General features: G+C 30.8%; 43 protein-coding genes. 21 read left to right on the top strand and 22 right to left on the bottom strand.

Annotation, left to right across the window (positions count from 1 at the left end; all coding sequences use genetic code 11):
* From nifK to nifH, 5 genes are all read right to left on the bottom strand, one after another.
* The coding region (nifK, locus tag ABY298_RS02220) for a nitrogenase molybdenum-iron protein subunit beta (RefSeq protein ID WP_372744359.1) at positions 1–1,292 on the bottom strand (1,292 nt) is incomplete at its 3' end.
* A gap of 53 nt (positions 1,293–1,345) precedes the next feature.
* Positions 1,346–2,977, bottom strand: a complete 1,632-nt coding sequence (gene nifD / locus ABY298_RS02215) for a nitrogenase molybdenum-iron protein alpha chain (protein WP_372744358.1) — start codon at positions 2,975–2,977, stop codon at positions 1,346–1,348.
* An 18-nt stretch (positions 2,978–2,995) separates the two neighbouring features.
* Positions 2,996–3,373, bottom strand: coding sequence for a P-II family nitrogen regulator (locus ABY298_RS02210; protein ID WP_372744357.1), 378 nt, complete (start codon positions 3,371–3,373; stop codon positions 2,996–2,998).
* A gap of 3 nt (positions 3,374–3,376) precedes the next feature.
* Positions 3,377–3,703: a P-II family nitrogen regulator gene (locus ABY298_RS02205; protein WP_372744356.1), complete on the bottom strand. Its 327-nt coding sequence runs from the start codon at positions 3,701–3,703 to the stop codon at positions 3,377–3,379.
* Between the two features lie 28 nt (positions 3,704–3,731).
* Positions 3,732–4,556, bottom strand: coding sequence for a nitrogenase iron protein (nifH, locus tag ABY298_RS02200; protein WP_372744355.1), 825 nt, complete (start codon positions 4,554–4,556; stop codon positions 3,732–3,734).
* Between the two features lie 364 nt (positions 4,557–4,920).
* Here nifH and ABY298_RS02195 point away from each other — a divergent pair, with 364 nt between their 5' ends.
* Positions 4,921–6,528 carry a sigma-54 interaction domain-containing protein gene (locus tag ABY298_RS02195; RefSeq protein WP_372744354.1) on the top strand — a complete coding sequence of 536 codons (1,608 nt, stop codon included), beginning with the start codon at positions 4,921–4,923 and terminating at the stop codon, positions 6,526–6,528.
* 37 nt (positions 6,529–6,565) lie between these two features.
* Here ABY298_RS02195 and ABY298_RS02190 read toward each other — a convergent pair whose 3' ends face one another.
* Genes ABY298_RS02190 through ABY298_RS02175 form a run of 4 tightly spaced genes read right to left on the bottom strand, consistent with a single transcriptional unit; the run spans position 6,566 to position 7,907 of the window.
* Positions 6,566–6,967 (bottom strand): hypothetical protein, encoded by a 402-nt coding sequence (locus ABY298_RS02190; protein WP_372744353.1) that lies wholly within the window; start codon positions 6,965–6,967, stop codon positions 6,566–6,568.
* A 5-nt stretch (positions 6,968–6,972) separates the two neighbouring features.
* On the bottom strand, positions 6,973–7,266 hold the full coding sequence (locus ABY298_RS02185) for a hypothetical protein (RefSeq protein ID WP_372744352.1): 294 nt from the start codon (positions 7,264–7,266) through the stop codon (positions 6,973–6,975).
* Positions 7,267–7,269: 3 nt separating this feature from the next.
* Positions 7,270–7,491, bottom strand: coding sequence for a hypothetical protein (locus ABY298_RS02180; RefSeq protein WP_372744351.1), 222 nt, complete (start codon positions 7,489–7,491; stop codon positions 7,270–7,272).
* A gap of 11 nt (positions 7,492–7,502) precedes the next feature.
* Positions 7,503–7,907: a hypothetical protein gene (locus ABY298_RS02175; RefSeq protein WP_372744350.1), complete on the bottom strand. Its 405-nt coding sequence runs from the start codon at positions 7,905–7,907 to the stop codon at positions 7,503–7,505.
* Positions 7,908–8,657: 750 nt separating this feature from the next.
* Between ABY298_RS02175 and leuC the strand changes: the two genes are divergently transcribed.
* The 4 genes from leuC to leuB all read left to right on the top strand — a co-directional run bounded on the left by leuC (position 8,658) and on the right by leuB (position 13,602).
* On the top strand, positions 8,658–10,052 hold the full coding sequence (gene leuC / locus ABY298_RS02170) for a 3-isopropylmalate dehydratase large subunit (protein ID WP_372744349.1): 1,395 nt from the start codon (positions 8,658–8,660) through the stop codon (positions 10,050–10,052).
* A gap of 84 nt (positions 10,053–10,136) precedes the next feature.
* Entirely contained in the window at positions 10,137–10,733 is a 597-nt protein-coding gene (gene leuD, locus ABY298_RS02165) for a 3-isopropylmalate dehydratase small subunit (RefSeq protein ID WP_372744348.1), read from the top strand.
* A 201-nt stretch (positions 10,734–10,934) separates the two neighbouring features.
* On the top strand, positions 10,935–12,452 hold the full coding sequence (locus tag ABY298_RS02160; RefSeq protein WP_372744347.1) for an alpha-isopropylmalate synthase regulatory domain-containing protein: 1,518 nt from the start codon (positions 10,935–10,937) through the stop codon (positions 12,450–12,452).
* A gap of 91 nt (positions 12,453–12,543) precedes the next feature.
* Positions 12,544–13,602 (top strand): 3-isopropylmalate dehydrogenase, encoded by a 1,059-nt coding sequence (leuB, locus tag ABY298_RS02155; RefSeq protein WP_372744346.1) that lies wholly within the window; start codon positions 12,544–12,546, stop codon positions 13,600–13,602.
* A 172-nt stretch (positions 13,603–13,774) separates the two neighbouring features.
* On the opposite strand, the gene lepA is transcribed toward leuB, so the two are convergent.
* The 6 genes from lepA to ABY298_RS02125 all read right to left on the bottom strand — a co-directional run bounded on the left by lepA (position 13,775) and on the right by ABY298_RS02125 (position 21,142).
* Entirely contained in the window at positions 13,775–15,571 is a 1,797-nt protein-coding gene (gene lepA, locus ABY298_RS02150) for a translation elongation factor 4 (RefSeq protein ID WP_372744345.1), read from the bottom strand.
* Between the two features lie 74 nt (positions 15,572–15,645).
* Positions 15,646–16,623, bottom strand: coding sequence for a Gfo/Idh/MocA family protein (locus ABY298_RS02145; protein ID WP_372744344.1), 978 nt, complete (start codon positions 16,621–16,623; stop codon positions 15,646–15,648).
* Positions 16,624–16,697: 74 nt separating this feature from the next.
* On the bottom strand, positions 16,698–17,309 hold the full coding sequence (locus tag ABY298_RS02140) for a carbonic anhydrase family protein (RefSeq protein WP_372744343.1): 612 nt from the start codon (positions 17,307–17,309) through the stop codon (positions 16,698–16,700).
* A gap of 12 nt (positions 17,310–17,321) precedes the next feature.
* Positions 17,322–19,181, bottom strand: a complete 1,860-nt coding sequence (locus ABY298_RS02135) for a SulP family inorganic anion transporter (protein ID WP_372744342.1) — start codon at positions 19,179–19,181, stop codon at positions 17,322–17,324.
* A gap of 19 nt (positions 19,182–19,200) precedes the next feature.
* Positions 19,201–19,869: a TetR/AcrR family transcriptional regulator gene (locus ABY298_RS02130; RefSeq protein ID WP_372744341.1), complete on the bottom strand. Its 669-nt coding sequence runs from the start codon at positions 19,867–19,869 to the stop codon at positions 19,201–19,203.
* Positions 19,870–20,038: 169 nt separating this feature from the next.
* Positions 20,039–21,142, bottom strand: coding sequence for a TolB family protein (locus ABY298_RS02125; RefSeq protein WP_372744340.1), 1,104 nt, complete (start codon positions 21,140–21,142; stop codon positions 20,039–20,041).
* Positions 21,143–21,373: 231 nt separating this feature from the next.
* Between ABY298_RS02125 and dusB the strand changes: the two genes are divergently transcribed.
* Complete coding sequence (gene dusB, locus ABY298_RS02120) at positions 21,374–22,354, top strand: tRNA dihydrouridine synthase DusB (RefSeq protein WP_372744339.1); 981 nt, start codon at positions 21,374–21,376, stop codon at positions 22,352–22,354.
* 9 nt (positions 22,355–22,363) lie between these two features.
* Positions 22,364–23,086, top strand: a complete 723-nt coding sequence (locus tag ABY298_RS02115) for an SdiA-regulated domain-containing protein (RefSeq protein ID WP_372744338.1) — start codon at positions 22,364–22,366, stop codon at positions 23,084–23,086.
* A gap of 74 nt (positions 23,087–23,160) precedes the next feature.
* Here the strand turns inward: ABY298_RS02115 and katG are convergent, their stop codons facing one another.
* From katG to rbfA, 3 genes are all read right to left on the bottom strand, one after another.
* Positions 23,161–25,380, bottom strand: coding sequence for a catalase/peroxidase HPI (gene katG, locus ABY298_RS02110; protein ID WP_372744337.1), 2,220 nt, complete (start codon positions 25,378–25,380; stop codon positions 23,161–23,163).
* Positions 25,381–25,644: 264 nt separating this feature from the next.
* Complete coding sequence (locus ABY298_RS02105) at positions 25,645–26,847, bottom strand: ABC transporter permease (protein ID WP_372744336.1); 1,203 nt, start codon at positions 26,845–26,847, stop codon at positions 25,645–25,647.
* Entirely contained in the window at positions 26,848–27,240 is a 393-nt protein-coding gene (gene rbfA / locus ABY298_RS02100) for a 30S ribosome-binding factor RbfA (RefSeq protein ID WP_372744335.1), read from the bottom strand.
* Between the two features lie 162 nt (positions 27,241–27,402).
* Here rbfA and ABY298_RS02095 point away from each other — a divergent pair, with 162 nt between their 5' ends.
* The 4 genes from ABY298_RS02095 to truB are packed head-to-tail and all read left to right on the top strand — an operon-like array spanning position 27,403 to position 30,038.
* Positions 27,403–28,281, top strand: a complete 879-nt coding sequence (locus ABY298_RS02095) for a cell division protein FtsX (protein ID WP_372744334.1) — start codon at positions 27,403–27,405, stop codon at positions 28,279–28,281.
* Between the two features lie 4 nt (positions 28,282–28,285).
* Positions 28,286–28,531: a DUF3098 domain-containing protein gene (locus tag ABY298_RS02090; RefSeq protein WP_372744360.1), complete on the top strand. Its 246-nt coding sequence runs from the start codon at positions 28,286–28,288 to the stop codon at positions 28,529–28,531.
* 2 nt (positions 28,532–28,533) lie between these two features.
* A complete protein-coding gene (locus ABY298_RS02085; RefSeq protein WP_372744333.1) occupies positions 28,534–29,346 on the top strand; it encodes an undecaprenyl-diphosphate phosphatase in 813 nt (270 codons plus the stop codon).
* Positions 29,346–30,038 (top strand): tRNA pseudouridine(55) synthase TruB, encoded by a 693-nt coding sequence (gene truB, locus ABY298_RS02080; RefSeq protein ID WP_372744332.1) that lies wholly within the window; start codon positions 29,346–29,348, stop codon positions 30,036–30,038. The genes ABY298_RS02085 and truB overlap by 1 nt, the downstream gene beginning before the upstream one ends.
* Position 30,039: 1 nt before the next feature.
* Here truB and ABY298_RS02075 read toward each other — a convergent pair whose 3' ends face one another.
* Both ABY298_RS02075 and ABY298_RS02070 read right to left on the bottom strand, forming a co-directional pair.
* A complete protein-coding gene (locus ABY298_RS02075) occupies positions 30,040–30,525 on the bottom strand; it encodes an ABC transporter ATPase (RefSeq protein ID WP_372744331.1) in 486 nt (161 codons plus the stop codon).
* A 47-nt stretch (positions 30,526–30,572) separates the two neighbouring features.
* The gene (locus ABY298_RS02070; protein ID WP_372744330.1) at positions 30,573–31,172 is read right to left on the bottom strand and encodes a thioredoxin family protein; all 600 of its coding nucleotides are present in this window, start codon (positions 31,170–31,172) and stop codon (positions 30,573–30,575) included.
* 217 nt (positions 31,173–31,389) lie between these two features.
* Between ABY298_RS02070 and ABY298_RS02065 the strand changes: the two genes are divergently transcribed.
* From ABY298_RS02065 to meaB, 10 genes are all read left to right on the top strand, one after another.
* Positions 31,390–31,968, top strand: a complete 579-nt coding sequence (locus ABY298_RS02065; RefSeq protein ID WP_372744329.1) for a fasciclin domain-containing protein — start codon at positions 31,390–31,392, stop codon at positions 31,966–31,968.
* 29 nt (positions 31,969–31,997) lie between these two features.
* The gene (locus ABY298_RS02060; RefSeq protein ID WP_372744328.1) at positions 31,998–32,468 is read left to right on the top strand and encodes a cytochrome c; all 471 of its coding nucleotides are present in this window, start codon (positions 31,998–32,000) and stop codon (positions 32,466–32,468) included.
* Between the two features lie 43 nt (positions 32,469–32,511).
* Positions 32,512–34,488 (top strand): Sec-dependent nitrous-oxide reductase, encoded by a 1,977-nt coding sequence (gene nosZ / locus ABY298_RS02055; protein WP_372744327.1) that lies wholly within the window; start codon positions 32,512–32,514, stop codon positions 34,486–34,488.
* A 168-nt stretch (positions 34,489–34,656) separates the two neighbouring features.
* Positions 34,657–35,244: a hypothetical protein gene (locus tag ABY298_RS02050; RefSeq protein ID WP_372744326.1), complete on the top strand. Its 588-nt coding sequence runs from the start codon at positions 34,657–34,659 to the stop codon at positions 35,242–35,244.
* A gap of 92 nt (positions 35,245–35,336) precedes the next feature.
* Positions 35,337–35,783, top strand: a complete 447-nt coding sequence (locus ABY298_RS02045; protein ID WP_372744325.1) for a nitrous oxide reductase accessory protein NosL — start codon at positions 35,337–35,339, stop codon at positions 35,781–35,783.
* 2 nt (positions 35,784–35,785) lie between these two features.
* Positions 35,786–37,024 (top strand): nitrous oxide reductase family maturation protein NosD, encoded by a 1,239-nt coding sequence (locus tag ABY298_RS02040; protein WP_372744324.1) that lies wholly within the window; start codon positions 35,786–35,788, stop codon positions 37,022–37,024.
* Complete coding sequence (locus ABY298_RS02035; protein ID WP_372744323.1) at positions 37,011–37,718, top strand: ABC transporter ATP-binding protein; 708 nt, start codon at positions 37,011–37,013, stop codon at positions 37,716–37,718. The genes ABY298_RS02040 and ABY298_RS02035 overlap by 14 nt, the downstream gene beginning before the upstream one ends.
* Positions 37,711–38,493 (top strand): ABC transporter permease, encoded by a 783-nt coding sequence (locus ABY298_RS02030; RefSeq protein ID WP_372744322.1) that lies wholly within the window; start codon positions 37,711–37,713, stop codon positions 38,491–38,493. The genes ABY298_RS02035 and ABY298_RS02030 overlap by 8 nt, the downstream gene beginning before the upstream one ends.
* Before the next feature lie 63 nt (positions 38,494–38,556).
* Positions 38,557–39,270, top strand: coding sequence for a Bax inhibitor-1/YccA family protein (locus ABY298_RS02025; protein ID WP_372744321.1), 714 nt, complete (start codon positions 38,557–38,559; stop codon positions 39,268–39,270).
* Between the two features lie 126 nt (positions 39,271–39,396).
* Positions 39,397–40,401: a methylmalonyl Co-A mutase-associated GTPase MeaB gene (gene meaB / locus ABY298_RS02020; RefSeq protein ID WP_372744320.1), complete on the top strand. Its 1,005-nt coding sequence runs from the start codon at positions 39,397–39,399 to the stop codon at positions 40,399–40,401.
* 104 nt (positions 40,402–40,505) lie between these two features.
* On the opposite strand, the gene ABY298_RS02015 is transcribed toward meaB, so the two are convergent.
* Positions 40,506–41,318: an HAD family hydrolase gene (locus ABY298_RS02015; RefSeq protein ID WP_372744319.1), complete on the bottom strand. Its 813-nt coding sequence runs from the start codon at positions 41,316–41,318 to the stop codon at positions 40,506–40,508.
* A gap of 208 nt (positions 41,319–41,526) precedes the next feature.
* Positions 41,527–42,759 (bottom strand): methylmalonyl-CoA mutase family protein (locus tag ABY298_RS02010; protein ID WP_372744318.1); only part of this gene is annotated, 1,233 nt, incomplete at its 5' end.

Genomic DNA, 42,759 nt, shown 5'->3' with positions numbered 1-42,759 from the left:
CCTATATAGCCTAATGTTGGAAAATAAGAGTGGCCAACACGGTCTAAAATTGGGAATCCCATTCTTAGAAAAGGAATATTTTCATCTCTGGCTATATATTTTCCGTAAGTATTTCCTATTAATAAATCAACACCTTCATTTTTAATCCATTGGTGTAATAAATACATGTCAGCTCCTTGTCCATTTTGGAATTTTGCTTCTGGAATTGTTGGAAGTAATATTTCTTCCAATTTTTGATGCATTTTTTTACCTGGAGTACCTGATACTACATAAACAGGTTTCATGTTCATATCTACCAAAAATTCAACCAAAGGAATTAATTGGTCGGGATCTCCAAATAAAGCAACACGTTTTCCGTGCAAATACTGTTGCATATCGGTTATCATATCTACCAATCTTCCTCTTTCGGTTGTAATAGCATCAGGAATAGCTACTTCAGCTAATTTAGAAAGTTCCATAATAAAACGATCTGTTGCTCTTACACCAATTGGTAATTCTATGGATTGAAACGGTACTTTACATTTATTTTCTAATTTTATAGCTGCATCTTCAGTGGCCCATTTACCAAAAGCTAACGTGGCTTTATTATCTCCTGTAGCAATAATATCTGAGATTTTAGTTCCGCCTTTTGGATACATTTCATAGGTGCCAGTTTGTGGTGCGTCAACTACATCAGAGGTGTCTGGGAAAAGTGTGAAATTTGCACCCATAAGATTTGCAATTCTTTTCACTTCTCTCATATCTGAGGGTTCAACCCAACCAGAAATAAGGTTTATTTTATCGTTTTTAACACCAGTTGATTCTGATAATAGTTTTACCATTCCGCTAACCATATTTGAATATCCAGTTACGTGAGATCCAATATAGCTTGGTGTATTGCAAAAAATAACATGTTTCCCTTCAGGTATTTTACCGCCATCTCTTGCTTTTTCAACAATTTGAGTAAGATCATCACCAATGGTTTCTGATAAACAAGTTGAATGTATTGCTATTACATCTGGTTCGTAAATTGTGAAAATATTTTCAATTGCTTGTAGTAGGTTTGATTGGCCTCCAAATACAGAAGATCCTTCAGTAAATGAACTTGTTGCAGCCATAATAGGTTCTTTGTAGTGACGTGTAAGTGCGCTTCTGTGGTAAGAACAGCAACCTTGTGAACCGTGACTGTGAGGTAAACAACCATGAATTCCAAGCGCGGCGTACAAAGCTCCAACAGGTTGGCACGTTTTTGCAGGATTTATGGTTAATGAATTCCTTTCCTTAATATCTTTTGTAGTATGTCTTAATAACATAATGTCTCTAATTTAAGTTTATAAATTGTTTTTGTAAATGGTTTTAAACTTGCTTAATAAGTTGAGTTTGCCATTTTTGCTACTAATTCTGGCTGATTTTTCCAAGGAGGTGGAATTAATCCCCAAATTTTTGTATTTACCATTTTGTCTATATCATTATAGAAATTAATTGCTCCTTTAAAACCTGCATAAGGCCCTCCATAATCGTAACTATGTAATTGTTTTAAGGGAACACCATATTTTTGAATTACATATTTTTCTTTGATACCTGCGCCAATAATATCTGGTTTATAGTATTCAATTAATTTTTCAGTTTCCCAGTGAGAAATATCATCAATAACTAAACTGTTTTTTTCCATATCTGGCATCATACCATCGTACTCACTAAATCCAAAGCCTTTGTTTTCAAGCGAATTTTTTCTATCTACCAAATCTTGTCTCCATAAAGATTCATCTTTAGTTATATCTAGTTCTTCAATGTTTCTGCTATCTGCATCAATTTTAATACTATCTAATACTTTACGTCCTTCATAATCATCTCTGTGTCCAAATTCGTATCCAGCAGAAATGGTACGCATTCCTATTTCAGCAAATAATTCTTGGTAGTGGTGAGCTCGAGATCCACCTACATACATCATACAAAGTTTTCCGGTAGTTCGTGTTTTTACATCTTCAATAGTAGCTTTTACTTCTAGCATTTCACGAGCAATAATTTCTTCAGTTTTAGCTATTAATTCATCATCTTCAAAGTATTTTGCTATTTTTCTTAAAGATTTTGCAGTAGCATCAGCTCCAATAAAGTTTATTTTTATCCACGGAATACCATGTTTTTTTTCTAACATTTCAGCAATGTAATTAATGGATCTGTGACACATTACCGCATTTAAATCGGCCATATGTGCATTTTCAAATTGATGAATTGATGAGTTACCACTAAAAGTTGATACTAGAGTAATACCCATTTCTTCAAAATATTTTTCTATCACAAATGAATCTCCACCAATATTGTATTCACCTAGAAGGTTTAATTTGAATTTACCTCCAGGATCTGTATTGTTTAATCCAACTACGTGTTTAAATATTCCGTTATTAGCAATATGGTGACCAGCAGACTGGCTTACACCTTTGTAACCTTCACAGCTAAAACCAAAAATATTGATTCCTAGTTCTTCTTTCATTTTTCTTGAAACCGCATGAACATCATCTCCAATTAAACCAATTGGACAAGTTGAAAACACGCCAATAGAATGTGGCTTAAATATTTCGTAAGCTTCACGAATGGCTTCTTCCAGTTTTTTTTCACCTCCAAATACAATATTGGTGTCTTGCATATCGGTAGAAAAACAATAATTCATGTAATTTTCTCCGTCAACACCAGCATCTGTTTGATTTCTTCGGGTAAGCCAAGCGTAAAAAGAACATCCAATTGGGCCGTGAACAATATTAATAATGTCGCGTGTTGGGCCTAATATTACTCCTTTACAACCGGCATAGCAACAGCCTCTTTGTGTTATAATTCCGGGAATGGTACGAATGTTTGCTTGAATTTCCTGATCTTCATTTGGATTATTTGTAACCAATGATTTTGCTCTTTTTTTGGCTACTTTACTGGGGTATTTACTTAAAATTTCCTCAATTAATTCTGTGGTATCTGGAAATATATTTTTATTATTATCTGTAGACATATTTTTCTCTTTTATCTGTTAATCTAATACACTATCGCCAGATTCTCCTGTACGAATACTTATAACCTCAGTACTTGGTAGTACAAATATTTTTCCATCACCAGGTGCTTCAGTTCTATTAGCATTCATAATTTCTTGAACGGCTGTTTTTACTTTAGAATCTTCCACTGTAAGGGTTATCATTCTGTGTAATCTAAGTCTTGGTTCTGGTCCTAATAATGCAATAGCTTCTGGTTGATTATTTTTAACGCCTTCCATAACTGCAGCATCCCATTTTCCTTTACCACGTCCATACACATGGCCAGTGGCTGTAAACGATGGTAAACCTGCGTTTGATAAGGCTTCCTTCGTTTTGTTCATTGTGTGAATTCGTAGAATAGCTATTATTGTTTTCATAGTTTATAATTCTTTTGTTCCACGACTTATTGTGTAAGCTTCATCAACTGGGCTTACAAATATTTTTCCATCACCAAAAGCACCCTTTTCGCCAGTACGAGCAGCCTCCATAATTGTTTTAATAGGGAAATCTTTATCCTCATCATTTACCACAATCATTAATAAATCTTTAGGAATTTCGTCGTAAGTGATGTCTCCAACTTTAATTCCTCTTTGTTTTCCACGACCTACAACAGCTACTTTAGTAACGGCTACAAATCCAGCTTCAAATAAAGCTTTTATAACGGTTGCAGACTTTTCGGTTCTTACAATGGCTCTAATTAATTGCATAATTATATTTTTTAAAATGAGTGTTTTATTAGTTTAAAATTCCATATTCGATTAGTAATCCTTCTAACTCTTCAATTTCAAGTGGTGTAGGAATTACAAACAATTTGTTCTGGTCAATTTTTTTAGCAAGTGTTCTGTACTCATCGGCTTGTGGATGTTCAGGAGCATATTCAATAACAGTTTTTCTATGAATTTCGGCTTTTTGAACCATGTTGTCACGCGGTACAAAATGGATCATTTGTGTACCTAGTTTTTTGGCCAATTCTTCAATCATTTGTTGCTCGTTATCAACCAATCTACTGTTGCAGATAAGACCACCTAAACGCACAGCTCCGGCTTGGGCAAACTTTACAATACCTTTGCATATATTGTTTGCTGCATACATTGCCATCATTTCACCAGAAACTACAATGTAAATTTCTTCAGCCTTTCCGTCTCTAATAGGCATAGCAAATCCACCACAAACAACGTCTCCTAATACATCATAAAATGCATAATCTAAAGCCTTATCTTCATCATAAGCTCCTAGTTGTTCTAACATGTTAATTGAAGTAATAATACCACGACCGGCACATCCAACTCCTGGTTCTGGTCCGCCAGACTCTGTACAGCTTGTATTTCCGTAACCTGGTTTAACAATGTCTTCAAATACAACATCTTCACCTTCTTCTCTTAAAGTATCTAATACTGTTTTTTGGGCTAAACCACCTAAAAGTAATCTGGTAGAATCGGCTTTAGGGTCACACCCTACAACCATTATTTTTTTTCCCATTTCGGCTAAACCGGCCACTGTGTTTTGTGTAGTGGTTGATTTTCCAATTCCACCTTTTCCGTAAATTGCTATTTTTCTCATAATATAAGTTTTAAATGAATAATTGTTTTTACGTATTCATGTACTGTGCCATTAAAATTTTTTGAGTGAAATATGGATTCAAAATATGATTTAAATAGCAGAAAATCAGATATATAAAAATAAACTTATATGTTGCAGGGTAGGTTTTAATAAATTTTAAACGTTACATTTTTGTAAGTTTTTTATATCATTTTTACAATAATGTAATTAAATAAAATGCAAAAAAAATAGTTAAACGATAAATAAAAAACATTGCTAATACGTTTTCGTTGTTAAAAAACACTAAAAAATCTTTTTTTATTGAAAAAAACGTATTTTTGTTTTAATTAATACCTTGAGTCGCAAGAAAAAAACAATTTGTGAAATGGCTACAGAATTAAATAACAATATAAAAGACGGGTTCAAAAGTCATTATTGTCATAAGGCCGATCGGTTTTGCAAAGGAGATACGGAGCTTCCGCTATTATTTGAAATTAGTACCATGATTAATAATAGTAGGTTTATTAAAGATATTATGGACCCAATTATGGAGCTGATAGTAAAATATTTAGATGCTGAACGTTCTATATTATCAATCTTAAATCGTGAAGTGTCTAAAATATTAATTGAAGCTTCTTACGGTGTTTCTTATGATGATAAAAAACAAGGCGGATATTTAATAGGTGAAGGAATAACTGGAAACGTGGTAAAAAGCGGGAAACCTATTTTTATTGATAAGATAGACGGAGCATTAGGATTTGCAAATAAAACCAACATGAAACTTCAGTCTAAAAACAAAAAAGATATTTCTTTTATTATTGTTCCTATAAAAATAGACTTTGAAATAGTTGGTACTTTAAGTATTTCTAGAGAATATGATGAAAGAGTGAATAAAGATGAATTGATTCGTATTCTTTCGGTTATAGGTTCTATGGTTGCAAGTGCTGTGCGTGCAAGACAAGATAGACTTGAGGAAATTGAGCGTTTAAAAAATGAAAACAAAAAACTGCATTTAGAACTTGAAAATAGATTTTCTTATGAAAATATTGTGGGAAATTGTTATAAGCTTAGAGAAGTATTTAAACAAATTGAGCAAGTTGCAAACACACAAGCTACCGTTTTAATTAGAGGAGAGAGTGGAGTAGGAAAAGAACTAATTGCAGATGCTATACATTATAAAAGTGAAAGAGCAAATAAACCATTTGTAAAAGTAAATTGTGCTGCTTTGCCAGAATCTTTAATTGAAAGTGAATTATTTGGTCATGAAAAAGGAGCCTTTACTGGCGCGCTAGAATTAAAAAAAGGTAGATTTGAATTAGCAGATAGTGGTACTATTTTTATTGATGAAATAGGTGAGTTATCGGCGCATTTACAAATAAAACTATTACGGGTTCTTCAAGAAAAACAATTTGAAAGATTGGGTGGTAGTAAAACATTAACAAGTAATGTTAGAATTATAGCCGCAACAAATAGAAATTTAGAAAATGCCATACTTGATGGAAAATTTAGGGAAGATTTATATTACAGGTTAAATGTTTTTCCAATATATATGCCTTCTTTACGCGAGCGCTTAAATGATATTCCGTTGTTAGTAGATCATTTTATTAAGAAAACGAACAAGAAAAATGGCACTAATATTATTCGTGTTTCATCTTCTGCTATTGATGCATTAATGATTTATAATTGGCCTGGAAATATTAGAGAATTAGAAAATTGTATTGAGCGGGCGGCAATTATAAGTACAGATCAAGTAATACGTATAGAGAACCTTCCTCCAACACTTCAAACAGCACAATCTTCAAGTACATTTAGCAAAGGTTCACTGCAAATTATTGTTGAAAAAGTGGAGAAACAATTAATTATTGATTGTTTAACAACTACAAATGGTAATGTTATGCAAGCTGCAAAGGAATTAGGTATATCAAATAGGAAATTAGGGTTAAGAATAGAAAAATATGTTATTGATGTTGCTAAGTATAAAGGAACTAAATAGTGCACTAATATTTATTTGCCTTACCTATTACATTTAGTTAAATTGCTTTTGAAATAGTTGCGTTGCAAATAGTATGAGCTATGGTGCTAATTTCTATTACGGCACTTTTTAAATCAGATAAATCTTCCTCTGATGGCTTTTCTGTGTGGTATTTATCAATAGAGCAAATAGATTGGATGTTTTCGTATTTTAAAATGCGAGATTTAAGTGTTTTGTCAATTGTTATTACCGATTCTAAAGCAATCAATAAATCTGTATATGTATGATTGTTTGGTAGACAATTATGAAAATCTAAAATGGCCATTGTGTAAGCTTCAAAAGACATAGAAATTAAATTATACCGTATTTCTGCGCCAAACCTACTTCTTGTTCCGTAAGCTTTTAAATATTGGTCGCCTTCTTGTAACCAAGTTTTCCAGTTGAGTTTTTTATTTGCCATAATATTTAAATAAATTGTAATTCTACTTCTTCGTTTTTTTGAGCTAATTTAAAATCGCCTTTAAGTGTTAGTGTACATTTTTGTTGTTTACACGCATTTGAAAGGTTTGTAAATAGTGTTTCTTTTTCGTTGCAGTCTTCATGAAAGTAGCAGAAAAAATTAGTTGGTTTTGAATCGTCAAATTGTATAATAAATGCGGTATAATCTGGAAATACCAAATCATCATAAGCATAGGCAACTTCTAATCCTGTGGCTATTTCAATTATTGAGCGTACTTTTTCTAAATCTCTATATTCCATAATTTAAAATATTAATAAGAACCAAATTCTTAATTGTTGATATTTTTCTGCTTGTTCATAGGTGGAACATTTAACCAATTGCATATTAATGGCGTCTTCAAATTCTATTTCGTTAAAATTCAATTGTTGTAATAATTTTTCTTTTGAAAGCGTTTCGCATAAGGTTCTTAATTCACTATGAATACTTGCTGTTTTTACAAAGGCTATTGCTTTACTTAATGCCATAATTTAGGGTTTTAGTGACATGAGGACACTGAACCACAAGAATTTAAGCTACACGTGCTGCTGCAACTTGGTCCTTCAGATAGTTGAAGAGATGTAAAAGGTTCTAGCTCATTGTTTAAAAATAAAGTAATGTTTTCTTTTAAATTTTTACTTTTTGCTTTGTAAACAGCTAAGCCACTTTCTTTAAATAATCGTAAAGCTAAATAAGGCATATGGCTTGTAATTATTACATAAATACTTTTATGTTTTAAGGCAATGCTAAGGTTATCATCTAAATTGCTAATTTCTTTAGTTTTTAACCAAGTGTAGCTATTGTTAAGACTGTTGTAAATACATGAATAATCTGTATTATGAAAACCTTTGGCTAATTTATTTTTTCCTTTTTCTAAATCTGTAATTGGGATAATTATTTTCATAAGATTAAAATTTTTAAAACTTTTAATTCAGTTTACAATATCAATATTAAACAGTGAGCAAATGAAATGCCATAAAATTTAAAACACTGAAAAACAGTTTTTTAAAATAAAATTTTATATAATAAATGTTACATTTATGTAATAAAATAGGTAGAATTTACAAAAATGTAATTATTATAAATCAGCTTTCATTTTTACTTTTAAATAGTATAAAGGCTTAAATTTTAATAGAGAAAACACACTGCTTGCAATGCTGCTATTTTATTGGTTTAAATTGGTAATTTTTAATTGTAAATTGTAAAATATACATTGTTAATTGAATTTGAATATCGTATAATTTTTACAAATAAAACAGCATAAATGTGTGTTGGTATTTAATGTATTTGGTAAATTATGTGTGTAATTGATAAAATGAAAGAAGGTGTTTAATGTTGAGGTTTTTTAATAAAATGCGTATTATTTTTGTAAATACGGCAATCAATGTAAATGGATGATCTTAAAAAATATGAAATGCTTAAATTGTGGTATTGGTATTTTTAGTAGAGAATATTTAAAGAAATAGCTTAGTACATTTTAATAAAGTGTTATAAATTAGTTTTCCATTCTTGTAGAATTTTTTATAATTGGTTTTAAATCTGTTTGGGTATCGTATAAATAAATTTATCACCTGAACATTTTTATCACTTTTTTTAAATTTGCATCGATTAAAATAATTTTTTTAGAATAATAAATACAATTAAATAAAAATAAATGAGCACTACATTATTTGACAAAGTATGGGATTCACACGTGGTTCGTAAAATTAAAGACGGACCAGATGTGTTGTTTATTGATAGACATTTAATACATGAAGTTACAAGTCCTGTTGCTTTTTTAGGTTTAAAAAGCAGAAATAATTCTGTTTTATTTTCAGAAAGAACTTTTGCTACTGCCGATCATAATACACCAACAATTAACCAACATTTACCTGTTGAAGATCCTTTATCTGCAAACCAGTTAAAGGCTTTAGAAGAAAATTCTGCTGAATACGGAATTTCGCACTGGGGATTAGGACATCAAAAAAATGGAATTGTTCATGTGGTAGGTCCAGAAAACGGAATTACATTGCCAGGAGCAACTATTGTTTGTGGAGATTCACATACTTCAACACACGGTGCTTTTGGTGCTATTGCATTTGGTATTGGAACATCAGAAGTAGAAATGGTATTGTCTTCACAATGTATTATGCAGCCAAAACCTAAAAAAATGAGAATTAATGTAATAGGTAAACTTGGTTTTGGGGTAACTCCTAAAGATGTTGCTTTATACATTATTTCAAAATTAACTACTTCAGGCGCAACTGGTTATTTTGTTGAATATGCAGGTGATGTGTTTAAGCAAATGACAATGGAAGGCCGAATGACTGTTTGTAATTTAAGTATTGAAATGGGTGCTCGTGGAGGTATTATTGCTCCCGATGAAAAAACATTTGAGTATGTTAAAGGTCGTTTATTTGCACCAAAAGGGGCAGATTGGGACAAAGCAATGAAATATTGGGAAACTTTAAGTACAGATGCTGATGCTGTTTTTGATAAAGAATTAACTTTTGATGGAAGCGATATTGAACCAATGATTACCTACGGAACAAACCCAGGTATGGGGAACGGAATTTCTAAAAATATTCCAAAAGCTGAAGACGTTGAAGGTGGTGTTGCTACCTACAAAAAATCATTAGAATATATGGGCTTTGCCGAAGGTGAAGCTATGATTGGAAAACCTGTAGATTACGTATTTATTGGAAGTTGTACCAATGGTAGAATTGAAGATTTTAGAGCTTTTGCCTCTATTGTAAAAGGTAGAAAAAAGGCTGATAACATTACAGCTTGGTTAGTTCCTGGTTCACATGTTGTGGAAGCAGCTATTAAGGAAGAAGGTTTGTTAGATATTTTTACAGAAGCTGGGTTTGTATTACGTGAGCCAGGTTGTTCTGCTTGTTTAGCAATGAACGATGATAAAGTGCCTGCAGGAAAAATTGCGGTAAGTACATCAAACCGTAACTTTGAAGGTCGTCAAGGGCCAGGTTCAAGAACATTATTGGCTAGTCCACTTGTGGCAGCAGCAACTGCGGTAACCGGAGTAGTAACTGATCCAAGAACGCTTTTGTAATTGATAATTAAAAATTAATAATTAAAAATTAGGTTGTAGGTTTTTTAAACTAAAAACAAATAACCAGCAACCAACAACAATATTATGGCTTACGATAAATTTCAAATATTAAAAAGTACAGCGGTACCATTACCAATTGAAAACGTGGATACCGATCAAATTATTCCAGCACGTTTTTTAAAAGCTACAGAACGTAAAGGGTTTGGAGATAATTTATTTAGAGATTGGAGATATAATTCAGACAATACACCAAAAGAACATTTTGTTTTAAACAACCCAATTTATACAGGAAAAATCTTAGTTGGCGGAAAAAACTTTGGTTCAGGATCATCTAGAGAGCACGCAGCTTGGGCTGTGTACGATTACGGATTTAGATGTGTAGTATCTAGCTTTTTTGCTGATATTTTTAGAGGAAACTGTTTAAATATTGGAGTGCTTCCTGTACAAGTTAGCGCGGAATTTTTAGATAAAATTTATAAAGCTATTGAAGCAGATCCAGCAACTGAATTAGAAATAGATTTACCAAAACAAACAATTACATTGTTGGTAACTGGTGAACAAGAATCATTTGAAATAAATGATTATAAAAAACAAAATATGATCAATGGTTTTGATGATATTGATTATTTAACAAAAATGAAAAACGAAATTAAAGAGTTTGCTAAAACTAGACCATTTTAATACGTTTTTAAATTGATAAAAATACATTAAAGAGGCTGTCTGAAAAGTATTGAAAATACGTCATGCTGAATGTAATTCCGCATCTTATTATAATAATTACTAAGTATTATAAGAATCTAAAATAAATTTAGGTTGGCTAAAACTTCATTTTTTTGAGACATCCTCTTTCATCTTAATTTTTGCCCAAATAACTGTTTAAAAATGAATAAAAGAAAAATAGAAATAATGGATACTACGCTTCGTGATGGTGAACAAACATCCGGAGTCTCATTTTCTTCAGTAGAAAAATTAACCATTGCAAAACTTTTGTTAGAAGAACTTCATATAGATAGAATAGAAGTGGCTTCGGCAAGAGTTTCTGAAGGTGAATTTCAAGCAGTAAAAAACATTACCGATTGGGCAGCAAAAAATGGGTATTTAAATAGAGTTGAAATGTTAACTTTTGTGGATGGCGGTCAATCTATTCAATGGATGAAGGAAGCAGGAGCAAAGGTTCAAAATTTATTAACTAAAGGTTCATTAAATCATTTAACCCATCAATTAAAAAAAACACCAGAACAACATTTTTCGGAGATAAAAGAAGTAATTAATTTAGCTCAAAAAGAAGGGATTACAACCAATGTTTATTTAGAAGATTGGAGTAACGGAATGCGAAATTCTGAAGCCTATGTTTTTCAATTTTTAGATTTTTTAGTTACGCAGTCAATTGCTAGAATTTTATTACCAGATACTTTAGGTGTATTAACTCCAGCAGAAACAAGGGAATATATTTCTAAAATTACAGCAAAATATCCTACAATTCATTTCGATTTTCATGCGCACAACGATTATGATTTAAGCGTTGCAAATGTTATGGAAGCATTATACGCTGGGGCAAAAGGTGTTCACTTAACGGTAAACGGAATGGGTGAACGTGCAGGAAATGCACCATTAGCAAGCGTTGTTGCTGTAATAAATGATTTCTTTAAAGATGAAATTGAAGTTTCAGTAAAAGAAACCTCATTATATTCTGTAAGTAAGTTAATAGAAACATTCTCAGGGGTTAGAATTCCTTCAAATAAGCCAATAGTAGGCGATAATGTTTTTACGCAAACTGCCGGAATTCATGCAGATGGTGATAATAAAAATAATTTGTATTTTAACGATTTAATGCCTGAGCGTTTTGGTAGAAAACGTAAATATGCTTTAGGGAAAACTTCGGGAAAAGCAAATATTGAGAAAAACTTACAAGAATTAGGCTTAACACTAAATAGTGAAGATTTAAAGAAAGTTACCCAACGTATTATTGAATTAGGCGATAAAAAAGAATTGGTAACTAAAGAAGATTTACCATATATTATTTCCGATGTTTTAAACAGTAATTTATATCAGGAAAGAATTATAGTAGAATCGTATGTGTTAACACATTCCAAAGGGTTAAAACCTTCAACAACGGTATTGTTAAAAATTGATAATGAATTATTTGAAGAGCACGCTAACGGTGATGGACAGTTTGATGCTTTTATGAATGCGCTTAAAAAAATATACAAAAGAAAGAAATTGGCATTGCCAATATTGGTAGATTATGCTGTGAGAATACCTCCAGGAAGTACTTCCGATGCATTATGTGAAACTATTATTACTTGGGAAAACGATACCAAAAGATTTATAACAAGAGGGTTGGATTCTGATCAAACAGTATCAGCAATTAAAGCCACACAACGAATGTTGAATATCTAAGCCTTCTAACCTTTGAAAGGGGATTTAGGTAAAACTAACAACTAGATACCAACATCTAAAAAAAGAAAATTAAAAATTAAACAAACATAAAATGAAATTAAATATTGCACTATTAGCAGGAGACGGAATTGGTCCAGAAGTAATTGATCAAGCAGTAAAAGTTTGTGATGCAGTTGCAACAAAATTTAATCACGAAATTAATTGGACACCAGCATTAACTGGTGCTGCAGCTATTGATGCTTGTGGAGAACCTTATCCAGATGATACTCACGAAATTTGTGTAAAAGCAGATGCTGTTTTATTTGGTGCTATTGGTCATCCAAAATATGATAATGATCCTTCTGCACAAGTACGTCCAGAACAAGGATTATTAAAAATGCGTAAAAAATTAGGCTTATTTGCAAATGTGCGCCCTACGTTTACATTCCCTTCATTAATTGATAATTCACCTTTAAAAAGAGAACGTATTGAAGGTACTGACTTAGTATTTTTAAGAGAGTTGACTGGTGGAATTTATTTCGGGGAAAAAGGAAGAAGAGATGGTGGAGATACTGCTTTTGATAATTGTGTGTACACGCGTGAAGAAGTACAACGTTTAGCTAAAAAAGGTTTTGAATTAGCTATGACACGGACTAAAAAATTATGTTGTGTGGATAAAGCAAACGTATTAGAAACATCTCGTTTATGGAGAGAAACCGTACAAGCAATGGAAAAAGACTATCCAGAAGTTACAGTTTCTTATGAATTTGTAGATGCAGTTGCAATGCGTTTAGTACAATGGCCAAATAGTTATGATGTATTAATTACTGAAAACTTATTCGGAGATATTTTAACAGATGAAGCTTCTGTAATTTCAGGTTCTATGGGATTAATGCCAAGCGCATCTGTAGGTACAGAAAATCAATTATTTGAGCCTATTCACGGTTCTTACCCACAAGCAACAGGTTTAGATATTGCAAATCCATTAGCAACAGTATTATCTGCAGCAATGATGTTTGAAATGGCTTTTGGTTTAACAGAAGAAGCTGAAGCAATTAGAAACGTTGTAAACAAATCGTTAGCAGAAGGTGTTGTAACAGAAGATTTGGCGGGTAAAAATAAAGCTTACAAAACTAGTGAAGTAGGAAATTGGTTAGCTAAAAATGTTTAATTAATTTCTCTAATTAAAAAAAAAGAGTCAATACGTAACGTGTTGACTCTTTTTTTTTGTTTGTAAATTCTAGCAGAGTAGATAAATATTACGTTTTTTAAACCTAATAATTATATAACTCTTGTAGGTATTATAAAAAGAACTTTTTCCTTTCGGTTCTTAATAAACTGTATTAATCATTCAATTTTAAAACAGCCATAAATGCTTCTTGAGGAATTTCTACATTTCCAACTTGACGCATACGCTTTTTACCTTTCTTTTGTTTCTCTAATAATTTACGTTTACGAGAAATATCACCTCCATAACATTTTGCCGTTACATCTTTTCTTAACGCTTTTACAGTTTCACGGGAAATTATTTTAGCACCAATAGCAGCCTGAATTGGAATATCAAACTGTTGACGTGGAATTAATTGTCGTAATTTTTCACACATTTTTTTACCAATATTATAAGCATTATCGGCGTGTATTAAAGCAGAAAGAGCATCAACTGATGTGCCATTTAATAAAATATCTACTTTTACCAATTTTGATGCTTTCATTCCAATTGGATGATAATCAAAAGATGCATAACCTTTAGAAACTGTTTTTAAACGATCGTAAAAATCGAATACAATTTCAGCCAAAGGCATATCAAAAGTTAATTCAACACGTTCTGGTGTTAAATAGGATTGATTTATAATTTGACCTCTTTTTTCTATACACAAACTCATTACTGGTCCAACAAAATCAGATTTTGTAATGATGGTTGCTTTAATAAAAGGTTCTTCAACTCGGTTTAATTTTGATGGTTCTGGTAAATCAGAAGGATTATTTACCAACAAAACTGTATCTGGGTTTTTGTTTGTAAATGCGTGATATGATACGTTAGGAACAGTAGTAATTACTGTCATATCAAATTCGCGTTCTAAACGTTCCTGAATAATTTCTAAATGTAACATTCCTAAAAATCCACATCTAAATCCAAAGCCAAGTGCAGCAGAACTTTCAGGAATAAACACTAACGATGCATCGTTTAATTGTAATTTTTCCATGGAAGAACGTAATTCTTCATATTCCTCAGTATCAACTGGGTAAATACCTGCAAATACCATTGGTTTTACGTTTTCAAAACCTTCAATTCTAGTTTTTGTAGGATTTTCAACCGTTGTAATAGTATCTCCAACTTTTATTTCACTAGCAGTTTTTACTCCTGTAATTAAATAACCTACATCCCCAGCTTTTATACTTTGTTTTGCTACTTGGGTTAATTTTAAGGTACCAACTTCATCAGCATTATATTCGTTGTTGGTAGCCATAAATTTAATTCGTTGGCCTTTTTTAATTTCTCCGTTAAAAACTCTAAAATACGTTTCAACACCGCGATAAGAGTTGTAAACTGAATCGAAAATTAAAGCTTGTAAAGGTTCATTAACATCTCCTTTTGGTGCAGGAACTCTTTCAATAATTGCTTTTAAAATTTTATCAACTCCAAAGCCAGTTTTTCCACTTGCGTGAATAATTTCTTCGGGTTTACATCCTAATAAACCAACAATATCATCGGTTACTTCTTCTGGGTTTGCACTAGGTAAATCAACTTTATTTAAAATAGGAATAATTTCTAAATCGTGCTCTAAAGCTAAATATAAATTAGAAATAGTTTGCGCTTGAATACTTTGTGCAGCATCTACAATTAACAAAGCACCTTCACAGGCAGCAATAGACCTAGAAACTTCATAAGAAAAATCTACGTGGCCAGGTGTGTCAATTAAATTTAAGGTATATAGTTCACCTTCATAGGAATAATCCATTTGAATAGCGTGACTTTTAATGGTAATACCTCGTTCACGTTCCAAATCCATATTATCTAATAACTGGGCTTGCTCTTCACGTGCCGTTGTGGTACCAGTAAAACTTAATAACCTGTCTGCCAATGTGCTCTTACCGTGATCAATATGAGCTATGATACAAAAATTTCTAATATTTTTCATGCTTCGTTTTCCTGTCTTCTTATTTTGCGCAAATATAACTAAATTGTTTTGCCTTTAACACGTAAATTTTTGTTTTAGTCGTGGTTAGGAAAAACAATACCAGCTTCTTGTCTAATATCGTCTAAAATTTTCATTAAATCTATACTTGTTGAAAGTGGTAAAATTGGACTTTCAATCAAATTATTATCCAAACATTCCATAACGTGAATGGCTTCAAACTGATAGCCTAAATTTGGACCAGCATTAAAAGTGATTTGTTTGTTTTTGTTTTGTTTATGAAGTAGTATTGGTTCACTTGAAAATCGATCATATTTTATGGTTCCTTTTTCAAAAATTAATTCTACATCATTTTTATAAGTACTTTTAAAACTTGAGTTTAAAATAGCTGTAGCACCATTCTCATAACTTAAAAACACGGTAATGCTTTCTTCGGATCCAGTTGGGCTAAATATAGGTGTAGCTTTAATTTGTGTTGGTTTTCCTAAAAACATTAATGAAGTAAAAACAGGATAAATTCCAATGTCTAACAACGATCCGGCACCTAAATCTAAATTAAACAATCTATTATTAGGATTGTAATCGCCTAAAAAATTAAAATCTGATTTTAGCATTTTTAATTTTCCTAAATCTTCATTTTTAATAAGCTCTAAAACTGTTTTAAATTTTGGTCTAAATCGCACCCAAAAAGCCTCCATTAAAAAGGTGTTATTTTTTTTAGATGCTTCAACCATTTGTTTAACTTCTTTAGAGTTTATAGCAAAAGCTTTTTCACATAAAACTGCTTTTTTGTTGTTTAAGCAAAGTAAACTATGTTCTAAATGGTGGCTATGTGGTGTTGCAATGTAAACCACATCAACATTTGAATCTTTTACCATTTCTTCATAAGATCCGTATGCTCTATCGAAACCAAATTCAGAGGCAAAGCTAGTTGCGTTTTCTAAATTTCTTGATGCTGCTGCGTATAAATTAGCGTTGGGTAGTGTTTTTAATTCTAAAGCGAATTTTTTAGCTATTTTACCACATCCTAAAATTGCCCAGTTATAATTTTTCATAATTGTAGTGTTTTCAAATTCAAATTTATAGTATTGAATTTAATTAAAACACTACAATTATGAAAATTTTGATATTAATGAAATTCAACCAGTCCTGTGTTTACATCGTACGATGCACCCACAATTTCAATTTCTCCATTTTTTTCTAGTTCAGCTAAAATTGGACTTTCTTTTCTTATTCTTTCAATAGAAACATTAACATTTTCAAAGCTTACTTCTTCAATTTGTTCAGGTGTTAATTCCTTATCATCTTTTCGAATTGAATTAATAGCTGGGCTTATCTTTTCTAGTAGTGGTGTTATATTTCCAAGCTTCACATTTTGGCATGCAGCTGTTACAGCTCCACATTTTGTATGCCCTAAAACAACTAATATTTTTGAACCAGCTACTTTGCAAGCATATTCCATTGATCCTAAAATATCTTCATTAACAATATTTCCAGCTACTCTAACGCTAAAAATATCTCCAATTCCTTGATCAAACACCAATTCGGCTGGAACTCTAGAATCAATGCAGCTTAAAATTACTGCAAATGGATATTGACCTTTGCTTGTTTCAAAAACTTGTTCTTTTAAATTTCTTTGTGCTTTTAAGTTTTCCACAAATCTTTGGTTTCCTTTAACCAAAATATCATGTGCACATTTAGGTGTTAAATTTTCTTGTATTTCTTTAGTTTGAGTTCTCATTTTTTATTTTTTTTAGTTATGTTTTTCTTTTATCCAAGTTATACATTGATTAAATGTGTCAAAAATTTGTTCTTCTGGAACTAAATCAGGAATAATATCAATTCGTTCCATTAAATATCTTGGTTGCTCTAATAAATTTACAAACAACACTGTAATATTGTGCTCATGGAGTTCTTGCAAGGCATCTTCCATAGCATATAAACCTGATTGATCCATATATTGCATTTTTTCTAAACGTATAATTACTTTTGAAGCTGTTTTTGGAATTTGTAATGCCAATTGTTGAAAATCACTTGTGGAACCGAAAAATAATGGACCTTTAAGATGTTTAATAAACACTTCTTCTTTGTATTCTTCAGGAAAGCCAATTTCATCATTCCAAGCTTCCTCTTTTAGTGTTTTAACATCGGATTGTTTTGCTGTTAAGTCTCCAATTTTTTTCATAAACATTAAAGAAGCAATAACCAATCCAATACCAACAGCATAAACTAGGTTCCAGAAAGTTGATAATCCTAATACAGTTAGCATTATTAGTACTTCCATGCTAAATTTAAAGGGACCAATTTTTACATCTTTTGGCAAGTAAGGAATTGCTTTTAACCCTTTGTAATCCATAACTCCTATACCAACGGTAATTAAGATTCCTGCTAAAACAGCTGCAGGGATTTTTGAAGCCAAAGGAGCCAATACTAATAATACAATAAACAGTAAAACACCTGCAACCATACCAGACAATCTTGTTTTTCCTCCAGAATTGATGTTTACAACGGTTCGAATTGTTGCTCCTGCTCCTGGAATTCCTCCAAATAATGATGCAATACTGTTTCCAATCCCTTGGCCAATTAGTTCTTTGTTAGGTTTGTGTTTGGTTTTGGTCATATTATCTGCAACCACACTTGTTAATAACGAGTCAATTGCTCCTAAAAGCGCCAACGTTAATGCTGTAAATATATAGGGTGTTAATCCTGCAAGGCTAAAGTCGGTAAATATTCCTAATTGAAACTTTGGTAAACCTTGTGGTATTTCAGGTATTGGTCTGTAATCTAAACCAGCTAATATAGCAATTGCTGACATAACTATAAGAGCTACCAATGTACTTGGTACTTTTGTTGTAATTCGTTTAAAACCATAAATTATTATTATAGTTCCTAATGCTAAAATTAGTTCTAACCAATTTATATTTTGTATAGCTCTTGGAAATGCTTTTAAAGCGCCCAAAACCCCTGAAGTTTCCTTTCCTGCTAACGTTTTAGATTCATTTAAAATGTCGTTTTGAGTAACAGTTGAAGCTCTATTAATGGTCTCTTTAAAATTTTCAATTACTAAAATACCTTCACCTGCTTCCTCTTTAAGTATATTTTCAAGAATTAATTCTTGAGCTTGAGGTTTAAACTGATTTACAAATTCAACGTCTTCTTTAGGATAATACCCTACGCTTGGTAAAATTTGTGTTATCAAAATAATAACTCCAATTGCAGTCATAAATCCGGAAACTACAGGATACGGTATATAACGGATGTATTTTCCTAGTCCAATTATTCCTAATCCTATCTGCATTATTCCGGCTAATAGGAAAACCATTAGGATAATTGGTAAAGCTTTTGATAAATCGCCATCATTTGTAGCAAGTATTCCTGCAATTACAACCATACTTACAGCTGTCATTGGCGCTGTTGGTCCCGAAATTTGAGTGTTTGTACCTCCAAATAAGGCAGCGAAAAAACTTATGAAAATTGCTCCATACAAACCTGCGCTAGGTCCTAATCCTGAACTTACCCCAAAAGCAAGTGCTAAAGGTAATGCTACTATACCAGCGGTAATACCTCCAAATAAATCACCACGAAAGTGTTTAAAGTTAAATAGTTTATTCATTTTTTATAGTTAGTTTTTGTTATTTTATAAAGTTTAGAACCATTTCAGTATAAAACTTTTCAATGGCATTGTTTTCCTTGTTAAAATCAGTTAGAGCTGGTAAATGTTCTGCAAAATATTTTTGGTGATGCGCTCCCTCAATAACTGTTGATATTAACATATGTGGATACTGAAATTCTGGCTTTAATTCAATTAATATATCACTTACGCGTTTTACTACTCTTTTATAGGTTTTAAAATATCCCTTTTTATTTTCTTCATCTACATCTTTTGTATGATATGACTTAATAGATTCTGAAATAATAATATTGCTTAAAAGGGTTTCGTTTATATAAGGAATTAAAGTGTTTTCCATTATAGGTTTAGTTAACACTCCAACAGATTTTAATAATCGCTCTTTTGGAGATTCAATATTAGCAGTAGCTATTACAATTTCATATTCAATCCAGGACCAATACCAACTTGTTAAATAAACCAATAGCATATGTTTATTTTTGAAATAACGATATATTGAACTTTCTGGTGAGTTGATAGCTGCGCCAAGTTTTTTAAAAGTAAATGCTTCAAATCCTATTTCGTCTATTAACTCAATACTTTTGGAAAGTATTTTCTGTCCCAGCTCAGATGTATCTGGTTTTTTACAATACAATTCTTTATTTACTTCAATTTGAATATTTAAATTTTCCATCATGAAATTTATTAATACTTGCAAATATAATAGTAATACTATCATTTTTGCAAATAAAATTTATTGGTTATTATTGAGAATAAACATAATATGTTGAAAAATAGCAATATAATGTTTAAATAAATTTTACATTATATACTTGCGAGGTGCTGTTTTTTTTGATTTTAAGTTAATCTACCCAGTCCGCTATAAATAAATTGGTGTCGTGGGTACCATTATTATTTCTGTTTGATGAAAATACAATTTTTTTACCATCAGGCGAAAACATTGGAAATGCATCAAAAACCGTATCAAAGGTAATTTGTTCTAAGCCAGTTCCATCAATATTTATCATAAATAGGTTAAAGCTTCTTTTTGATTTGTGATTGGAGGAAAATATAACTTTTTTTCCTGATGGATGAAAAAATGGAGCCCAATTTGCACTGCCTAAATTGGTGATTTTTGTTAATTCACTACCATCAACATTGCAAATATATAATTCCATATTTGTTGGTTGAACCAAGCCTTCAGCTAATAAATCTTTATATTCTTTAATTTCATCTTCAGTTTTAGGGCGAGAGGAACGGAAAATTAATTTACTTCCATCTGGCGAAAAGAAAGCTCCACCATCATACCCTAATTGGTGGGTAACTTGTTGTACATTACTTCCGTCTAAATTCATAGTAAATAATTCTAAATCACCTGTTCGTGTAGAAGTAAATACAATTTTATCACCTTTTGGAGAAACAGTTGGTTCGGCATCATAGCCTTTTTCAAATGTTAATTGTTTTAATTGATTACCTTTTGTGTCTGCTAAAAAAATATCGTAACCTTCATAAACCGGCCAAATATATTTGTTTCCATAATCTTCTTTTTTTGGAGCTGGCGGACAGTTTACATCGGATAAATGTGTGGATGAATATATAATTGTTTTATTATCAGGATAAAAATAACTACAAGTTGTTCTTCCTAATCCAGTACTTACCAACTGTGGTTTTGCTCCATTACTTAAATCATCTGTAATTTTCATAGTGAAAATTTGGTCGCAATTTAAATCCCAAGTGTTACTAGCCTGAAACACTAATTTTTTGTTATCAAAGCTCCAATAAGCTTCAGCATTGTCTCCTCCAAAAGTTAGTTGTTGTATGTTTTTTAAATGTTTTTCTTGTGGATAGTGTATGGTGTTTACAATTTTTGTGGCTCCTGATTTTGCATCGTAACTAGTAGTTTTAACAGATGATTTACAACCTAAAATTAAGGTTAAAATAAATAATGCAACAAAATTTCGTTTCATATTGATGTTTTTAGTTTATCAAAAATACACTTTTTTCTAAAAGGATATTGATGAGTTTATAAGAGTAAAGTTTTGGCTGAAAACCGCGTTAGTGATTGCAGCGACATCCTTTTTTAAAACAAAACGGAGTAAAGTTTTTAAAAAGATATAGCGAAAAGCACGACCTGTAAGGGAACGCTCAAATAAATGAGGAATAGAAAATAATTAGTATTTTTGCCAAAATTTTTGACTTTGGTAAAAATAGGAAATATAGAATTGTGTGATTTTCCGTTGTTGTTAGCTCCAATGGAAGATGTGAGTGATCCGCCGTTTAGAGCGTTGTGTAAAGAACAAGGTGCGGATGTGGTGTATACGGAATTTATTTCGAGTGAAGGATTGATTCGTGATGCTGCAAAAAGCAGAAAGAAGCTAGATATTTACGAAAAAGAACGTCCGGTTGGGATTCAGGTATTTGGTTCAAATTTAGAATCTATGTTGCGCACAGTGGAAATTGTAGAGCAATCTAATCCTGATATTATTGATATAAATTTTGGTTGTCCGGTAAAAAAAGTGGTAAGTAAAGGTGCTGGAGCTGGAATTTTAAAAGATATTGATTTAATGGTAAGTTTAACCGATGCAATGGTAAAACATACTAAATTACCTGTTACTGTGAAAACGCGTTTGGGGTGGGATGAAAGTTCTATTAAAATTGTTGAGGTTGCTGAACGTTTGCAAGATGTTGGTTGTGCAGCCATTTCTATTCACGGTAGAACTCGTGCTCAAATGTATAAAGGAAGTGCAACTTGGGCGCCAATTGCTGAGGTGAAAAACAATTCTAGAATGTATATTCCTGTTTTTGGAAATGGCGATGTAAATTCACCTGAAAAAGCAATGGAAATGCGCGATAAATATGGTTTAGATGGTGCTATGATTGGACGTGCAAGTATTGGTAATCCTTGGTTTTTTAAACAAGTAAAACACTTTTTTGAAACAGGTGAACATTTACCAGAAATTACTATTGCAGAACGTGTAGAAATGGCAAGGAGACATTTGCAAATGGAAATTGATTGGAAAGAAAATGAAATTGTAGGTGTAATGGAAACACGTCGTCATTATACAAATTATTTTAAGGGAATTCCTGATTTTAAAGAATACAGAATGAAAATGGTAACTTCAGATTCTGCACAAGATGTTTTTAATGCTTTTGATGAAGTGTTGCAAAAGTTTGCTTAATTTTAAAGGATGAAATTTAAAACTATTGCCTTATTTATTTTTGTTTCTTTTTTATCTTGTGGAAATGTTTCTGAAGTTAAAAAACTATTAGAACCAATAGCTAAAGTTAAATTAAAAATCTCAGAACCTTCTGGAATTGCTTTTTATAACAATCATTTATATATAGTAAGTGATAGAAAGTATTTTATTTATAAAACTAACTTACATGGTAAAGTTGTAGGTGAAATTGCCACTAATTTAACTGGTTTAGAGGGAATTACTGTTGATAATTTTGGGAATTTTGTTGTTGTTGATGAAGTTAAAAGGACTTTGATAAAAGTTGATGCTGGAGGAAATAGGTTGTTTAAAACTAAAATTAAGGGAAAGCAAAAGGATAAGAACAGTGGTTTAGAAGGAGTGTGCTTTAATTCTAAAAACAACTCCTATTATTTGTTAAACGAAAAATCACCTAAAGAATTAATTAGGGTTTCTGAAGAAGGGGAAGTTTTAAAAACTATTAAAATTTCATTTGCAAAGGATTTGGCTGGTATTTGTTATGATGCTAAAGCCAATGTTTTTTGGCTGGTAAGTGATGAATCTGAATCTATTTATAAAATAAATGAGAAAGGAAAATTACTTGGTTCTTATAAAATACCTGTTAAAAAACCAGAAGGAATTGTGGTTGTAAACGACTTAATTTATGTAGTGAGTGATAGTGAAAGTAAAATGTATACTTTTAAAAAACCGAGTTAATTTTTACATAAAGAAATAAAAAAAAGCAGTTTGGATTTTACCAAAATGCTTTTTTTAATAGATAGTTATTTTATTTATTTTAAATCAAATCTATCGGCATTCATAACTTTTACCCAAGCTTGTACAAAATCATTAATAAATTTATCTTTATTATCATCTTGTGCATAAAATTCTGAATAAGAACGTAAAATTGAATTAGATCCAAACACTAAATCTACACGGGTTGCAGTCCATTTTACTGCTCCAGATTTTTTAGATACAATATTATAAATTCCATTTTCTGTTGGTTTCCAAGAATAAGCCATATCTGTTAAATTAACAAAGAAATCATTTGTTAAAGCACCTATTTTATCAGTAAAAACTCCGTGTTTTGTTTCGTTGTAATTTGTTCCAATTACTCGTAATCCTCCAATTAAAACTGTCATTTCTGGAGCAGTTAATCCCATTAATTGAGATCGGTCTAATAATAATTCTTCTGGACTTACAACATATTCTTTTTTCAAGTAATTTCTGAATCCATCAGCTTTAGGTTCTAGTGGTTCAAAAGATTCAATATCGGTCATTTCTTGAGAGGCATCTCCTCGTCCTGGTGAAAATGGAACTTGAATACTTGAACCAGCATTTTTTAGAGCTTTTTCTATACCAACATTACCAGCTAAAACAATAGTGTCAGCAATGCTAATACCAAATTCTTTTGCAATTGGTTCTAAAATAGAAATTACTTTAGCTAATTTTTTAGGTTCATTTCCTTCCCAATCTTTTTGTGGACTTAATCGTATTCTGGCTCCATTTGCTCCTCCTCGTTTGTCAGATCCTCTAAAAGTTCTTGCGCTATCCCAAGCAGTTGATACCATTTCAGAAATACTTAAACCTGATTTTTCAATTTTTTCTTTAACTGCCTTTACATCATATTCTTTTTTTCCATTTTCAATTGGGTCTTGCCAAATTAAATCTTCTTTTGGAACATCTGGTCCAAAATAACAAGATTTTGGTCCCATATCTCTGTGCGTTAATTTAAACCAAGCACGTGCAAAAGCATCAGAAAAAGCATTAAAATCATTTTTAAATTTTAATGATATTTCTTTATAAATAGGATCTACTTTCATAGCCATATCTGCATCTGTCATCATTGGATTATGACGAATAGAAAAATCTTCAACATCTACAGGTTTATCTTCTTCTTTTATGGTTTTAGGTTCCCATTGCCAAGCTCCGGCTGGGCTTTTACGCAATTCCCAGTCGTGGTTAAATAACATTTCAAAAAAGCCATTATCCCATTTTGTAGGTTCTGTTGTCCAAGCACCTTCTAAACCACTGGTTACTGTATAACGACCTTTTCCTGTTTTATTTGGATTATGCCAACCTAAACCTTGTTCTTCTACATTTGCAGCTTCAGGATCTGGTCCAAGAATACTAGCATCTCCATTTCCATGTGTTTTTCCAACCGTATGTCCTCCGGCAGTTAAAGCAACTGTTTCCTCATCATTCATTGCCATCCTTTTAAAGGTTTCTCTCACTTGCTGACCAGTTTTTAGCGGATCTGGTTTTCCATTAACACCTTCTGGATTTACATAAATTAATCCCATTTGAACAGCTGCTAAAGGATTTTCCATAGTTGATGGATTTTCTACATCCTCATAACGGCTATCGCTAGGTGCTAACCATTCTTTTTCTGCTCCCCAATACGTGTCTTTTTCTGGATGCCAAATATCTTCACGACCAAAAGCAAAACCAAAGGTTTTTAACCCCATATTTTCATAGGCAATGGTTCCTGCCAAAATAATTAAATCGGCCCAGCTTACTTTATTACCATATTTTTTCTTAATTGGCCAAAGTAGGCGTCTTGCTTTATCTAAATTAACGTTGTCTGGCCAAGAATTAAGTGGCGCAAAACGTTGGTTTCCTGTTCCACCACCACCACGTCCATCAGCAGTTCTGTATGTTCCAGCTGAATGCCATGCCATTCGGATCATTAAACCACCATAATGTCCCCAATCAGCTGGCCACCATTCTTGACTATCTGTCATTAAAGTGTGAACATCCTTTTTTAGGGCTTCAACATCTAATTTTTTTAATTCTTCTTTATAATTAAAATTATTAAAAGGGTTGGTTTTAGTGTCGTGTTGGTGTAAAATATCAAGATTTAATGCGTTAGGCCACCAATCCATAACAGTTTTATCTGCCGAAGTATTTCCTCCGTGCATTACTGGGCATTTTCCAGTTTCAGTAGTTTCTGGTTTATTTGTAAATTGACTGTGATCAACAGGGCATTTACCTTCTTTTGAATCGCTCATAATATATTTTATTTTTTTTATTTCAAATTTAATATAAATTATCACTATCAACATTATAAATGTTATAGATAATATTTATAAAACTATAAGAGGGGTGTATATTTAACAACAATTACTATTTTAAATTAAAAACAAATTTTTTAAAAGATGTTTTAATTTTTGTGTACTATTTGTTGTTAAGTGGTTAATAACTTTAAAGTTATGAAATAAATTTATAAAATAAAGATTGTAGATTGATTTTTTTAACCTTTATAGGATTTAAAATTACTCTACTAATTTGGTTGATATTCTGCTACTTGCAATTTTAGAAGCAAAAAAGCCTAAAATCAAGATTGTGATTATAACCGTAAATACATTGGTATAATTAAATTCTACTGGGTAGGCTAGGTTAGGAGTAATCATAAATAAATGATATTCTTTTTGGAGCAATACCAAAATAATTCCTAAAGTAAGTCCAATAATAAGTCCTACTACCGAGAGTAAAAAACCTTGTAGTATAAATATGCGTTTAATTTCTTTTACGGTTGCTCCTAAATTGTACAATGTTTTTAAATTGTCTCTTTTATCTAAAATCATCATAATTATTGCGCCAATAACGTTAAACAGCGCAATTATTAAAATAAGTGTAAAAATTAAGTACGATGCTAAATTTTCAGTATTTAGCATTTTATAAAATACAGCATTTAATTGCTCTCGGGTTTCCACTTTAAAATTGTTTCCGAAAGCGGTTTTTAATTCGTCAATAATTTTTGTGCGATTTTCAATTGAAGTTACTTTTAATTCGAGACCAGAAATTTGTTCAGGTTTATAACCTAATAATTCCTGAGCAACCTCTAATGATGTAAAAGTATATTTTTTGTCAATATCATCTGTTAAGGCAAAAACACCAATTGGTTGCGTATGAATTTCTGTAAAAGCATTATTTGGATTTGTTATATACCCAGATCCTGGTTTAGGAACATAAATTTTTAACGGTTCTAAAAAATCGAAAACACCAACTGATAAAATGGAGGAGATTCCGTTTCCAACAACTGCTCCGTAAGGAATTTCTTCTTGCAGCCATGTACCAACATACACCGTTGTATCTATACTATTTACATTTGTGTAATTTACATCAACACCTTTAATGTACGCTATGTGAGTTTTTTCGTGAAATTCAAAAAAAGCACGTTCTTCAATTACTTTTGAATACGATGCAATGCCTTGTTGATTTTTTATTTTTAATTGTAATGTATCGGTAAATAAAAACGATTTTCCTTTTTCTGAAGTAATTTTAATATCAGGATCTGAAGTATTTAAAAAGCCAATGCTAAATTCTCGAAGTCCAGAAAAACCAGAAAGAACAATAAACAAAGCTAAAGTTCCAATAACTACACCAATGGCCGCAATAAAAGTGATAATATTGATGGTATTGTTGCTGCTTTTAGAAAATAAATATCGTTTAGCAATGTAAAAAGGAAAATTCATTTATCGTTTCTGGCGCTTTTCTAAAATATCAGGATTTTTAATTGGGTTTTCTTTTTTACCTTTTAAAGCATTGTCAATATCTTCAATATAATCTAAACTATCATCAATATAAAAGAATAATTCAGGCATACGTCTTAATTGATTTCTTGTACGGCGCGCCATTTCGTATCTAATTGTAGTGGTATTTTCTTGTACACCTTTTAATATAATTTCTCTATTTGTTTGTGGAAAAACACTAAGGTATACTTTTGCCGTTGATAAATCTGATGTAACATTTACTTTACTAACAGATATAATTACACCTTTCATTCCATCTTGCGCTGCGTGTTGTAATACTTCGGCTAGGTCTTTTTGTAAAACACCTGCTATTTTTTTTTGTCTGTTTGTTTCCATAGTGCAAAGATAATAGTTAAAAGTACATAAATTTCAATTTTCTTTTTTGATGATTTTAAATAAAATATATTTTAATATTATTTCTCATAAAAAACTAAAAATCAAAAAGTACCAACTAACAACAAATTTGTATATTGCAGCCTATTTTAATACTAATTACTTTTGGACAAATCATTTGAAAAATATCAAAAAAGGCGATTAAGATCTTCGTACTTTTCAGTAATAATAAGTATTGCTTTAGTACTTTTTTTAGTAGGGATTTTGGGACTTATTGTTTTAAAAACCAACAGTATAACAAAACACTTTAAAGAAAGAGTTGCAATAACTGTGTTTTTAAAAGACAATGCCAATAATGACGATATTAAAATTTTAAAAGCAGAATTAGAGAAAGCGGAATATACAAATTCAGTTACATTTATCTCCAAATCTGAAGCAGCAAAAAAATATAGCGAAGAAATTGGCGAAAATTTTTTAGATTTTTTAGGTGAAAATCCTTTAAAAGACGCTATTGATGTATCTTTAAAATCAGATTTTGTAACGCCTGAAAAAATGGCTGAAATTGAACAAAATTTGAAAATAAGAAGTATTGTTGCAGAGGTTTCTTACGATAAACCTTTAATAGAATTATTAACCAAAAATATTACACGTTTAAGTTTTTGGATGCTATTATTTAGCGGATTATTTACCTTAATTGCCGTTGTTTTAATTAATAGCTCTATTCGTTTATCTGTTTATTCTAAGCGTTTTACTATAAAAACAATGCAAATGGTTGGTGCAACCAAAGGGTTTATTCGCATTCCGTTTATTATTCAAAGTATGAAACTAGGTTTTATTGGAGCCTTGGTTGCAATTATGGGCTTGGTTGGTTTTATTTTATACATGAATAAAATGGTTCCTGAAATTGAATTATTGTCGGATTATGAAATGTTAGCAATGTTGTTTGCAGCAATAATAGGACTTGGTTTATTAATAACTTGGATAAGTACATTTTTTGCAACTCAAAGGTTTTTAAATTTAAGAACAGATGAATTATATTACTAATAAGATGAAAGAAAAAAATCAAAATAGCCAAAATGAATTTTTATTTGGTAAAAGAAATTATATAATAATGCTTATTGGAGTAGTATTTATTGCTGTTGGATTTATTTTAATGGCTGGCGGAGGTAGTGATGACCCGAATGTTTTTAATGAAGAAATTTATAATTTCCAAAGAATTCGATTAGCACCTACACTTGTTTTAATTGGTTTAGCTATTGAAATTTATGCAATAATGGCAAAATCAAAAAAATAAGAATGAATTTTATTGAAGCAATTATTTTAGCCATTATTGAAGGAATTACAGAATACTTACCTGTTTCTTCAACTGGACATATGATTATAGCGTCGTCATTTATGAAAATAGCAAATGATGATTTTACCAAACTGTTTACTATTGTAATTCAATTAGGAGCAATATTGGCGGTTGTAGCTTTATATTGGAAACGTTTTTTTCAGAGCTTAGATTTTTATTTAAAACTATTAGTAGCTTTTATACCTGCAGTTTTTTTTGGATTACTTTTTAATGATGTTATTGATGGTTTATTAGAAAGCCCGTTAGTTGTTGCAATTTCGTTGATTTTAGGTGGAGTAATACTTTTAAAAGTTGATGATTGGTTTAAAAGCAATGAAGTTATAGACCAAGAAAACCCAAACGAACACGTGGAAATAAGCTATGCAACTGCTTTTAAAATTGGTTTGTTTCAATGTTTAGCAATGATTCCTGGAACATCAAGAAGTGGCGCAACAATTGTTGGTGGAATGACTCAGAAATTAACTAGAAAAACAGCAGCCGAGTTTTCGTTTTTTTTAGCAGTTCCAACAATGTTAGGAGCAACTTCAAAAAAACTGTTCGATTATTTTAATAATGGTTTGTTTTTATCTGGAGAACAAATAAATTATTTAATTGTTGGAAATATTGTTGCCTTTATTGTGGCTATGATTGCTATAAAATCGTTTATAGATTATTTAAGCAAACACGGTTTTAAAATTTTTGGATATTATAGAATTATTTTTGGAATTGCACTTTTAATCATACATTTTTTCATTTACCCTTTAACAATTATTTAATGCTTACCGAAGACGATTTTAAAAACGGACAAGTTTTGTTAATTGATAAACCTTTGGAATGGACTTCCTTTCAGGTAGTGAATAAAATTCGTTGGCACATTCGTCAGAAATTTAATTTAAAAAAAATAAAGGTTGGTCACGCAGGCACTTTAGATCCTTTAGCAAGTGGTTTGTTAATTATTTGCACAGGAAGCTTCACTAAAAAAATAGATGAATATCAAGGGCAAATAAAAGAATATACGGGTGAAATTACCTTGGGAGCAACTACACCAAGTTACGATATGGAATCTGAAGTAGATATTACTTTTCCAATAGATCATATAACTGAAGATTTAATTAAAAAAACAACAGAACAATTTATAGGTGAAATAGCACAAGTTCCACCTATGTTTTCTGCTTTAAAAAAAGATGGTGTGCGATTGTATGATTTAGCTCGTGAAGGAAAAACGGTTGAAATAAAATCGAGACAAATTACAATTTCAGAATTTGAAATTACTAAAATTGAATTGCCAAAAGTACAGTTTAGAGTAGTTTGTAGTAAAGGAACATACATTCGTTCTTTAGCAAATGATTTTGGTAAAGCGTTAAATTCTGGTGGTTATTTATCTAAATTGCGTAGAACAAAAATTGGAGAATTTAATGTTAAAAACGCAATGGAACCATTGGAATATATAGAAAAAGTATTGAATTAAATTATTTAACCAAGCGTCCTAGCCAACTTTCCATTATATTTATTTCCCAATTGTAGCGTAATTCTTCTTTAACAGTAATCATATTGTTAAATACCGTTGTTTTATCAGAAACACCTTTATTTTTTATCATTTTTTTAAACTCAACAATATCTTTGTATTGTACAAATTCGCCCTGCTTATAACAAACATTAATTTTATCTAGCAAAACAACTTCGTATTTTTTTTCTAACTCAATAATAAAAGAAGTTAAAGTATCTTGAGCTTCTAAACTTAAATTATATTCAGTATCATTAGCTGTAATAATAATAAACCTATCGTGTTTTATTAAAAACGAACATTCAATAGGATCTCTATCACTTTTCCAGTTGTTTAAAAATGTTTCAACGCTTTTAGAAATCTCTTCAATCTCTTGTGGATAAAATTTTCTGTTTGATGGGAAAACCCAAATTTTCGCTTCTTCTGGAATAGTACTAAAACCTACTGTCATTTTTTTTTAATTTTGGCAAAGGTATTGAAAATAACAGTAGTATAAACTTATGAAGCTTGTAATAGTTTTATTAAATCTTTTTGAGTGCTGTTTCCTTTGTCTTTATTGTACCAAATTTGTAAATCCTTTTTAAATTCAGCATCAATTACACCATTTTTAGCTTTATAATCTTGTACCATTTTAGTTGCAATTTCAGGTCTCGGTCCCCAAGAATTAACTACGTTTTTATCTTCGTCAATAATAATTGTTTTTGGTATAGATTTACTTCCGTTAGTTAAAAACTGATTCATTAACGCATCATTTTCATCACGTAAAACAATTTTTAAATCTATGTTTGCAGATACTTCAGCTACCTTGTTTAAAATTGGAATAATTTGAGCAGCATCTCCACACCAACCTTCGGCAATTACTAAAAAAGTAAATTTTTTATGAAGTTGATTTAATGAATGTAAAGTTTCATCGGAAATTTTTAAAGTTTTATCTAACCTATCCATTCGTTTATCATTTAATAAACTGTAGTTTAATAAGTCTTCAGATTGTTCTGCTCCTGTTGATAATCCTTCAGCTAATAAACTTTTAATTTTAGTTCGGTACTCAGAATAAGTAAATGATTTTGTTAAACTATTTTCAATTAATGAATTATTCATTTTTTTTCTTTAAATTTAAGTCAGTTTTTTTGTCGAATAATTTTTAAACCCTTACAAGGTAAAATTAAATATTATTTTTTATAAGTTTTGTAATATGCTTAACATAAAAAAAGATAAAAATATCCGAAAATCATATAAAAATGACTTTTGTCATATTTAAAACGATTTCGGCAGTATATATTTGTGAAATTAATTAAGTACGTTAATAATATATACCATGAGAGAAATTAATTTAACTACCACGTTTTTAGTTGTATTAGCGCTTTTTGTTGTTTCGTGCGGTAAAGGAGGAGAAAAATCAACCAACAAAACTAATTCGCCAGAAATTGAACAAACAAAACAAGGACAGTCAGCTGTGATAGATACAGTTTCAGCTGCAAATGTTTTACAAGTAGCAGAATCTTTAGATGATTTTAAAACATTGGTAGTAGCAGTGCATGCAGCCGGAGTTGAAGATGCACTTGTAAATGCAGGGCCATTAACTGTTTTTGCACCCGTTAATGCTGCATTTGATAAATTACCTGAAGGAACTGTAGAAGATTTATTAAAACCTGAAAATAAATCAAAATTAGGAATGATTTTAAAAAATCATGTGGCTCCGGCAAATTATCCAGATACACAATTGTCTAAAGAAGCAAAAAAAGGACGTAAATTATATATGGCTTCTGGTAAATATTTAATAGTTGAAGAAAAAGAAGATGGAATTTATGTAGGTGGAACAAAAATTTTAAAAACAGTACAAGTAAGTAATGGTTGGATTCACGTAATTGATAACGTATTAGTTCCAACAGAGTAATTAAATAAATCAAAATTAAACCTAAAAAAATGAAATTAAAAGTATTTGTATTTACAGTAATAATGGCATTAGTAGTAAGCTGTGGTAGTGATGGAAAAAAAGATGATAAAGCAACAGGGCCTCAAGAGGAGACAAAAGAAGAAGTTGCTGAAGTGGACCCAATGAAAGATAAAGGAATTGGACCTATTAAAAGTATTACCTTAGGAGAAATTGATCAAGCAATGGTAGATCAAGGTCATGAGTTATTTAAATCTAAGTGTTCTGCTTGCCATAAAGAAGATAAACGTTTTGTTGGGCCAGCTTTAGCAGGTGTAACCGAAAGACGAACTCCTGAATGGATTATGAATATGATTTTGAACCCTGAAGTAATGGTTGCTGAAAATGCAACTGCTAAACAATTATTGGCAGAGTATTTATCACCAATGGCAAATCAAAGCTTAACTGAGCAAGAAGCAAGGTTAATTTTAGAATACTTCAGAACTTTAAAGGTGGCAGAGTAAACCTTTAAGTAAAACGGAAAACAACAAACAAACAAATAATAGTATGAAAACAATTTTTAAAACTTTATTAGCATTCACAATAGTATCAACAGTACTTAGTAGTTGTGGTAACGGAGGCGACAAAGGAAAACACGGAGCTTTATCGGGCTCTGCCGCTGAAAAAGTGTATGTTGCTCCTGGGGAACATGATGAATTTTATGCATTTGTTTCTGGTGGATTTAGTGGACAGTTAGCTGTTTACGGATTGCCTTCTGGGCGTTTATTTAAAGTAATTCCAGTTTTTTCAGTAGATGCAGAAAAAGCATATGGTTTTAATGAAGAAACAAAGCCAATGTTAAACACTTCTCATGGATTTATTCCTTGGGATGATTCTCACCATCCTGACATTTCGCAAACTGCAGGTGAATTAGATGGTCGTTATGTATTTATTAATGGTAATAATACGCCTCGTATTGCAAAAATAGATTTAACAACTTTTGAAACTGCCGAGATTATTGAAATTCCTAACTCAGCAGGTAATCACAGTTCATCTTTTGTAACTGAAAATACCGAATATGTTGTGGCGGGAACTCGTTTTTCTGTGCCTTATCCTCAAAGAGATATGCCAATTAAAGAATACAAAGGTAATTTTAAAGGTGCTTTAACTTTTATTTCTGTAGATCCTAAAGATGGAGCAATGGATATTAAGTTTCAAATTATGATGCCTGGTTTTAACTACGATTTATCACATCCAGGGAGAGGGAAATCTCACGGATGGTTCTTCTTTACAACCTATAATACAGAGGAAGCAAACTCTTTGTTAGAAGTAAACGCATCGCAAAACGATAAAGATTTTATTGCAGCTATTAATTGGAAAAAAATTGAAGAATATGTAAACAATGGTGGTGGAACAAAAGCACCAACAAATTATGCGCATAACGTTTATAGCGATGAAACACATAGTGCAACTTCAACAATGAAAAAAGAGGTTTTAATTGTGAATCCGGCTGATGTTCCTGGCGCAATTTATTTTTTACCTACACCAAAATCTCCTCATGGTTGTGATGTTGATCCTTCTGGTGAATACATTATTGGAAATGGAAAATTGGCTGCCGAATTAACAGCCCATTCCTTTACAAAAATGTTAGCTGCAATTGAAGGTAAAAAGTTTGATGGTGAAGCGTACGGAATTCCAATTTTAAAGTATGAAGAAATTTTAGCCGGAGCAGTTAAACAACCTGGTTTAGGGCCACTTCATACAGAATTTGACGGAAAAGGATATGCTTATACTACATTCTTTATTTCTTCTGAAGTTGTAAAATGGAAATTAGGTACTTGGGAAGTAGTTGATAGAAAACCTACTTATTATTCTCCTGGTCACTTAATGATTCCTGGAGGAAATTCTAGAAAACCATTTGGTAAATATACTTTAGTAATGAACAAAATTACAAAAGACCGTTATTTACCAACAGGTCCTGAGGTAACACAATCTGCACAATTGTACGATATTACAGGTGATAAGATGGAATTGCTATCAGATTTTCCAACTATTGGAGAACCACATTATGCTGCAGGAATACCCGCTGAATTAATAAAAGAAAGATCTAAAAAAATATTTAAGTTAGAGGAAAACAAGCATAAATATGTAACTAAATCTGAAGCAGAAGGTAAGGTTGTACGGAATGGAAATGAGGTTCATATTTATATGACAATGATTCGTTCTCACTTCTCTCCAGACAATATTGAAGGTGTGCAAGTAGGTGATAAGGTATATTTTCACGTAACTAATTTAGAGCAAGATTATGATGTTCCTCACGGAATTTCAATGATTGGAGCACAAACATCGGAGTTATTAATTATGCCAGGACAAACTGAAACGTTTGTGTGGGAACCTAAACAAGTAGGTGTTTGGCCATTTTATTGTACAGATTTTTGTTCGGCCTTACACCAAGAAATGCAAGGTTATGTTAGAGTTTCTCCAAAAGGATCAAATGTACCTATTACTTTTACACTTGATGGTGATACAATTGGTGCAGAATAATTTTCGTTTTTGATTGATTTTTTTAAATAAATAGAAGCGGGCAAGTCAAAATGTCTTGCCCGTTTTTAATAAAAATAGCCAAAATTTGAAACTTGTGAATCCAAGTTTATTAAAAGTTTTAAAATTAACTTTCAGCAGATTTTAACTTAAAACTTAAAACAAAAAAGAATGAAAAAATCTAAAATATTAATGATAATAGGTTCGCTATTATTGTTAGGACTATTTGTGTTTCCTCTTTGGAACATTACTTTAGAAGCTCCCCAATATCCAATTCCTTTAGGTATGGATATTTATATTAATAAATTTGTTGATACTCATGAATTTGATATAAAAAATATTAACTTAATGAACCATTATGTTGGTATGCAATACATTCCTGAAGCTATTCCTGAATTTAAAATATTTCCTTGGGCAATAGGAATTATGGTTGCGCTAGGTGTTATTATTGGATTTTTTGGAAACTATAAATTATTTTTAGGATGGTTTGTTATAATGACACTATTAGGAATTGCTGGAATGTATGATTTTTATTTATGGGAACATGATTATGGACATAACTTAGACCCAAAAGCAATTATGACGTTTAAAAACCCTGATGGATCAGTAATGGGATTTCAACCACCATTATTTGGCTCAAAAGATATTTTAAACTTTAAAGCACATTCTTATCCTCGTTTAGGCGCTTACTTAATGTTTTTAGGAATGTTTTTAACTTTTATAGCTTTTTTTGTTGGAAAGAAAGAAGCAAAATCTTAAAAACTAGTACTTATTTATATGTTAAATCAAAGATGTAAAGAATCCGCTATATTCGTTTTAATGTATATTTATAATCTAAAAAAATCGAAATAATGAGAACTAATTTCTACAAACCAATTACTGGATTAGGTATTTTATTGCTTTTAATTTCATGTAAAATTGAACCAGAAGCAATTAATTTTGGAAAAGATCAATGTAGTTTTTGTGTAATGAATATTGTTGATAAAACACATGCAGCACAATATGTTACTAAAAAAGGAAAACAATTTAAATTTGATGCCATAGAATGTATGGTAAATGATTTAAGCGAAAAAAATGAAGATGATTTAGCTTTTATTTTGGTAGCAAATTACGCCAGCCCTGGAGAAATGATTGATGCTAAAACAGCAGCATTTTTAATTAGCTCACAAATAAAAAGTCCTATGGGAGCTAATCTATCTGCTGTATCTTCAATGGGAAAAGCAGAGGAGTTACAGCAAAAATATTCAGGAGATATTTATACCTGGTCAACATTAAAAGAAAGACTTTCAGATAAATAATCATGAAAAATACAATTATTTTCTTTTTCTTATTTTCATTTTCCTTTTTACATGCAAAGCAAATTACTGTTTGTAATTCATGTTCCATAAAAACCATAAAACAGGCTGTTTTACAAGCTGAAAACGGAGACGAAATACTTCTTAAAAAAGGTATTTATAAAGAAAATAATATTGTTATAAATAAATCAATAACCTTAACTGGAGAAAAAGGTGTTATTATTGATGGAGAAAATTCTGGAGGAATTATAATATTTGAAACAGATAATTTTAAAATTAAAGGGCTTAAAATTATTAATGTTGGAATGAGTTATACCATTGATTATGCTGCAATAAAAGTAATTAGAGCAACAAATTTTATTATTGAAGATTGTATTTTAGAAAATGTGTTTTTTGGATTACTAGTTGAAAAATCTAAAAAAGGAATTATCCGAAACAATACCATATCAGGTAATAGAAAAAGTGAGGCTAGTTCAGGAAATGGAATTCATATTTGGGATGGAAGTGAAATGGAAGTATATAATAATATTGCTTTTGGATTACGAGATGGAATTTATTTTGAGTTTGTGAAAAATAGCAAAGTTTTTAAAAACAAAAGTTATAATAATATTAGATACGGATTGCATTTTATGTTTTCAAATAAAAATGTATACCATCATAATATATTTGAGAATAATGGGGCTGGAGTAGCAGTTATGTTTAGTAAATTTATTACCATGCATAACAATGTTTTTAAACTAAATTGGGGTTCCGCTTCTTATGGATTATTATTAAAGGAAATTTATGATGCCGAAATTTACAACAATGTTTTTCAAGAAAATACTATTGGAATTAACGGTGAAGGTTGTACCAGAATTAATTATAAAAATAATACTTTTTTAAGAAACGGATGGGCCATAAAAATTGCAGGTGCTTGTTATGCCAATATTTTCGAAAGCAATGATTTTTTACATAACTCTTTAGATTTAGCTTACAATACCAAGGTAAACGATAATAAATTTGAAAACAACCATTGGAGTGAATATACTGGGTACGATTTAAATAAAGATGGCGTAGGCGATATTCCATACAGGCCCGTAAAATTGTTTTCTTATGTTGTAAATAAAACTCCGGAAGCATTGGTTTTATTAAGAAGCTTATTTGTTGATATTATCAATTTTTCAGAAAAAGTATCGCCAGTTTTTACACCCGATGATTTAATGGATAAAAAACCCATAATGAAAGTTATAAATGATAGATTTTAAAAATTTACATAAAAAATTTGGGAAATTGGTGGTTCTCAATGGTCTTGATTTAAATATTAAAGAAGGAGGGATTTTTGCCATTTTAGGTCCAAATGGTTCAGGAAAAACTACTTTAATTAAATGTTTGTTAGGGATGGTAATTCCTAATGAGGGAGAAATTACCTATAAAAATAAAAGTGTTTTAAGAAAATGGGACTATAGAAATGATCTTAATTACCTTCCTCAAATTGCAAATTTCCCACCAAATTTAACAGTTGTTGAATTAATTGAAATGGTTAAAAATTTACGACCAAAACAGTCTAATGAGCAAGATTTAATTAAACTTTTTGGATTAACAGATTCTCTTCAAAAAAAATTAGGAAACTTATCTGGCGGAACAAAACAAAAGGTAAATATTGTGCTTACTTTTATGTTTGATAGTAACTTAATTATTTTAGATGAACCAACAAATGGACTAGATCCGATTGCTTTAATTCATTTAAAAGAATTAATTCTAAAAGAAAAAGCGAAAGGTAAAACCATTTTAATCACTACACATATTATGAGTTTTGTGGATGAAATGGCAGATGAAATTGTGTTTATTTTAGATGGTAAAATTTATTTTAAAGGAAGTGTAAATCAGTTAAAAGAGCAAACTAAAAACGATAATTTAGAACACGCAATTGCAAATTTAATAGCTAAACAATATGCTTAAAATATTAAAATATAGTTTTTACGATTTAATGCGAAGCCGTTGGAGTTACGTGTATTTTTTATTCTATTTAATATTAGGTTTTGTGTTGTTGTTTTTAAATAATGATGTAAACAAAGCTGTAATAACTTTAATGAATATTATTATTGTGTTAACTCCACTTATTGGAACCATTTTTGGCGTTATGTATTACTACAATTCTAGAGAATTTACTGAACTTTTATTAGCGCAACCTATCAACAGAAAAAAGATTTTTATGGGGCAATATTTGGGTATTTCTATTTCACTAACCTTAAGTTTGGTTTTAGGTTTAGGTATACCATTTGTACTGTATGGCTTATTTAAATCTACAGCAATTTTTAATTTTGGATTGTTATTGGTTGTAGGTTCTTTTTTGAATTTTATTTTTGTTGCCCTATCGTATAATATTGCTCTTTCTACAGAAAATAAAATAAAAGGATTTGGCTATGCTATTTTAATGTGGCTGTTTTTAGCTGTTATTTACGATGGAATATTTTTAATATCATTAATCCTATTTGATGAATATCCGTTAGATAAATTCTCACTATTTGCCACAATGTTTAATCCAATTGATTTATCCAGAATTCTTATTTTATTAAAATTAGATATTTCTGCTTTATTAGGATATACAGGTGCTGTATTCAGAAAATTTTTTGGAACCAGTTTAGGAATGGTACTTTCTATGTCCATTCTAGTTTTATGGGTGTTAATTCCAGTTGTTAGAATGAATTTAAAATTAAAGAATAAAGATTTTTAAATTTTCTCTATAGTTTAAATTTACTTATTAAATTTGTTCATCTTTTAAAACATATGTATTACTATGGAAAATAATTTTCAAAACGTTGATTTTAGTCAAAAACAGCTAGATTTAACTCAAAATGTTTCAGTGTATATTACAAAAGTATATAACTGGATGGCAATTGCACTGTTAGTAACTGGTGTAGTTGCTTATTTTACTGCACAATCTGAAACTATGGTTCAGGCAATTTTTGGAAGTAAAATCTTATTTTTTGGATTAATTATAGGAGAATTAGCCTTGGTAGGCTATATTTCTGCAAGAATAAACAAACTAAGTTCATACAATGCAACGCTATTATTTTTGGCCTATACAGTTTTAAATGGCTTAACAATGGCTGTTATATTTTTAGCGTACACGTCCTCATCTATCTCAACAACATTTATAATTACCGCAGGAACTTTTGGAGCTATGAGCTTGTACGGCTATTATACAAAAAGTGACCTTACAAAAATTGGAAACTTAGCATTTATGGCTTTAATAGGAATTATTATTGCATCTGTAGTTAACATGTTTATGCAAAGCGAAATTATGTCGTGGATTATTTCCTATTTAGGAGTTGCTATTTTTATTGGCTTAACAGCTTATGATACTCAAAAAATAAAACAATTGGCAATTAATGGTTTTGAAAATGATGAAAGTATGGAGAAAAACGCCATTTTAGGAGCACTAACTTTATACTTAGATTTTATTAACTTATTTTTATTTTTACTAAGAATTTTAGGTGACAGAAAATAAATTGACGCTAAATTTTACTTGAATAAATTCAGTAAAAAAATACGTGTTTTTATGAATATGCGTATCTTTGTTTTTTATCAAATTTTATATCAAAAGCTATTTTTTGTAGCCTTTAGACCTTAATTAATGAAGACATACAAGCCAAAAGGAAGACTTACCGCAGCACAATATATTTCAGGAATTTTAGCAGGAGACCGCGTTTTGCTGTCGAGAGCAATAACCATTATTGAAAGCAATTTAGAAACAGATAAACTACTTGCTAAGGAAATTGTTCAGGCAATATTGCCACATTCTGGAAACTCTATTAGAATTGGAATTACTGGGGTTCCTGGAGTTGGAAAAAGTACTTTTATTGAAGCTTTTGGTAAATACTTAATTACTCAAGAAAAACGTGTAGCAATCTTATCTATAGATCCTAGTTCTCAGCGTTCAAAAGGAAGTATTTTAGGTGATAAAACTAGGATGGAAGAATTGGCAAATATGCAAGAAGCCTATATTCGTCCTTCGGCATCGGGAGATACTTTAGGAGGTGTTGCCAATAAAACGGGAGAAACAATGTTATTGTGTGAAGCTGCAGGATACGATGTTATTTTAATTGAAACCGTTGGAGTAGGGCAATCTGAAACCGCTGTTCATGGAATGACAGATTTCTTTTTATTATTAATGTTGTCTGGTGCAGGAGATGAGCTGCAAGGCATTAAAAAAGGAATAATGGAAATGGCGGATATGGTTGTAATTAATAAAGCTGATGGTGATAATGTTAGAATGAGTGAAATGGCGCGTTTACAATATCAAAATGCGTTACATATATTTCCTCAATCAGAGTCTGGTTGGAGCCCTGTTGTGAGCACCGCTTCTGCAATAAAAAATATTGGAATTTCTAATGTTTGGGATGAGGTTTCTAAGTTTAAAATGTTGGTTGATGAAAATGGTTATTTCTTTAAAAATAGAAATCACCAACAAATACAATGGATGTATAACAATATTAATGAAGAATTAAAACGATTGTTTTATGGTTCAAAAAATATTAAAAATCATTTATCTTCCTTAGAAAAAGATATAATTTCTAATAAAGTTTCACCTGTAAAAGCAGCTGAAACAATGATTGAAGAATTTAAAAAATCGTTTTAACTTTTGATGTCGTCATTCTAAACTTGTTTCAGGATCTCATCATAATCATCATTTTCACTACAATAAAGTAAATTTTAGATTCCTGCCTTTTTAGAAATGACAAACTATTTTAGATTTCTTGAATTTATCAATTGTTCAAGTACCAATTCAACACCAAATTCGTTATTACTTTTTGTCTGATAGTTTGCTGCTTTTTTTACGTTTGGATGCGCATTTTCCATTGCAAAACTAAAGTCAGCTAATTCCAACATTTTTAAATCGTTATTATAATCGCCAAAAACCATAGTCTCTTGCTTGGTAATTCCCAGTTTGTTTTGAAGAATATTTAAAGCGTAGCCTTTATTAGCATTATTATGAGAAATATCTAACCAATGTTCACCAGAAACAATCACCTGCATTTGGCTTTCTAAATGTTTTACTGAAGGGTAGATGTGGGTTTCTGAACATTTAATATGATATGCTGCAATTTTAAAAAAGGTATCATTTGTAACTTTAGATAAATCGTCAACAACAGAATATTCAGAATAATAATTTTTGAACATATTAATAAATTGTTCGTCTTTAGTTTCTATATAGGCAGAGTTTTTTCCGCATAAAACAATGTGAACATTATTTAAAGTTCTTAAAATATTGATGCTTTTTAAGATATACTCATTAGGGATTTCAGTAGAAAATATCTCCTTATTTCCTTGCATTGAAAATGCACCATTTTCTGCAATAATAGTAATTTCATCTTTTATAGTTTGAAACCTATCTACAATACTAAAATATTGTCTACCGCTTGCTGCAATAAACTGTATGTTCTGCTTTTTTAATTGGTTATAAATATCAAAAAAATGCTCGCTAACTTCGCTTTTAGAGTTTAGCAAAGTTCCATCCATATCCGTAACAACCAATTTTATTTTTGAAAAATCCATAGTTTAATTTAAAGTGCAAAAATAGTGTTCTAAAACTTAATACTTGTAAAAAGAAAAAACTGCTTAAAAAGTAGTTATAAAATCGTCATTCTGAATTTATTTCAGAATCTCATCATATTGATTTTGAATCAGTATGTGAACCTAAAACAAGTTCAGGTTGACGAAATTTCACCTTTTAAGCAGTTTTCAATAGTTATAATTTATAGCATTAATCTTGCTCTAAATATAATTCCATAATTTTTATGGCTGATTCAGAAATAACAGTACCAGGACCAAAAATAGCTGCTACTTTTCTTTCTAATAAATAGTCATAATCTTGTGCTGGTATAACTCCACCTGCAAAAACCATAATGTCTGGTCTTCCAAGTTTTTCTAATTCACCAATTAATTGAGGAATTAATGTTTTATGACCAGCAGCTAAACTAGATGCTCCAACAAAGTGCACGTCGTTTTCAACAGCTTGTTTTGCAACTTCTTCTGGAGTTTGGAATAATGATCCCATATCTACGTCAAAACCTAAATCAGCGAAACTTGATGCTACTACTTTTGCACCTCTATCGTGACCATCTTGACCCATTTTAGCAATCATAACTCTTGGTCTACGACCTTCAATTTCTGCAAATTTATCAGCTAATTTTTGAGCTTTTGCAAAAGTACTATCGTCACTTACTTCTTTACTATACACGCCACTTATTAATTTAGTATCAGCTTTATGTCTTCCAAAATGAACTTCTAAAGCATCAGAAATTTCACCTAAAGTAGCAAAATTTTCAGCTGCTTCAACAGCTAAAGCTAATAAATTTCCTTTACCAGTTTCTGCACAAGCAGATAATGCTGCTAAGTTTTTATCAACAACTGCTTGATCTCTATTTGCTCTTAGTTTTTTCAAACGCTCAATTTGCGAATTTCTAACAACAGTATTGTCAACTTCTAAAATTTCAATGTCTGATTTTTCTGCAGTTTGGAATTTATTAACACCAACTAAAATATCTTGACAAGAATCTAAACGTGCTTGTTTACGTGCAGAAGCTTCTTCAATACGAAGTTTAGGAACTCCAGTTTCAATAGCTTTTGCCATTCCGCCTAATTCTTCAACTTCTTCAATAAGTTTCCACGCTTTTTTAGCAATTTCTTGTGTTAAGTATTCTACGTAATAAGAACCAGCCCAAGGATCAACTGCTTTTGTAATTTGCGTTTCATCTTGAATAAATATTTGGGTATTACGTGCAATACGAGCAGAGAAATCTGTAGGTAAAGCAATTGCTTCATCTAAAGCGTTTGTGTGTAAACTTTGCGTTCCACCTAAACCAGCAGCCATTGCTTCAATACAAGTTCTGGCAACATTGTTAAATGGATCTTGCTCACTTAAACTCCATCCAGAAGTTTGACTGTGCGTACGCAAAGCCATAGATTTTGGATTTTGTGGGTTGAATGATTTTAT

It is taken from the genome of Lutibacter sp. (genome assembly GCF_041596795.1).
GTDB lineage: Bacteria > Bacteroidota > Bacteroidia > Flavobacteriales > Flavobacteriaceae > Lutibacter.
Note: the sequence above shows the minus strand (reverse complement) of the source record. Positions and strands in the feature narration are given on the sequence as shown.

What these genes read in the sequence shown, in the direction of transcription:
- nifD (WP_372744358.1), bottom strand. Translation starts at nt 2,977, where the DNA reads ATGTCTACAGATAATAATAAAAATATATTTCCAGATACCACAGAATTA.
- ABY298_RS02210 (WP_372744357.1), bottom strand. Translation starts at nt 3,373, where the DNA reads ATGAAAACAATAATAGCTATTCTACGAATTCACACAATGAACAAAACG.
- ABY298_RS02205 (WP_372744356.1), bottom strand. Translation starts at nt 3,703, where the DNA reads ATGCAATTAATTAGAGCCATTGTAAGAACCGAAAAGTCTGCAACCGTT.
- nifH (WP_372744355.1), bottom strand. Translation starts at nt 4,556, where the DNA reads ATGAGAAAAATAGCAATTTACGGAAAAGGTGGAATTGGAAAATCAACC.
- ABY298_RS02195 (WP_372744354.1), top strand. Translation starts at nt 4,921, where the DNA reads ATGGCTACAGAATTAAATAACAATATAAAAGACGGGTTCAAAAGTCAT.
- ABY298_RS02190 (WP_372744353.1), bottom strand. Translation starts at nt 6,967, where the DNA reads ATGGCAAATAAAAAACTCAACTGGAAAACTTGGTTACAAGAAGGCGAC.
- ABY298_RS02185 (WP_372744352.1), bottom strand. Translation starts at nt 7,266, where the DNA reads ATGGAATATAGAGATTTAGAAAAAGTACGCTCAATAATTGAAATAGCC.
- ABY298_RS02180 (WP_372744351.1), bottom strand. Translation starts at nt 7,491, where the DNA reads ATGGCATTAAGTAAAGCAATAGCCTTTGTAAAAACAGCAAGTATTCAT.
- ABY298_RS02175 (WP_372744350.1), bottom strand. Translation starts at nt 7,907, where the DNA reads ATGAAAATAATTATCCCAATTACAGATTTAGAAAAAGGAAAAAATAAA.
- leuC (WP_372744349.1), top strand. Translation starts at nt 8,658, where the DNA reads ATGAGCACTACATTATTTGACAAAGTATGGGATTCACACGTGGTTCGT.
- leuD (WP_372744348.1), top strand. Translation starts at nt 10,137, where the DNA reads ATGGCTTACGATAAATTTCAAATATTAAAAAGTACAGCGGTACCATTA.
- ABY298_RS02160 (WP_372744347.1), top strand. Translation starts at nt 10,935, where the DNA reads ATGAATAAAAGAAAAATAGAAATAATGGATACTACGCTTCGTGATGGT.
- leuB (WP_372744346.1), top strand. Translation starts at nt 12,544, where the DNA reads ATGAAATTAAATATTGCACTATTAGCAGGAGACGGAATTGGTCCAGAA.
- lepA (WP_372744345.1), bottom strand. Translation starts at nt 15,571, where the DNA reads ATGAAAAATATTAGAAATTTTTGTATCATAGCTCATATTGATCACGGT.
- ABY298_RS02145 (WP_372744344.1), bottom strand. Translation starts at nt 16,623, where the DNA reads ATGAAAAATTATAACTGGGCAATTTTAGGATGTGGTAAAATAGCTAAA.
- ABY298_RS02140 (WP_372744343.1), bottom strand. Translation starts at nt 17,309, where the DNA reads ATGAGAACTCAAACTAAAGAAATACAAGAAAATTTAACACCTAAATGT.
- ABY298_RS02135 (WP_372744342.1), bottom strand. Translation starts at nt 19,181, where the DNA reads ATGAATAAACTATTTAACTTTAAACACTTTCGTGGTGATTTATTTGGA.
- ABY298_RS02130 (WP_372744341.1), bottom strand. Translation starts at nt 19,869, where the DNA reads ATGGAAAATTTAAATATTCAAATTGAAGTAAATAAAGAATTGTATTGT.
- ABY298_RS02125 (WP_372744340.1), bottom strand. Translation starts at nt 21,142, where the DNA reads ATGAAACGAAATTTTGTTGCATTATTTATTTTAACCTTAATTTTAGGT.
- ABY298_RS02115 (WP_372744338.1), top strand. Translation starts at nt 22,364, where the DNA reads ATGAAATTTAAAACTATTGCCTTATTTATTTTTGTTTCTTTTTTATCT.
- katG (WP_372744337.1), bottom strand. Translation starts at nt 25,380, where the DNA reads ATGAGCGATTCAAAAGAAGGTAAATGCCCTGTTGATCACAGTCAATTT.
- ABY298_RS02105 (WP_372744336.1), bottom strand. Translation starts at nt 26,847, where the DNA reads ATGAATTTTCCTTTTTACATTGCTAAACGATATTTATTTTCTAAAAGC.
- rbfA (WP_372744335.1), bottom strand. Translation starts at nt 27,240, where the DNA reads ATGGAAACAAACAGACAAAAAAAAATAGCAGGTGTTTTACAAAAAGAC.
- ABY298_RS02090 (WP_372744360.1), top strand. Translation starts at nt 28,286, where the DNA reads ATGAAAGAAAAAAATCAAAATAGCCAAAATGAATTTTTATTTGGTAAA.
- ABY298_RS02085 (WP_372744333.1), top strand. Translation starts at nt 28,534, where the DNA reads ATGAATTTTATTGAAGCAATTATTTTAGCCATTATTGAAGGAATTACA.
- truB (WP_372744332.1), top strand. Translation starts at nt 29,346, where the DNA reads ATGCTTACCGAAGACGATTTTAAAAACGGACAAGTTTTGTTAATTGAT.
- ABY298_RS02075 (WP_372744331.1), bottom strand. Translation starts at nt 30,525, where the DNA reads ATGACAGTAGGTTTTAGTACTATTCCAGAAGAAGCGAAAATTTGGGTT.
- ABY298_RS02070 (WP_372744330.1), bottom strand. Translation starts at nt 31,172, where the DNA reads ATGAATAATTCATTAATTGAAAATAGTTTAACAAAATCATTTACTTAT.
- ABY298_RS02065 (WP_372744329.1), top strand. Translation starts at nt 31,390, where the DNA reads ATGAGAGAAATTAATTTAACTACCACGTTTTTAGTTGTATTAGCGCTT.
- ABY298_RS02060 (WP_372744328.1), top strand. Translation starts at nt 31,998, where the DNA reads ATGAAATTAAAAGTATTTGTATTTACAGTAATAATGGCATTAGTAGTA.
- nosZ (WP_372744327.1), top strand. Translation starts at nt 32,512, where the DNA reads ATGAAAACAATTTTTAAAACTTTATTAGCATTCACAATAGTATCAACA.
- ABY298_RS02050 (WP_372744326.1), top strand. Translation starts at nt 34,657, where the DNA reads ATGAAAAAATCTAAAATATTAATGATAATAGGTTCGCTATTATTGTTA.
- ABY298_RS02045 (WP_372744325.1), top strand. Translation starts at nt 35,337, where the DNA reads ATGAGAACTAATTTCTACAAACCAATTACTGGATTAGGTATTTTATTG.
- ABY298_RS02040 (WP_372744324.1), top strand. Translation starts at nt 35,786, where the DNA reads ATGAAAAATACAATTATTTTCTTTTTCTTATTTTCATTTTCCTTTTTA.
- ABY298_RS02035 (WP_372744323.1), top strand. Translation starts at nt 37,011, where the DNA reads ATGATAGATTTTAAAAATTTACATAAAAAATTTGGGAAATTGGTGGTT.
- ABY298_RS02030 (WP_372744322.1), top strand. Translation starts at nt 37,711, where the DNA reads ATGCTTAAAATATTAAAATATAGTTTTTACGATTTAATGCGAAGCCGT.
- ABY298_RS02025 (WP_372744321.1), top strand. Translation starts at nt 38,557, where the DNA reads ATGGAAAATAATTTTCAAAACGTTGATTTTAGTCAAAAACAGCTAGAT.
- meaB (WP_372744320.1), top strand. Translation starts at nt 39,397, where the DNA reads ATGAAGACATACAAGCCAAAAGGAAGACTTACCGCAGCACAATATATT.
- ABY298_RS02015 (WP_372744319.1), bottom strand. Translation starts at nt 41,318, where the DNA reads ATGGATTTTTCAAAAATAAAATTGGTTGTTACGGATATGGATGGAACT.